General features: G+C 71.8%; 54 protein-coding genes and 1 other RNA gene (2 of these 55 only partly in view). 27 read left to right on the top strand and 28 right to left on the bottom strand.

Features of this window, described 5'->3' with window-relative positions; genetic code table 11:
- From I3V78_RS11615 to I3V78_RS11600, 4 genes are all read left to right on the top strand, one after another.
- On the top strand, positions 1-291 hold the 3' end of the coding sequence (locus I3V78_RS11615; protein ID WP_204496595.1) for an ATP-binding cassette domain-containing protein. 1,173 nt of this gene lie to the left of the window's left edge; the window shows 291 of its 1,464 coding nt (coding positions 1,174-1,464); its start codon lies off the left edge, out of view; its stop codon occupies positions 289-291.
- Positions 284-1,447 carry an ABC transporter permease gene (locus I3V78_RS11610; protein WP_204487108.1) on the top strand — a complete coding sequence of 388 codons (1,164 nt, stop codon included), beginning with the start codon at positions 284-286 and terminating at the stop codon, positions 1,445-1,447. The genes I3V78_RS11615 and I3V78_RS11610 overlap by 8 nt, the downstream gene beginning before the upstream one ends.
- Positions 1,440-2,369, top strand: coding sequence for an ABC transporter permease subunit (locus I3V78_RS11605; RefSeq protein ID WP_204487106.1), 930 nt, complete (start codon positions 1,440-1,442; stop codon positions 2,367-2,369). The genes I3V78_RS11610 and I3V78_RS11605 overlap by 8 nt, the downstream gene beginning before the upstream one ends.
- Positions 2,370-2,825: 456 nt before the next feature.
- Positions 2,826-3,404, top strand: coding sequence for a sensor histidine kinase (locus I3V78_RS11600; RefSeq protein ID WP_204487104.1), 579 nt, complete (start codon positions 2,826-2,828; stop codon positions 3,402-3,404).
- A 32-nt stretch (positions 3,405-3,436) separates the two neighbouring features.
- On the opposite strand, the gene I3V78_RS11595 is transcribed toward I3V78_RS11600, so the two are convergent.
- The 4 genes from I3V78_RS11595 to deoC form a co-directional block, all read right to left on the bottom strand.
- Complete coding sequence (locus I3V78_RS11595) at positions 3,437-4,111, bottom strand: hypothetical protein (RefSeq protein ID WP_204487102.1); 675 nt, start codon at positions 4,109-4,111, stop codon at positions 3,437-3,439.
- Complete coding sequence (locus tag I3V78_RS11590; RefSeq protein WP_204487100.1) at positions 4,108-5,844, bottom strand: phospho-sugar mutase; 1,737 nt, start codon at positions 5,842-5,844, stop codon at positions 4,108-4,110. Before I3V78_RS11590 ends, I3V78_RS11595 begins: the two co-directional genes overlap by 4 nt.
- 96 nt (positions 5,845-5,940) lie before the next feature.
- Positions 5,941-6,333 (bottom strand): TraR/DksA C4-type zinc finger protein, encoded by a 393-nt coding sequence (locus I3V78_RS11585; RefSeq protein ID WP_204487099.1) that lies wholly within the window; start codon positions 6,331-6,333, stop codon positions 5,941-5,943.
- 17 nt (positions 6,334-6,350) lie between these two features.
- On the bottom strand, positions 6,351-7,160 hold the full coding sequence (deoC, locus tag I3V78_RS11580; RefSeq protein WP_204487098.1) for a deoxyribose-phosphate aldolase: 810 nt from the start codon (positions 7,158-7,160) through the stop codon (positions 6,351-6,353).
- Between the two features lie 75 nt (positions 7,161-7,235).
- Between deoC and I3V78_RS11575 the strand changes: the two genes are divergently transcribed.
- From I3V78_RS11575 to I3V78_RS39150, 3 genes are read left to right on the top strand one after another with little or no spacing between them, the layout of a single operon-like run.
- The gene (locus tag I3V78_RS11575; protein WP_204487097.1) at positions 7,236-8,396 is read left to right on the top strand and encodes a ComEC/Rec2 family competence protein; all 1,161 of its coding nucleotides are present in this window, start codon (positions 7,236-7,238) and stop codon (positions 8,394-8,396) included.
- Positions 8,393-9,646, top strand: a complete 1,254-nt coding sequence (locus tag I3V78_RS11570) for a ComEC/Rec2 family competence protein (RefSeq protein WP_204487096.1) — start codon at positions 8,393-8,395, stop codon at positions 9,644-9,646. Before I3V78_RS11575 ends, I3V78_RS11570 begins: the two co-directional genes overlap by 4 nt.
- A 28-nt stretch (positions 9,647-9,674) precedes the next feature.
- Entirely contained in the window at positions 9,675-9,899 is a 225-nt protein-coding gene (locus tag I3V78_RS39150) for a DUF3006 domain-containing protein (RefSeq protein WP_338023532.1), read from the top strand.
- A 10-nt stretch (positions 9,900-9,909) separates the two neighbouring features.
- Here the strand turns inward: I3V78_RS39150 and I3V78_RS11560 are convergent, their stop codons facing one another.
- A complete protein-coding gene (locus I3V78_RS11560; protein WP_204487093.1) occupies positions 9,910-11,532 on the bottom strand; it encodes a GYF domain-containing protein in 1,623 nt (540 codons plus the stop codon).
- A gap of 145 nt (positions 11,533-11,677) precedes the next feature.
- Between I3V78_RS11560 and I3V78_RS11555 the strand changes: the two genes are divergently transcribed.
- The gene (locus I3V78_RS11555) at positions 11,678-11,962 is read left to right on the top strand and encodes a TIGR02300 family protein (protein ID WP_204487092.1); all 285 of its coding nucleotides are present in this window, start codon (positions 11,678-11,680) and stop codon (positions 11,960-11,962) included.
- 79 nt (positions 11,963-12,041) lie between these two features.
- Here the strand turns inward: I3V78_RS11555 and I3V78_RS11550 are convergent, their stop codons facing one another.
- The gene (locus I3V78_RS11550; protein WP_204487090.1) at positions 12,042-12,209 is read right to left on the bottom strand and encodes a hypothetical protein; all 168 of its coding nucleotides are present in this window, start codon (positions 12,207-12,209) and stop codon (positions 12,042-12,044) included.
- Positions 12,210-12,450: 241 nt separating this feature from the next.
- Here I3V78_RS11550 and I3V78_RS11545 point away from each other — a divergent pair, with 241 nt between their 5' ends.
- The gene (locus tag I3V78_RS11545; RefSeq protein ID WP_204487089.1) at positions 12,451-13,182 is read left to right on the top strand and encodes a zinc ribbon domain-containing protein; all 732 of its coding nucleotides are present in this window, start codon (positions 12,451-12,453) and stop codon (positions 13,180-13,182) included.
- A gap of 53 nt (positions 13,183-13,235) precedes the next feature.
- An RNA gene (gene rnpB / locus I3V78_RS11540) (RNase P RNA component class A) lies at positions 13,236-13,627 on the top strand.
- A 32-nt stretch (positions 13,628-13,659) separates the two neighbouring features.
- Here the strand turns inward: rnpB and I3V78_RS11535 are convergent.
- Positions 13,660-14,214, bottom strand: a complete 555-nt coding sequence (locus I3V78_RS11535) for a hypothetical protein (RefSeq protein WP_204487087.1) — start codon at positions 14,212-14,214, stop codon at positions 13,660-13,662.
- A 124-nt stretch (positions 14,215-14,338) separates the two neighbouring features.
- Between I3V78_RS11535 and ftsY the strand changes: the two genes are divergently transcribed.
- Complete coding sequence (gene ftsY, locus I3V78_RS11530) at positions 14,339-15,895, top strand: signal recognition particle-docking protein FtsY (protein ID WP_204496594.1); 1,557 nt, start codon at positions 14,339-14,341, stop codon at positions 15,893-15,895.
- Between the two features lie 15 nt (positions 15,896-15,910).
- Here ftsY and I3V78_RS11525 read toward each other — a convergent pair whose 3' ends face one another.
- Entirely contained in the window at positions 15,911-17,701 is a 1,791-nt protein-coding gene (locus I3V78_RS11525) for a M1 family aminopeptidase (RefSeq protein WP_204487085.1), read from the bottom strand.
- Positions 17,702-17,766: 65 nt separating this feature from the next.
- Between I3V78_RS11525 and I3V78_RS11520 the strand changes: the two genes are divergently transcribed.
- Positions 17,767-18,507: a rhomboid family intramembrane serine protease gene (locus I3V78_RS11520; protein ID WP_239576391.1), complete on the top strand. Its 741-nt coding sequence runs from the start codon at positions 17,767-17,769 to the stop codon at positions 18,505-18,507.
- Positions 18,508-18,514: 7 nt separating this feature from the next.
- Here I3V78_RS11520 and I3V78_RS11515 read toward each other — a convergent pair whose 3' ends face one another.
- Positions 18,515-19,441: a PEGA domain-containing protein gene (locus I3V78_RS11515; protein ID WP_204487084.1), complete on the bottom strand. Its 927-nt coding sequence runs from the start codon at positions 19,439-19,441 to the stop codon at positions 18,515-18,517.
- 61 nt (positions 19,442-19,502) lie between these two features.
- Here I3V78_RS11515 and I3V78_RS11510 point away from each other — a divergent pair, with 61 nt between their 5' ends.
- Positions 19,503-20,039, top strand: a complete 537-nt coding sequence (locus I3V78_RS11510) for a hypothetical protein (protein WP_204487082.1) — start codon at positions 19,503-19,505, stop codon at positions 20,037-20,039.
- A 28-nt stretch (positions 20,040-20,067) separates the two neighbouring features.
- On the opposite strand, the gene I3V78_RS11505 is transcribed toward I3V78_RS11510, so the two are convergent.
- The 3 genes from I3V78_RS11505 to I3V78_RS11495 form a co-directional block, all read right to left on the bottom strand.
- Positions 20,068-21,582, bottom strand: a complete 1,515-nt coding sequence (locus I3V78_RS11505) for a cellulose synthase family protein (RefSeq protein WP_204487081.1) — start codon at positions 21,580-21,582, stop codon at positions 20,068-20,070.
- Positions 21,583-21,810: 228 nt separating this feature from the next.
- Positions 21,811-22,779 carry a D-alanine--D-alanine ligase gene (locus tag I3V78_RS11500; protein WP_204487079.1) on the bottom strand — a complete coding sequence of 323 codons (969 nt, stop codon included), beginning with the start codon at positions 22,777-22,779 and terminating at the stop codon, positions 21,811-21,813.
- 158 nt (positions 22,780-22,937) lie between these two features.
- Positions 22,938-23,786, bottom strand: a complete 849-nt coding sequence (locus I3V78_RS11495; protein ID WP_204487077.1) for an MBL fold metallo-hydrolase — start codon at positions 23,784-23,786, stop codon at positions 22,938-22,940.
- A 138-nt stretch (positions 23,787-23,924) separates the two neighbouring features.
- On the opposite strand from I3V78_RS11495, the gene gspC reads away from it, so the two are divergent.
- Complete coding sequence (gene gspC, locus I3V78_RS11490) at positions 23,925-24,782, top strand: type II secretion system protein GspC (protein ID WP_204487076.1); 858 nt, start codon at positions 23,925-23,927, stop codon at positions 24,780-24,782.
- Here the strand turns inward: gspC and I3V78_RS11485 are convergent.
- Positions 24,779-25,702 (bottom strand): LysR substrate-binding domain-containing protein, encoded by a 924-nt coding sequence (locus I3V78_RS11485; RefSeq protein ID WP_204487074.1) that lies wholly within the window; start codon positions 25,700-25,702, stop codon positions 24,779-24,781. The two genes, gspC and I3V78_RS11485, sit on opposite strands and share 4 nt — an antisense overlap.
- A 116-nt stretch (positions 25,703-25,818) precedes the next feature.
- Between I3V78_RS11485 and I3V78_RS11480 the strand changes: the two genes are divergently transcribed.
- Positions 25,819-26,358: an ankyrin repeat domain-containing protein gene (locus I3V78_RS11480; RefSeq protein WP_204487072.1), complete on the top strand. Its 540-nt coding sequence runs from the start codon at positions 25,819-25,821 to the stop codon at positions 26,356-26,358.
- 232 nt (positions 26,359-26,590) lie between these two features.
- The gene (thrS, locus tag I3V78_RS11475) at positions 26,591-27,796 is read left to right on the top strand and encodes a threonine--tRNA ligase (protein ID WP_204487070.1); all 1,206 of its coding nucleotides are present in this window, start codon (positions 26,591-26,593) and stop codon (positions 27,794-27,796) included.
- Between the two features lies 1 nt (position 27,797).
- Here the strand turns inward: thrS and I3V78_RS11470 are convergent, their stop codons facing one another.
- Together I3V78_RS11470 and I3V78_RS11465 are read right to left on the bottom strand one after the other, a co-directional pair.
- Positions 27,798-28,382, bottom strand: coding sequence for a Uma2 family endonuclease (locus I3V78_RS11470; RefSeq protein ID WP_204487069.1), 585 nt, complete (start codon positions 28,380-28,382; stop codon positions 27,798-27,800).
- Between the two features lie 64 nt (positions 28,383-28,446).
- Positions 28,447-29,244, bottom strand: coding sequence for a class I SAM-dependent methyltransferase (locus tag I3V78_RS11465; protein ID WP_275583479.1), 798 nt, complete (start codon positions 29,242-29,244; stop codon positions 28,447-28,449).
- Between the two features lie 42 nt (positions 29,245-29,286).
- On the opposite strand from I3V78_RS11465, the gene I3V78_RS11460 reads away from it, so the two are divergent.
- Positions 29,287-30,066, top strand: coding sequence for a glutaminyl-peptide cyclotransferase (locus I3V78_RS11460; RefSeq protein ID WP_204487067.1), 780 nt, complete (start codon positions 29,287-29,289; stop codon positions 30,064-30,066).
- A 3-nt stretch (positions 30,067-30,069) separates the two neighbouring features.
- On the opposite strand, the gene I3V78_RS11455 is transcribed toward I3V78_RS11460, so the two are convergent.
- Genes I3V78_RS11455 through I3V78_RS11425 form a run of 7 tightly spaced genes read right to left on the bottom strand, consistent with a single transcriptional unit; the run spans position 30,070 to position 36,657 of the window.
- Positions 30,070-31,374 (bottom strand): S41 family peptidase, encoded by a 1,305-nt coding sequence (locus I3V78_RS11455; RefSeq protein ID WP_204487065.1) that lies wholly within the window; start codon positions 31,372-31,374, stop codon positions 30,070-30,072.
- A gap of 39 nt (positions 31,375-31,413) precedes the next feature.
- The gene (locus tag I3V78_RS11450; protein WP_204487063.1) at positions 31,414-32,274 is read right to left on the bottom strand and encodes an alpha/beta fold hydrolase; all 861 of its coding nucleotides are present in this window, start codon (positions 32,272-32,274) and stop codon (positions 31,414-31,416) included.
- Between the two features lie 39 nt (positions 32,275-32,313).
- Positions 32,314-33,357: an oxidoreductase gene (locus tag I3V78_RS11445; protein ID WP_204487061.1), complete on the bottom strand. Its 1,044-nt coding sequence runs from the start codon at positions 33,355-33,357 to the stop codon at positions 32,314-32,316.
- 6 nt (positions 33,358-33,363) lie between these two features.
- Positions 33,364-34,479 (bottom strand): murein hydrolase activator EnvC family protein, encoded by a 1,116-nt coding sequence (locus tag I3V78_RS11440; RefSeq protein ID WP_204487059.1) that lies wholly within the window; start codon positions 34,477-34,479, stop codon positions 33,364-33,366.
- On the bottom strand, positions 34,476-35,378 hold the full coding sequence (locus tag I3V78_RS11435) for a cell division protein FtsX (protein WP_204487057.1): 903 nt from the start codon (positions 35,376-35,378) through the stop codon (positions 34,476-34,478). The genes I3V78_RS11440 and I3V78_RS11435 overlap by 4 nt, the downstream gene beginning before the upstream one ends.
- Positions 35,375-36,070 (bottom strand): cell division ATP-binding protein FtsE, encoded by a 696-nt coding sequence (ftsE, locus tag I3V78_RS11430; protein WP_204487055.1) that lies wholly within the window; start codon positions 36,068-36,070, stop codon positions 35,375-35,377. Before ftsE ends, I3V78_RS11435 begins: the two co-directional genes overlap by 4 nt.
- Positions 36,071-36,111: 41 nt before the next feature.
- Positions 36,112-36,657 (bottom strand): hypothetical protein, encoded by a 546-nt coding sequence (locus tag I3V78_RS11425; protein ID WP_204487053.1) that lies wholly within the window; start codon positions 36,655-36,657, stop codon positions 36,112-36,114.
- Between the two features lie 217 nt (positions 36,658-36,874).
- On the opposite strand from I3V78_RS11425, the gene carF reads away from it, so the two are divergent.
- Entirely contained in the window at positions 36,875-37,693 is an 819-nt protein-coding gene (gene carF / locus I3V78_RS11420; RefSeq protein ID WP_204487051.1) for a plasmanylethanolamine desaturase, read from the top strand.
- 25 nt (positions 37,694-37,718) lie between these two features.
- Here carF and murI read toward each other — a convergent pair whose 3' ends face one another.
- Entirely contained in the window at positions 37,719-38,537 is an 819-nt protein-coding gene (murI, locus tag I3V78_RS11415; protein WP_204487049.1) for a glutamate racemase, read from the bottom strand.
- A 124-nt stretch (positions 38,538-38,661) separates the two neighbouring features.
- Positions 38,662-39,750 (bottom strand): hypothetical protein, encoded by a 1,089-nt coding sequence (locus I3V78_RS11410; RefSeq protein ID WP_204487046.1) that lies wholly within the window; start codon positions 39,748-39,750, stop codon positions 38,662-38,664.
- Positions 39,751-39,923: 173 nt separating this feature from the next.
- Between I3V78_RS11410 and I3V78_RS11405 the strand changes: the two genes are divergently transcribed.
- From I3V78_RS11405 to I3V78_RS11365, 9 genes are all read left to right on the top strand, one after another.
- Positions 39,924-40,631, top strand: a complete 708-nt coding sequence (locus tag I3V78_RS11405; protein ID WP_204496591.1) for a MotA/TolQ/ExbB proton channel family protein — start codon at positions 39,924-39,926, stop codon at positions 40,629-40,631.
- Between the two features lie 12 nt (positions 40,632-40,643).
- Entirely contained in the window at positions 40,644-41,105 is a 462-nt protein-coding gene (gene tolR / locus I3V78_RS11400; RefSeq protein WP_204487044.1) for a protein TolR, read from the top strand.
- 3 nt (positions 41,106-41,108) lie between these two features.
- Positions 41,109-41,885 (top strand): energy transducer TonB, encoded by a 777-nt coding sequence (locus I3V78_RS11395; RefSeq protein ID WP_204487042.1) that lies wholly within the window; start codon positions 41,109-41,111, stop codon positions 41,883-41,885.
- Complete coding sequence (locus I3V78_RS11390) at positions 41,882-43,168, top strand: DPP IV N-terminal domain-containing protein (RefSeq protein WP_204487039.1); 1,287 nt, start codon at positions 41,882-41,884, stop codon at positions 43,166-43,168. Before I3V78_RS11395 ends, I3V78_RS11390 begins: the two co-directional genes overlap by 4 nt.
- 55 nt (positions 43,169-43,223) lie before the next feature.
- Positions 43,224-44,408: an aminotransferase class V-fold PLP-dependent enzyme gene (locus I3V78_RS11385; RefSeq protein WP_204487037.1), complete on the top strand. Its 1,185-nt coding sequence runs from the start codon at positions 43,224-43,226 to the stop codon at positions 44,406-44,408.
- A 15-nt stretch (positions 44,409-44,423) separates the two neighbouring features.
- Positions 44,424-45,353, top strand: coding sequence for a Ppx/GppA phosphatase family protein (locus tag I3V78_RS11380; protein WP_204487035.1), 930 nt, complete (start codon positions 44,424-44,426; stop codon positions 45,351-45,353).
- A complete protein-coding gene (locus I3V78_RS11375) occupies positions 45,350-46,609 on the top strand; it encodes a spinster family MFS transporter (protein WP_204487033.1) in 1,260 nt (419 codons plus the stop codon). Before I3V78_RS11380 ends, I3V78_RS11375 begins: the two co-directional genes overlap by 4 nt.
- Before the next feature lie 40 nt (positions 46,610-46,649).
- Positions 46,650-47,717, top strand: a complete 1,068-nt coding sequence (locus I3V78_RS11370) for an oxidoreductase (RefSeq protein ID WP_204487031.1) — start codon at positions 46,650-46,652, stop codon at positions 47,715-47,717.
- A gap of 73 nt (positions 47,718-47,790) precedes the next feature.
- Positions 47,791-48,558: a DUF3050 domain-containing protein gene (locus tag I3V78_RS11365; RefSeq protein ID WP_204487029.1), complete on the top strand. Its 768-nt coding sequence runs from the start codon at positions 47,791-47,793 to the stop codon at positions 48,556-48,558.
- On the opposite strand, the gene I3V78_RS11360 is transcribed toward I3V78_RS11365, so the two are convergent.
- The 4 genes from I3V78_RS11360 to I3V78_RS11345 all read right to left on the bottom strand — a co-directional run.
- Entirely contained in the window at positions 48,555-49,319 is a 765-nt protein-coding gene (locus I3V78_RS11360; RefSeq protein WP_204487027.1) for an arylamine N-acetyltransferase family protein, read from the bottom strand. The genes I3V78_RS11365 and I3V78_RS11360 overlap by 4 nt on opposite strands.
- 22 nt (positions 49,320-49,341) lie before the next feature.
- Positions 49,342-51,615, bottom strand: a complete 2,274-nt coding sequence (locus I3V78_RS11355) for a hypothetical protein (RefSeq protein WP_204487025.1) — start codon at positions 51,613-51,615, stop codon at positions 49,342-49,344.
- Positions 51,616-51,629: 14 nt separating this feature from the next.
- Positions 51,630-52,967 (bottom strand): 1-acyl-sn-glycerol-3-phosphate acyltransferase, encoded by a 1,338-nt coding sequence (locus I3V78_RS11350; RefSeq protein ID WP_204487023.1) that lies wholly within the window; start codon positions 52,965-52,967, stop codon positions 51,630-51,632.
- 94 nt (positions 52,968-53,061) lie between these two features.
- Positions 53,062-55,439, bottom strand: the 3' portion of a protein-coding gene (locus I3V78_RS11345; RefSeq protein ID WP_239576390.1) for a POTRA domain-containing protein. Its footprint extends 772 nt past the window's final position; only the last 2,378 of its 3,150 coding nucleotides appear in the window; its start codon lies beyond the right edge, outside the window; it ends in the stop codon at positions 53,062-53,064.

Genomic DNA, 55,439 nt, shown 5'->3' with positions numbered 1-55,439 from the left:
GTGGCGCGCGAGCTGGACGCGGCGCCGCGGCTGCTCGTGGTGGTGCAGCCCACGCGTGGCCTGGACATCGGCGCGGTGGCGCAGGTGCAGGCGCGGCTGCGCGAGGCGCGCGACCAGGGGGCGGGCGTGGTGCTCGTCTCGCTCGATCTGGAGGAAGTGTTGGCCCTGGCGGACCGTGTCTACGTCTTCTTCGAGGGCCGGGTGACGGGCATGTTCACCCGCCCCCAGTTCGACGAGCGGGAGATCGGCCGGCGCATGCTCGGCACCACGGGGGAGGCCTCCCATGGGTGAGCGCGCCCGGGCGATCCTGCCCTCGGTGTTCTCCGTGTTCCTGGCGCTCGCCCTGTGCTGGGTGTTCATCGCCCTCACGCGCGACACGCAGGTGGCCAGCGAGGCCTACCTGCAGATGCTGCGCGGGGGCGTGGGCGACTGGGGGGCCTACCTGGACGGCGGCCGCATCACCCTGCTCACCCGTCCCTGGGGCGAGGCCGCCATCAAGGCGGCGCTCCTCCTGCTCACGGGCCTGTCCGTGGCGGTGGCCTTCAAGGTGGGCCTGTTCAACATCGGCGCCCAGGGGCAGATGCTGCTCGGCGCGCTGGCCGCGGCGGTCGTGGGTGCCCAGGTGCAACTGCCCTCGGCGCTGCACGTGGTGGCGGCGCTCCTGGCCGCCGGGGTGGCCGGAGCGTTCTGGGCGCTCATCGCCGCCTGGCTCAAGCTCGTGCGGGGCGTGCACGAGGTCATCTCCACCATCATGCTCAACTGGGTGGCGGTGAGCCTGGTGGACAACTGGCTCGTGGTGGGCCCGTTGCGCGCCGGGGCCGGCACGGCGGTGAACATCACGGGCACCGCGGAGATCCAGGCCAGCGCGCAACTGCCCCGGCTGCTCGGGGAGATGTCGCGGCTGCACCTGGGCTTCCCCCTGGCGCTCGCGGTGGCGCTGGTGCTGTGGGTGTGGCTGGCGCGGCTGCGCACGGGCTTCGAGACGCGCGCGGTGGGGCTCGGCCCCGAGGCGGCCCGGGCCGCGGGCATCCCCGTCACCCGGCGCACCGCCGAGGCCATGGGCCTGGCCGGCGCGCTCGCGGGACTGGCCGGCGCGGTGCTGGTGCTGGGCACGGAGATGCGCTACCCGGGCACGCTCGGCGCGCCCTACGGCTTCGACGGCATCGCCATCTCGCTCATCGGCAACAACCACCCCCTGGGCGTCACGCTGTCGGCCGTGTTCTTCGGAATTCTCCGCGCCGGAGGCACGCGCATGCAGCTGCTCGGCGTGCACAAGAGCTACCCGGAGCTCATCCAGGGCCTGGCCCTGCTCTTCGTGGCGGGCCGTCAGGTGTGGCTCGCGCTGCTCGCCGCCCGCCGCCGGCCGCCCCCCGCGCCCGCCGAGCCCCAACCCGCTCCCGAAACCGCCGCGCCGCCCGCGCAGCGCCCCGAGGTGCCCCGTGTTTGAGGTGGTGGAAGCCATCCTGTCCTCCACGCTGGAGTACTACCCGGCGCTCGTGTTCGCGGCGCTGGGGGCCACGCTCTCCGAGCGCTCGGGCGTCACCAACGTGGGCATCGAGGGGATGATGCGCACCGGCGCCTTCTGCGCCGCCGTGGCCTCCATCACGATGCCCACGCCCCTGGGGGTCTGCGTGGGCATGCTCGCCGGCGCGGGCATGGCCGCCATCCACGGCGCGCTGAGCATCCACTGGCGGGCCGACCAGGTCGTCTCCGGCATGGCGCTCAACCTGGTGGCGCTCGCCGGCGGCACCTACCTGCTCGAGGCGCTCTACGGGCCCAACGGCACGCCCTCCATCCAACAACTGTCGCGCTGGCATGTGCCGGGGCTGGCGGAGGTGCCGCTGTTGCGCGCCTTCTCGGGGCACTCGGCCCTCACCTGGCTCGCCCTGGTGCTGCCCGTGGTCTTCCACGGCATCATCTACCACACGCCCTGGGGCCTGAGGCTGCGCGCCGTGGGCGAGAAGCCCCATGCCGTGGCCACGCTGGGCTTGTCCGTGCCCGGCCTGCGGTGGATGGCCGTGCTGGGTGGTGGAATGCTCGCGGGTCTCGGGGGCGCCTCGCTGTCCACCGCCGTGCTGGACCGCTTCGAGCAGCACACCCCCTCGGGCCTGGGCTACATGGCCCTGGCCGCCACGGTGTTCGGCCGGTGGACACCGCTGGGCGCCCTGCTCGCCGGGCTCTTCTTCGCCGCGGGCAGCGCCCTGCGCATCGGCCTGGCCTCCAGCGCCCCCGGCCTCATGACCATCATCCCCCAGGGCTTCCTGCTCGCCCTGCCCTACCTGCTCACCCTGGTGCTGCTCGCCGTCCAGGGCCGCCGCACCCACGCCCCCGCCGCGCTCGGGGTCCCCTATCAGCAGGAGTCGCGTTAAGCCGGTCTCGCCCACTTTCCGGCCTCTGCTCGCCTTCGGGCCGTGGGTGCGGCTTTTTACCGTCTGGGTCCATGCAACCCCGGGTCATTCCTGACGGGGACTCATTCTGGACCCTCCCCTGGGTTCCAAGCGGCGGCACGCGGGGAAGACGGCATCCTCCGGACAACGCAACAAAGACCTGGATTTCATGGATGAAAAAGGCCGCTGTCGGTGTCCGGACAGAGGCAGGCGAGCGTCCAGGCCGTCGGCACGTTCATCGCATTCAATGAACTCCGCGCGTGCGGGCCTTCGCCGGGGGTGGACGGTGGGCCCCTGGAGGGGTCCGCGGCGCGGGGACGGAAGCTGGATGTCGGGGCGGCGACCGGGGATGGAGGGCGGGTGGCGGGACGTCGGCGACCCATGCGTGGGGGGGGCCGACATGAACCACACGGTGCGGGTGATGCACGAGGGGACGCGATGAGCGCGGTGGCGATGGCCTGGTGGCCGCAGCAGCTACTCGGCATGGGTGGAGACAACCGGAGTCACCTGGCTTCGGTGGAGGCGCTCGAGGGCGCGGACGAGCAGCGCCTAGACTTGTGCGCCCTGGCGCGGCACGCGGTGTCGCTCTTGCACACCACGGGGCACGTGGAGCCCGCGGAGGTGCAGCTGGAGCTGCCCGACGAGCCGGTGTTCGCGCGGGTAAACGCGCGGCGCATGGAGCAGGTGATGCTGCACCTGCTGGTGGACGCGGTGTGGATGCGGCGAGACGCCGAGGACCGCTCGCGCGCCGTGCGCCTGAGCGTGGAGCCGCAGGACGACTTCGGCGACTACGGCCCCACCATCCAGATGCGCTACGCGGCGCGCGGCCAGGGCCCGGCGCAGGCACGCGACGTGTCCAACCCGGTGCTCAACCCCATGCCCCGCGGCGGTTTGAGCCTGGCGCGCGAGCTGGTGGAGGCCCAGGGCGGCCAGCTCGCGGTGAAGCACCACGGGCGCACGGGCAGCACGGTCATCGTCACCGTGGAGCTGCCGGACCAGGGCACCGCGAGCTGGTAGGCGCGCGGCGGCCCCGTCCGTCCCGGCGGGGCCTACAGCTGGTAGGCCACGCCAATCGTCGCGTCGAGGGTGAAGCGCGCGTCGCGGCGCACCGAGTAGTTGTAGAGGTAGTAGCGGCCCAGCGTGGGCCCCATGCGCACGTTGAAGGTGACGGCGAGCTCGCGGCTCACGAAGTACTCGAGCCCGCCGCCCACGAGCAGCGGGAAGGCGGGTCCGCCGCCGTTGCCGAACGTCACGTAGAAGGGCACGTCGATGCCCACGTTCACCATGAGCGCGCTGCCCACGGGCAGCCCCAGGGTGAGGCCCACCGGCAGGGCGAGCCCCACGTTGGTGAAGCCGTCGAAGAAGTAGAAGAAGGGGCCGGGCGCGAACGTGAGTCCCACGTTCACCTGCGACGTCTGGATGAGCGCCAGCTTCATCCACGCCTGCAGCTTGAGCCCCGGCACCACGCTGGTGACGATGCCCTCGTAGCCGTAGTTGAAGCTGAGCTTGCCGCCGATGTCGAAGCGGGGGGTGGCCCCATGCAGCAGGCCCAGCGACAGGCCCGGCCAGCCCAACTGTCCCACCAGGGTGTTGCGCCCCTGCCCCACCGTCTGGCCCGACAGCACGGACCAGCCCTGGCCCCGATAGCCGCCCTCCTGCGCCAGGGCCGAGCCCGACACGAGCAGAAGTCCCAACACCACGCCCCACAGTGCTCCGCGTTTCACGTTCCCACCTCCGGCTGCCCCCGCTCGCGCGCGAACGCGAGGAAGGCGTCGATGAACCGTTGGAGTCGCGCCTCGGCCCGTACGCGCGCCGCCTGCACGGGCTCGCCCGCGCCGGGCGTCTCCTTCAGTTCGAAGTAATATTTGATCTTCGGCTCCGTGCCCGAGGGCCGCGCCGTCACCCGTCCCCCACCTTCCACCTCGAAGGCGAGCACGTTGGAGGACGGCAGCGCGCCGCCGGGCAGGTAGTCCCGGATGCGCGTCACCGTCCACTCGCCCAGGCGCTCGGGAGACGCCTCGCGCAGGGACGCCATGATGCGCGCCATGGTCTGCACGCCCTCGGCGCCCGGGAAGGTGAAGTTGCGCTGGCCGCTCACGTACAGGCCGAAGCGGCGCTGGATGTCCTCCAGGTAGCCGAGCACCGTCGTGCCCTGGGCCTCGCACCACGCCGCCAGGTCCGCGAACACGAGCGCCGCGCCGATGCCGTCCTTGTCGCGCGTCACCGTGCCCACGCAGTAGCCGATGGCCTCCTCGTAGCCGAAGACGAAGCGCACGGCCTCCTCGCGCTCGCGCACGAGGGCCCGGTTGGCGATCCACTTGAAGCCCGTGAGCACCTCGTCGTACGCGGCGCCGAGCTGGGCGGCGATGTCCCCGAGCTGCGTGGAGGACACGATGGTGCTGACGACATAGGGCGTGGCGCCGCCCTTGGGGCCCTGGGCGAGCACGTAGTGGCCCAGGAGCACGCCCACCTCGTTGCCGGTGAGCATGCGCAGGCCGCCCTCCGGGGTGCGCACCATGGCCGCGAGCCGGTCCGCGTCCGGGTCATGCGCGAGCACCAGGTCCGCGTTCACGCGCCGCGCCGTGGCGATGGACAGGTCCATGGCGCCCGGCTCCTCGGGGTTGGGAAAGCGCACCGTGGGGAAGGTGCCGTCCGGCTGGGCCTGCTCGGCCACGCGGTGCACCTGGGTGAAGCCCGCGTGCGCGAGCGCCCGCTCCATCCATACGCCGCCCACCCCGTGCATCGCGGTGTAGACGAGCCGCAGGGTGGACGAGCCCCGCCCGTGCACGCGCAGCCGGGAGATGGCCTCCAGGTATGCCTCGCCCACGCTGTCCGGCAGATCCCTCCACAGCCCCTGGGCGCGCGCCGCGTCGGGCGCCAGCAGGCGGATGCCGTCCACGGGCCCGGCGCGGGCGATCTCCGCGGCGATCCCCTTGTCATGGGGCGGGATGATCTGCGCGCCGTTGCCCCAGTAGACCTTGTAGCCGTTGTACTCGGGCGGGTTGTGGCTCGCGGTGACGATGATGCCGGCGGCGGCGCCCAGGTGCAGCGTGGCGAAGGCCACGAGCGGCGTGGGCACGAGGCCCGGGAAGACGTGGACGGGGATGCCCTCGGCGGCGAGCACGGCGGCGGTGTCCTCGGCGAACTCGGCGCTGAGCCGACGGCCGTCCCGGCCCACCACCACGCCCCGGCGCGTGACGTCCGGCACGGTGGCCTTGAGGTAGCGCGCCAGGCCCAGCGTGGTGCGGCGCACCACCGCGCGGTTCATCCGGTTGGGGCCCGCGCCCAGCACACCCCGCATGCCCGCGGTGCCGAACTCCAGGTCCATGGCGAAGCGGTCGGCCAGGTCCGCCTCTGCTCCACGCGCGAGCACCCCGCGCAGCTCCGCCACGGTGTCCGGGTCCGGATCCGCCCGCAGCCACGCCTCCGCCCTGTCCTTCAGTCCTGTCGCGTCCATGTCATCCCCTGCATAGGCCGAGCGCGCCCCCGGGCGCGGCGCCTGTCACGCGCTGTGTTCAGCGATGGTCAACCCGGGTGCCCACACGCCGGGGAATCACGAGTAATCCGTGAGCTTCTTGCGGGTGGGGCCGCCCTTGGGCGCGTCCTTCTGGCCCTGGCAGTTCACGCAGAACTCCACGTAGGGCATGGCCTCCAGGCGCCCCAGGGGGATGTCGTCCCCACACTCCTCGCACTCGCCGAAGGAGTCCGGATCCTCGCGCAGCTTGCCCAGCGCCTTCACCACGCGCGCGAGCACCACGTCCGAGTTGCGGTTGCGGTTGGAGGCGATGGCCTGCATCATCTCGTTGAGGGGCTGCTCGTCCTCGTCCCCGCCCACGCGGCCCTCGTCGGTGCGGTTGGGCTCGATGCGCAGGGGCGTCTTGCCGGTGAGCTCGGCGTGGAGCGCGAGCAGCTTCTGCAAGAACTTCTCGTGCTGCGACGTGTTCACGGACCGGCCTCCGGAAGCTAGTACTTCGCGCTGGACTGCTCGCCACTGACGATGGCCACGGACGCCGAGGCGCCCAGGCGGTTGGCGCCCGCGCCGAGCATGCGCAGGGCGTCCTGGGCCGAGCGGATGCCGCCCGAGGCCTTCACGCCGACGCCCTCGCCCACCACCTGGCGCATGAGCGCCACGTCCTCCACGGTGGCGCCCCCGGAGCCAAAGCCCGTGGACGTCTTGACGAAGGAGGCGCCCGCGTCGCGCGCGAGCACGCACGCGGCGATCTTCTCGTCCCGGGTGAGCAGGCTCGTCTCGAGGATGACCTTGAGCGGCACCGGGCCACAGGCCTCCACGACGCCGGCGATGTCCTCGCGCACGCGCGCCCAGTCGCGGCCCTTGAGCGCGCCCACGTCGAGCACCATGTCGATCTCCCGGGCCCCGGCGCGGATGGCCTCGCGCGCTTCGAACGCCTTGGCGCTCGTCAGCGCGGCGCCCAGGGGAAAGCCCACCACGGCGATGGGCACCGAGGCGGAGCCCGCCAGCACGGCGGCCACCGTGGCCACGTGGCTCGAGTTCACGCACACCGTGGCGAAGCCATGCCGCGCGGCCTCCTGGGCCACGCGGGTGACGTCCTCGCGCGTGGCCTCGGGCTTGAGCAGGGTGTGGTCGATATAGGGCGCCAGGTCCGCGTTGCCCGTCAGGCGCGAGACGTCGACGGACGCCGTCCGCACGGAGGGTGCGGGGCGTGCACCGTCCGTCCGGGACCCCGACGGGTGGTGGCGGAAGTACTCAGCGAGCTGCTCGACGACACGCGGGATGTCCTGGGCCTCGGCCATGGCGCGGGATGTAGCGCAATCTCCCGTCACTCGGGAAGCACCGACGCCAGGGCGTGGGCTAGAGTTGTCCGGGTCATGGCTTTCGCCCGGTTGCTCCTCGCGCTGCTTCTCCTGTTCGCCGCCTCCCCGGGCCAGGCCGCGTCGCTCAGACCCCTGTCGGTGTACTTCCTGGACGTGGGCCAGGGAGACGCCGCCCTCGTCGTCTCGCCCACGGGCAAGACGGTGCTCATCGACGCCGGTCCGCCCGAGGCGCAGATCTCCCTCGTGTCGCGGGTGAAGCAACTGGTCAACGGCCCGTTGGATCTCATCATCCTCACCCACCCGCACCTGGACCACCTGGGCGGCATGTCCCGGGTCATCCAGACGGTGGGGGTGCGGCGCTTCATGGACCCGGGCTTCGACCACCCGAGCGACGCGTACCGCAAGGTGCTGGACGTGGTGGGCCAGGAGGCCGGGCAGGTGATGACGCCCACGCCCAACGCGGCCACGCCCGACGCGCCCCTGAGCATCGGCCTGGGCGAGGGCGCCACGCTCTCCATCTTCTGGCCCCGCGTGCCCCAGGAGCCCTTCCTGAAGAACACGCGCTCGGACGCCAACTCCAACTCCATCGTCGCCAAGCTGACCTATGGCGACACCTCGTTCCTGTTCACCGGGGACGCGGAGCCGGAGACGGAGGCGCGGCTGCTGCGCCAGCCCCAGGACTACTCGGCCACCGTGCTCAAGGTGGCGCACCACGGCGGCCGCTACTCCTCCACGGCGCCCTTCCTCGAGGCGGTGCGGCCCCAGGCGGCCGTCATCTCCTGTGGGGCGCGCAACGACTACGGGCACCCCACGCGCGAGGCGCTGGACAGGCTGGGCCAGGTGGGCGCGCGCGTCTGGCGCACGGACCGGGACGGCGAGGTGCGCGCGGTGAGCGACGGCGAGCGCGTCACCCTCACCGCCGCCCGGGGCTCGGCCGCGGCGCCCGTGGTGGTGCGGGGCCTGGGCGCGCGGGCCGTGCCCCCGGTGGACACGCCGCGCGGGACGAAGAGCGGGCCGGTGGAGATTTCCGTCGAGCCGCGCGGCCCGTCCCCCCGGGGCGAGGGTGGCCGGTTCGTGAGCCTCAAGGGCAGCAAGGTCTTCCACCGCGAGGACTGCGCCACGCTCAAGCGGGCCAAGACCCAGGAGCGCACGGTGTACCCGGACCGCGCCTCCGCCATGAAGGAACGCCGTCCCTCGGAGGACTGCAAACCATGAGTCGCATCTCGACGCTGGCCGCGCTGCTGAGCCTCTGCCTGCTGGGGGCCTGCGAGCAGCCCGCCTCGGCGCCCCCGCCCGTGGAGAAGGCCGCCCCGGCCGCCCCGGCGCTGCGCTACTTCGGGCCGCGTCCCGACGGCAAGCTGCACGTCTACTTCCTCGACGTGGACCAGGGCGACGCCACGCTCATCGTCTCGCCCGACGGGCACACGGTGCTCATCGACGCCGGCCCGCCGTTCGCGGGCACCCACCTGGCCAACCGCCTGCCGGAGCTGCTCACCAACAAGCTCGACCTGGTCATCCTCACCCACCCCCACCTCGACCACTACGGCGGCCTGACCGCGGCCGTGGGCGCGGTGGGCGCGCGTCGGCTGCTCGAGCCCCAGCTGCCCAACACCCCCTCGGACTACGACGCGCTGCTCGCCTCGCTCGCGGCCAAGGGCGTGGAGATCTTCTCCCCGGAGTCCCCGGGCGCGGAGCCCCTCAAGCTGCCGCTCGGCGGAGACACGGAGCTGAGCGTGCTCTGGCCGCGCGTGCCCACCGAGAAACTGCTCATCGGCGACGGGGCCGTGGAGAGCAACTCCATCGTCCTGCGGCTCACCCACGGCACCACCTCCGTGCTGCTCATGGGCGATGCCCGGGAGCAGACCGAGCGGCGCCTGCTGGAGCTGGAGGTGCCCGTGCGCTCCACGCTGCTCAAGGTGGGCGCGCACGGCCTGGGCACCGCCACCAGCGCCGCGTTCCTCGAGGCCGTGCAGCCCCAGGGCGCCGTGCTGTCCACGGGCCGGGGCAACCCGGAGAGCGCCCCGTCCCCGGACGTGCTCCGCCGCCTGGAGTCGCCCGGCGCGCGCTTGTTCCGCACGGACCGGGATGGCGAGGTGCACGCCGTGGGGGACGGCCAGCGCTTCGTGCTCACCACCCAGCGGCGCTCGGACAAGGTCCCGGAGGGCGGCCTCATCCTCAAGGGCCTGGTGGAGGCGGCCAAGGCCCCCACCAAGGCCAAGGAGCCGGCGCACCTCGACCTGGAGTCCAAGCCCGAGCCCGGCGCGAAGTCCCCCCGCGCCGAGCGCCCGACCCCCGCCGCGCAGGAAAAGGGCGGCGCCTTCGTCGCCAGCAAGAACAGCCCCAAGCGTCTCTTCCACAGGCCCAGCTGCTATGCCGCCAAACAAATCAAGAACCAGAACAAGCTCGTCTTCAAATCGCGCGCCGAAGCCGAAGGCAAACGCTTCAACGCCCACGACTGCATCTGAGACCCCGCCGCTCAAGGGCCGGGCCACCGTGGATCGCTTCGAGGAGGCGCTGGCGGTGCTCGTCGTCGAGGGGCGCGAGGTCGTGAGGCCTCGCGCCGCGCTGCCCCCCGAGGCGCGCGAGGGCGACGTGGTGGACCTGGAGACGATGCGGGTGGACGCGGCCGCCACCGAGCAGCTGCGCGAGGAGGTGCGGCGGGCGCGGGAGAAGGCCCTCGCGAAGAAGGCGGCTCCTCCCGGCGACTTCGACCTGTGAGCGCCCGCGACTAGCGGGACTTGAGGACGAGCGGGATCTCCACCTCGACGTCCTCACCGGAGAACGCGGGGAACACCAGCTCGCGCGCGCGCTCGTTGAAGCACTCGCCCGAGGGCGAGGCGCCGATGTCCGGGCGGTCGAAGGCCACCTGCTTGACCTCGCCCGAGCTGGCCACCGTGGTGATGAGCAAGAGCTTGCCGTTCTTCAGCTTGGGGTTCTTGCGCAGCGCCTGGTCGATGCACGGCTTGAAGCTGGGGCGCGAGGCATCCACCACGCGCGCCACATCGGCCTGGGGCGGACCCTTCACCGGCCCCGAGGGGGCGGCGGCCTCCCCCCCCGTGGCGGACTCACCCGCGGGGGCCGCGTCCGAGGTCCCCAGCGCGGCGAGCTCGTCGTCCTCGACCGCCTCGGTCCCGGCCGCGCCGGGCGCGGCGGCGGTCTCTCCCGTCGGGGCCTCACCCGGCGCCGCGTCGGTGGGCGCCGTGGGCTCGGGCGCGGGCGTGGCGGACTTCGGCGGCGCGGCGGGCCGGGGCGCGGCGGGCGGCGGCGCGCCTCCGCCCGTCACCAGGTCGCGCAGCGCGCCGGGTCCCTCGGGCGAGAAGAGGGACACGGACTCCTGCGTCGCGCGGCCCTGGGCATCCACGCGCGTGACGCGCAGGGGGATGACCTGCGTCTCGGTGAGGGCCACCACCAGCACCACCGGCAGGAGCACCAACAGCACGAGCACCAGGGCGATCTTCAGCGCGGGCGAGCGCCGCGCGGCGACCGGCTTGTTCGCGGAGCGGCCCGCCTTGGCGGCCACCGGCTCGGGCAGCGGCGTGCGCTCGTCATCCGCGCCGGGGTCCACCAGGGGCCGCTCGCCCCCGTCCTCGTCGGGGTTGGACTGCGGCAGGTCCAGGTCGGAGAACAGCTCGCCGAGCTGCGCCGAGGGCGCGTTGCTCTCGGCGGACGCGGCGGGCGCGGGCTCCGGCTCGGACTCCCACGGCGTGGAGGCGGACGCACCGCGGGCAGCGGGCTCGGGCTCCGGCTCGGTGCTCCAGGTCGTCTGGGAGGGCGGCGCGGGCTCGGGCTGCCAGGAGGTGGAGGAGCGCGCGGCGGGCGCGGGCTCCGGCTCGGGCTCCGGCGCGACCATCATGGGGGGCGGCGCGGCCACGGGCGCCGCGACGGGCTCCTCGGCCACGAAGAGGAACTCGAGCGCGGGCACGTCCTGGCCCCGCTTCCAGTCCGCCATGCCCTGCTGCCAGAAGTAGCTCCGGGCGGAGATGGTGCCCTCGACCACGAGGGCACGCAGGGCGGGCTCGTCGAGCGGGCCCTCCTGCTTGCTCTTGATCATCACGAACCAGGCGGCCGCGACCTCCGCCGCGGGCATGGCGCGCGTGGGCTCGTCCTCCCAGCCGCCGACCTGGGCGGACTGGACGGCCGCCTCTTCCTCGGCGAGCGAGCGGTCCTGCTCACGCAGCCGCTCCACGTCCGCCAGAGACACGACGCGCGTGCTCTCCTCCATCTCGGCGGGAGGCCCCTCCACCGAGATGACGTTCTGGCAGTTCTTACAACGCACCTTGACGGTCTTGCCGCGGACCTTGTCGTCCGCGATGGAGTACCGCCGCTGACACTTATTGCAGGAGAAGTTCAAGAGGGCTGTCCCACGCACGCACACCCTGGGCGAGCGTGCGGAATGCTAACCCCAAGGCGCTAGAGTGCAAACCACTGGGTTGACTCCGCCTGCCAGCCCAACTAAGAGCCGCCGTCCCCTACCCTCTTGACATAGAAGGTGGCGCATGCCCGCCAGCGATCTCGGCACCAAGTTCGTCTGCTTCAAATGCAGCACGAAGTTCTACGACATGAAGAAGCCGGACCCCCTGTGCCCGAAGTGCGGCGCGAACCAGCGCGAGAGCCCCGCGCTCAAGCCGCAACCCGAGAGCCGTCGGGGACGCCTGGCCAGCTCCAAGGTCATCGAGCCCACGCCGGAGCCGGAGGAGCCGGAGGCCAGCGAGGACGAGGAGGGCGGCGAATTCGAGGACGAGGACGCCGAGGCGGCCTCGGACGACGAAGACGAGATCTGAGCCCGGCTCGCGCCTCGTTCCCCATTCCAGGGGGGTCCGTCACCCACGCTGGGTGCGGGCCCCCCGTTTTTTTGGGGGCTTAGGCCCGCTCTGGCTCGGCCAGGGCGAGTTGATGGATGGCGTGGCGCACCTGGGCGTAGCGCACCGGACCCAGCGTCTGGACCCCCACGGGACGACGCAGGGGGGCCTTCACGGAACGCGTGGGGCGTGGCGCGCGCCTGGGCGCGATGGGCTTCTTGGGTGGCATGGCTCGTCCCCCGGCTGACATGTTCAGGGATGTAGCAGCTTTCCGCCCGGACGGAAACTTTTCGCCATGCGCCGGTTTCCAGGCGGGGAATCGAGGGCTCGCCCGGGTGGACGCTGAGCGGGGGACAGGCGAGGCTGTGGGCTTGAGGATGAGCGTGGGCTGATTTGTGGGTTGGACCCTTTAAACCCTTGTTGGTAGAAGGGCGCGGGCCCCGGGGTCGGGCCCATGGAGGCAGACGATTTTGCGGGAGAAACTGAAGGCACTGGTGGAGCTGCAGAAGGTGGACCTCGAGGTCGCCTCGCTCCAGAAGGCCGCGGACGTGCACCCCCGGCAGCTGGCGGAGCTGGAGCGCGAGTTGGGCTCCGCGCGCAGTGCCCTCGAGGCGGAGCGCAGCCGCGTGGCGGACATCGAGCGGCAGAAGAGCACGCTCGAGCAGAACATCACCGACGAGAAGGACAAGGTGAAGAAGTGGGAGGCGCGGCTCGCCGAGCAGCGCTCCACCCGCGAGTACTCCGCGCTCGCCCGGGAAATCGACATCGCGAAGAAGGCCAACCAGACCATGGCCGACGAGCTCGTCGAGCTGAGCAAGACGCTCGGCGCGGCGCGCGAGGCCATCAAGGGCAAGGAGGCCGAGTTCGCCAAGCGCCAGGAGGACCTGTCCGGACGCATGACGGACCTGCGCTCCAAGCAGAGCCAGGCCGAGGGTCAGGTCAAGGAGCTCGAGACCAAGCGCGCCTCGGTGTCCTCGAGCGTGGACGCCACCCTGCTGCGCCGCTACGAGACCATCCGCAAGAAGAAGTTGCCGGCGATGGTGGGCGTGGTGTTCGGCGGCACGTGCCTGGGCTGCCGGATGAACGTGCCGCCGCAGCTCTACAACAACCTGCGCGTGTCGCTCGGCACCGACGTGTGCCCGTCCTGCAACCGCATCATCTACGCCGTCGAGGCGCTCGAGACCCCCGCGTCCGAGAAGTAGTTTTCCCGCCGGGGGATGAAGCGCGCCGCGCCTCGTGGTATGAGGCCCCTGCCGGAGTGGTCCGGGTGAACGCTGGTCACCGCGGGACGGGGTGACGGGAGGAAAGTCCGAGCTCCACAGGGCAGGGTGCTGGCTAACGGCCAGTCGAGGCGACTCGCAGGACAGTGCCACAGAAAACAAACCGCCGGTTCCGCGAGGGGCCGGTAAGGGTGAAACGGTGCGGTAAGAGCGCACCGCGTCCGGGGTGACTCGGACGGCACGGAAAACCCCACCTGGAGCAAGAGCCAATAGGAGCGCGTCCCTCTCGGGGGACACGGGTTGCCCGCCCCATGCGCTCGGGTTGCTCGCTGATGAGGCCCCTGGGCAACCAGGGCCCTAGATGAATGTTCACCGCCCACTCCGAAAGGGGTGGGGACAAGACTCGGCTTACAGGGCCACTCCGGTTTTTTTCCCTGGGCCTCCCCCGCCTGGCGCGGCTCAGCGCGCCACGGGGATCTGCATGAGCAGGATGCGGTTCTGCCCGTCGTTGCGCACGGCGTCCGGGTTCTTGAGCCGCAGCCGCCCGTCCGTCTTGGGATCCCAGAAGCCCATCCACAGGTTGATGGTGCGCGCGGCGGACGTGCCGGCGATGGTGATGGAGAACTCGTCCTTCACGGTCTCGCCGGGCTTCCACTGGGTCGTGGGGTAGAGGCCGCCGGCCGGCTTGTGGTCCACGTTGTTGCGGTCCGCCCGCTCCGCGTCCTCCACGTGCACGAAGATGGTGTAGTCCTCCTCCAGGGGCTTGAGCACCTTGAAGTAGACCGTCACGCGCGCCACGTCGCCCGGCGTGATGCGCCCCGGTTGCACGCTCGCGCCCACGAGCTCCACCGCGTCCTCGAAGTTGGCGCCGCCCTTGACGCTCAGGGGAGGCACCTCGGCCACCACCGCCTGCCGCCGCTCGCTGGGGCTGGCGCCGCCGGGTGCCTCCACGATGCAGGCCGGGGTGAGCGAGGACACGCACAACAGGAGGGCGAGGGAGGCGGGACGGGGCATGACGGCCCCGGTTCTACCGGCTTCCCCGCGCGGCATCCACCCGCGCGTGGCTGTTCACCCGAGGGCGCCTCGCGGCGAAGAGAGGTAGGCCAGAGGGAGCCTCTTGCGATATGCGGTGCGCGCCATGCAGACGCCCACCGCCCTCCCCTTCCTCCTCGCGCAGGCGCCCTCTTCCGAGCCGCCGGCTCCGCCCGTCACCCAGCCGGGGGTGCCGCAGACGGGCACGCCGCCCCCCGGAGGCGGCCCCGTGGGCGACGTGGTGGGCATTGGCGTCGCCGTGCTGCTCGTGGCGCTCATGGTGGCCGCCGCGCGCAAGCTCTTCTTCAAGCGGCGCCCCGAGCTGCCCGGCCAGAAGCCCGCGCCCGAGGACACGCCCGCCCTGCCCGAGGCGCGCCCGGAGCTGCGCGTGCAGCTGCCGCCCAGCGAGGCGGAGCTCGCCCGGCAGCGCGAGGCCGAGGAGATCCACGCGCGCGCCGAGGCGCTCGGCCGTCAGCGCGAGGAGGCCGCGCGCGCGGCGAGGGCCACGACGGACAGCGCCGAGCGCGCCCGCCTGGAGGCCCAGGTGCGCGAGCTCAAGGCGCGCGAGGAAGAGGAGAAGCGCGTCGAGTACCGCGCGCGCAAGGCGCTCGAGGACGAGACGCGCGAGCGGCGCAAGCGCGAGCGCGAGGAGTCCGAGCGGCTCGTGCGCGAGGAGCAGGCGCGCGCCGCGGCGGCCGTGGAAGAGGCGCGGCTGGCCGAGGAGGCCGCCGCGCGCGCCAAGGTGCAGGCCGAGGCGGGCCGCACGCTCGCCCAGGGCCTGGACAAGACGCGCAGCCAGGGCTTCATGGCGCGGCTCAACGGGCTGTTCGGCTCCAACCGCCAGGTGGACGAGTCGGTGCTCGCGGAGATGGAGGAGATCCTCTTCACCGCGGACATCGGCGTGCGCACCGCGTCCAACCTCGTGGAGGTGGCGCGCGACAAGCTCAAGCGCAACGAGCTGGGGGACGCGAGCCGCATCAAGGCGCTCATCCGCGACGAGGTGACGCGCATCGTGGACCTGCCCGTGCCGCGCACGCTGGAGGGCGGCGGGCCCCCGCACGTGGTGATGGTGGTGGGCGTCAACGGCGCGGGCAAGACGACGACGATCGGCAAGCTGTCCGCCCAGCTCACCGGCCAGGGCAAGAAGGTGGTGCTCGCCGCGGGCGACACGTTCCGCGCCGCCGCCACCGAGCAGCTCGACGTGTGGGCCGAGCGCGCCGGGGCCCAGCTCGTCAAGGGCGCCGAGGGCGGAGACCCGGGCTCGGTCATCTTCGACGCGGTGAAGAAGGCCCAGGCCGAGGGCGCCGACGTCGTCATCGCGGACACCGCGGGCCGGCTGCACACCAAGGTGAGCCTGATGGACGAGCTCAAGAAGGTGAAGCGCACCATCGACAAGGCCATGCCCGGCGCGCCCCACGAGGTGCTGCTGGTGCTCGACTCCACCAACGGGCAGAACGCCATCCAGCAGGCGCGCCAGTTCCACGACGCCGTGGGCGTCACCGCGCTCGCGCTCACCAAGCTGGACGGCACCGCCAAGGGCGGCGTCATCATCGGCATCTGCGACGAGCTCAAGCTGCCCGTGGTGTGGGTGGGCGTCGGCGAGAAGATCGCCGACCTGCGCCGCTTCAACCCCAAGGAGTTCGTCCAGGCGCTGTTCGACTGAACGCGCCTGGGCGCCCTACTCCTGGCCCATGTCCAGCAGGCCCGGCAACAGCTCCTTCATGAGCTTCATCGTCTCGGCGTCCACCTGGCCGCCCAGGCCCGCGCCGCCCAGCAGCGCGCCCAGGTTGGGCTGACCCAGGTCCTCGTCGCCGTGCGCCTCGCGCCACCAGCGCACCCGCAGGCGCTCGAGCTGGCGGGCATGGGCGGGGCTCGCCTTGGCCAGCTCCCGGGTGAAGCAGTCCCCACACGCCCACTTGAAGCGGTACGTGTCCACGTACGCGCGCAGGCCCTTGAAGAAGGCCTCGTCCCCGATGAGCTTGCGCGAGGCGTGGTGCAGCAAGGGCGCCTTGCCGTACACGAGCGCGCCGTACTCCAGGGAGTCGTGGAAGTCGGACGTGGGCCGATCCGCCGGCGCGTCCTTGCCGCCCGACATGCGCATCATGTGGTAGGCGCCCACGAGCGACTCCTGCCGCAACTGCTCCGCCACGGCCTTGCCGTACTTCCACTCCATGTAGAGCAGCGCCGCGTACTGGGCCAGGGACTCGTCCACCACGGGCGAGGCGATGGGGTCCGAGCCCACCAGCCCCGCGAAGTACTGGTGCGCCACCTCGTGGGCCACCGTGAACTCCAGCGTGCGCTCGAGCATCTTGCCCAGTTGGGCGAGCGGCGCCGCGTCTGAGCCCAGGGCCCCCAAGAGGCCCTTCATCTGCTCCATGCCCGGCACGTCCGCGAGCACGCGCTCCGGGTTGGCCACGCTCCGGTAGAGCGAGGTGCCCACGGTCACGAGCCCGGGGAACTCCATGCCGCCCGCGCCACCGGACAGCGGCGCCTCCACCACCCGGAACGTCTTGAAGGGCAAGGGGCCCAGCCGCCGCTCGAACTCGCCGAGCGCGTCCCCCGCGTACTTGAGCACGCGCTTGCCCGCCACCGCGTCCTGGGAGGCGAAGTGGCTCTCCACGCTCACGCCATTCACCGTCGTGGTGGCGCTCGAGTAGCCCTTCGAGGCGAACACCGGGAAGTCGCGCACCGCGCCCGCCGCGAAGCTGAAGCGCACCCGGCCGTCCTTCTGGGGCACCTCGCCCATCGCCACCCCCGTGGCGTGCACCTTCCAGCCCGCGGGTACCACCACGCTGGCGAGCACGTTGGCCGGCTCGTACAGCGCCAGGTCCCCCACGCCCGTGGGGCCCGCCCAGGGCGCGCCCGCGGCGTCCAGCGGAGGCATCAGCGGCACCACGCCCACCAGGCTCAGGAAGTCCTCCGTGGCGGAGAAGGCCCCGTAGTCGCCCCCGGAGCTTCCCCCCGCCGAGGCGCCGAGCGCGCCCAACAGCGAGGCCGTGCCGGGCTGCGCGCGCGGCACCTTGCCCTCCAGGTCCACCTCCACCACCAGCGCGCCTCCCGGGGCCACGGGCGCGGGCAGCGCCAAGCGGTAGAGCCCGTGCTCGGGCCGCTCGAGCGTCACGGACTGGCCGTTCACCTTCGCCCCATCGAGCGTCATCCGCGGATCGAAGGCGTTGGGCGTGACGCGCAGGTACACCGCCTCCAGCGCCCGCTCCTTCACGCGCGACTCCACGCGCAGGTGGCCCTTCACCGAGCGCCCCGGGGCGTCCACCTCCAGCTGCACCTGGTAGTTGGACAGCGCCTCCAGCGGGCCGAGCGCCTGGGCCGCCCGCGCCTTCTCCTCCGGCTTGAGGTGTTGCAGGGAGAACTGAACCTCGGGAGGCACGAGGTCCCCGGCCGAGGCGAATCCCGGCACGAGCAGCAGGGCCACGAGGGGCCAGGGGCGTGGATGGGCGGGCATGCCGGGCATGTTAATCCAGCGAGCACCGGGCCCGGGGCGGCACTACCATGTCCCACCCTCCTTCCGGACACTGGATGACCCCTCCCTCCCGCCCCCCTGGCCCCCTGGAACTGCCGCCCGAGCCCGAGCGGAACGAGGCCCCCCTTCCCCCCGAGGACCCGCCCGCGGCGCGGCTGCCCCGGCCGCCGCCCGTGTGCATGGCCGTCATCGGCGGCGCGGTGGCGCTCTTCGTCCTGGACACCCTCTTGAGCGGGGGCGGCACCGTCAATGGCCGCATGGGCCCCGTCTTCCAGCAGCTCGCGCTCTACGGGCCCCTCGTCGACGCGGGCCAGTACTGGCGCACGCTCGGCTTCATCTTCGCCCACGGCGGCCTGCTGCACCTGGGCTTCAACATGTGGGTGGCCTACTCCCTGGGCGGGCCCTTCGAGCGGGCGATCGGCAGCGGGCGCTTCCTGCTGCTGTCGATCATCGCCGCGCTGGGCTCGTCCGCCTTCGCCCTGCTCTTCAATTTCAACGTGGCCACGGTGGGCGCCTCGGGGATGATCCTCGGCTATGGCGGGGCCATGCTGGTGACGGCCACGCGCGAGTTCCGCCGGGGCATCATCTTCTGGCTGGTGCAGGTGGCCGCGCTCAGCCTGATTCCCGGCGTGAGCTGGGCGGGGCACCTGGGCGGCTTCCTCTTCGGGCTGCCGGTGGGCATCGCCCTGCGCTCGGGCCCCCGCGTCTTCGCGCGCGCCGCGCCGCTGCTGCTCGCGGTGGCGGTCGCGGTGGTCTACATCACCGCCCACCCGGAGCGCTTCGGCGCCCTGCGCTAGGGGCGGCTCAGAAGCTCACGCCGACCGGGGCCGGACGGCCCGCGTTGATGACGGCATCACACGGGCCGCTGCAGACCGCGTCCGGCGTGGGCGGCCCGGAGTTGGCCACCATCACGGCGCCCACCGCGGCGCCCGCGACCACCGCGCCCACGCCCGCCCAGAAGTACCAGCGCGAGGTGAGGGGCTTGCTGGTGGCCACCTCGGGAGGCAGCGGCTGGAGCGGCGAGGGCGCGGGCACGGCGGGCGTGAGGTTGGGGGCGCGGGGCTGATCCGTCGCCGCCAGCGCCTCCGGCCGCATCTTGAAGTCGATGGTGTAGTCCTTGCCGGCGCGCACGGCGATGCGCTGCGTCTCGGTGCGGAAGCCCTCGCGCCGGGCGGCGATCTCCAGGGCGCCCGCGGGCACCATGACGCTGTCGAGCGGCGCGACGCCCTTGTCCTCGCCGTTGATGGACACGCGCACGTCGTCGGCGTCCGCCTTCACGGACACGAAGGCCGCCGTGGCCTCCAGGGCCACGTTCAGCTCGGTGACCTCGCCCTCCTTGAAGGTGAGGCGCCGGGAGTAGTCCCGGTAGCCCATCTTGCGCACCACGATGGTGTGCTCGCCGGCCTCCACCTCCACGGGCGTGCGGCTCACCGGGCCCACTTCCTTGTCGTCCACGAACAGCCGGGTGCCCCGGAGCGCCCCGCTGAACTTCACGAGCAGCTCGGTCTTCTTCACGAGCGGCGCGAGCAGATCGGTGTCCTCGGCGGGCTCGGCCACCTTGGTGGGCTTCTTGCCCTTGGCCGCCGGGGGCTTGCGCGTCTTGGCCGGCTTGCTCTTGCTCTTGGGCGAGGACTGCGGCGTCAGTGGCGCGAGCAGATCATCGTCCTGGGCGAACGAGGGCGCGGCGGAGCAGAGGACCAATGCGAACAATAGAACGCGGCGCAAGAGCATGGCGCCCCCAAGGTTAGAGAGTCGAACGCGGGGAATCAAACTAAGGGAAGATCGCGGCCGCATGTCACCCAACCGTTCCTGGATTGTCCTCGGCGGACTCGCCTCCGCCCTCGCCGGCTGCGCGGCCCGGCCCCCCGCACCGCCCGTCACGGTGCCCCCGCTTCCCCTTCCCCCGGGGTGCGAGCAGAACCAGGCGGGCACCTACCACCACGCGGACAACGGCGCGTTTCGCTACCTCGGCGAGGATGACGGCGGCACGCTGAGTCTGGCGGTGACCCGGGTGCGCGAGCCCGCCGAGCCCGTCCCCGACGCGGGCACCACGGTGAGCATTGTCCTGCACCGGACAGCCGAGGGCTTCGTGGGCGATACCCAGGCCACCGCCTTCACGCCCGGCGGCGCGCCCTGCCCGGTCCACTTCCCCACCCAGGCGGTGCGCTGCGATGCCCAGGGGCTCACCCTGCGCGCGGTGACGTCCACGGCGCTCGACGAGGACTGCCAGCCGGCGACCCAGGGCCCCGAGCCGGTGTGGAAGGAGCAGCGACTGCTGCGCGGAGAGCCGGCCCCGGCGCCGGACGCCGGCACACCGCCGACGCCCTGAACGGCCCGCGGGGCCCTCATCCCCCGCATCACGCCGCGCGGCGGGGCTGCTCCTCGGGCACCACGGCCGGAGGAGCGGCCTCGCTCAGGCGCAGCCGGCCCTGCAACAGGCTCGACACGCCCACGTACAGGAAGCCCAGCTGGAAGAGCATGATGAAGGGCAGCGAGGTGTAGATGCGCTTGTCGATGGCGAACCAGAGCGCCCCGGTGAAGTAGAGCGCGAAGGACAGCTCGATGACGGGCATGAGCGTCTTGTCCCCGCGGTAGGTCTTCTTCACCGCGACGAGCTTCTTGCCCTCCGAGCCCGTCTTGGGCGTGCGCGAGAAGGCGGACTGCTGGCCCAGGAGCGCCTCGAGCACCGCGCGCGCGTTGTTGATGGCCATGCCGATGCCCAGGCTCATCAGGAAGGGCAGGTACTTCACCCGCTCCCACCCCGTGGCGCCGCGCTCGCGCTGGGCCGCCACGTAGAAGAAGCACACGCTCGCGGTGGCGCTGATGAAGAAGGGCAGGTCCAGGAACAGCGTGCCGTACAGCCCGTGCTGGAAGCGCACCACCATGGACAGCGGCATGAGCGCGCTGAGCAACACCATGAGCAGGTAGGCCAGGTTGTTGGTCAGGTGGAAGAAGGCCTCGCGCTTGACGGCGAAGGGCAGGTCGCTCTTGAGGATGGTGGGCAGGAGCTTGCGCGCCGTCTGGATGGAGCCCTTGGCCCAGCGGTGCTGCTGGCTCTTGAAGGCGTTCATGTCCACCGGCACCTCGGCCGGGGAGATGACCTCGGGCAGGAAGATGAACTGCCAGCCCTTCATCTGCGCGCGGTAGCTCAGGTCCAGGTCCTCGGTGAGCGTGTCGTGCTGCCAGCCGCCCGCGTCGGAGATGGTCACCCGGCGCCAGATGCCCGCGGTGCCGTTGAAGTTGAAGAAGCAGCCGGAGCGGTTGCGCGCCGTGTGCTCGATGATGAAGTGCCCGTCCAGGAAGATGCTCTGCGCCTGGGTAAGGATGGAGTAGTCGCGGTTGAGGTGGCCCCAGCGCACCTGCACCATGCCCACCTGCGCGTCGGCGAAGAACGGCACCGTGCGCAAGAGGAAGTCCGGCGCCGGCACGAAGTCCGCGTCGAACACCGCCACGAACTCGCCGCGCGCCGTGGCCAGGCCGTTCTCCAGCGCGCCCGCCTTGAAGCCCTGGCGGTTGGTGCGGTGCACGTAGACGATGTCGTGGCCCGCCTGACGCTGGCGCTCCACGCACGCCCGCGCGATGCCGCACGTCTCGTCCGTCGAGTCGTCCAACACCTGGATCTCCAGCAACTCGCGCGGGTAGTCGATCCGGCACACCGAATCCACCAGCCGCTCCACCACGTACATCTCGTTGAAGATGGGCAGTTGGATGGTGACCCGCGGCAGCGCCGCGAGGGTGCCACGAGGCGTGGGCAGCTTGAACTTGTGGCGGTAGTACAGATACGCCATCCGGTAGCGGTGCGATCCATAGACCGCCAGCACGCACAGGACGCTGAAGTACACGCCCAAGAAGATGATCTCGACAGTGGTCATCTGACCTGGCCCCTCCCGCGGTCGACTGCGCCGCGGTCCTTACCTTGCCCGGCGGAGAGAAAGTCCGACCCACACCGACCGCCGCACACGGTCCAGCGGAGGCCCCCCTCCAGCTATGTGCCCGGAATGACAAGGGATTGTCATCCGGGTAAGCTACGAAGCGCCGGACAATAGGGACGCGTCAGGTGGCTGTCAAATGCTTGTGCCCCCGCGAGCGGCGCCCGGGGCTCAACCCGCCACCCGGCGCACCCGCTCCCGGGGCCGCGGCGGCGCCTCCCTCCCCGCCCCCTCGTCGCGCGTGGCGAGCGCGAGGATGCGCTCCATCAGCGAGGGAAAATCCAGCCCCCGCGCCGCGGCGATCTTCGGCAGCAGGCTGGTGGGCGTCATGCCCGGCAGGGTGTTCACCTCCAGCACCACGTCGTTGTCCTCGTCCGAGCAGATCAGGTCAACGCGTCCATAACCTCGGCAGCCCAGGGCCCTCCAGGCCCCCAGCGCCAGGGCCTCCACATTGCCCAGGCGCGTGGGCGACAGGCGCGCGGGCACGAAGTAGCGCGAGCCCCCCTGGTACTTGGCCTCGTAGTCGAAGCCCTCGCGCGGCGTCACGATTTCGCAGGTTCCGAGAACCTCGTCGCCCAGCAGGCCCACCGTCACCTCGCGGCCCCGCGCCAGGCGCTCCACCAGCGCCTCGCCGCCGAACTGGCACGCGAGCGCCACCGCGGCCTCGAGCGCCTCGGGCTCGCGCACCAGCGTGAGCCCCACCGACGAGCCCCCACACGCGGGCTTCACCACGCAGGGAAAGCCCAGGTCCCCATGCAGCTCCAGCGCCCGCGAGGCCTCGGCGCGGCCCACCGCGTAGCCGTGGGGCGTGGACAGGTTGTGCAGCCGGAAGAGCTTCTTGGCCATGGGCTTGTTCATCGCCAGCGCGGAGGCCAGGAGCCCCGAGCCCGTGTAGGGCAGGCCCATCAACTCCAGCAGGCCCTGCACCTTGCCGTCCTCGCCCATGCGGCCGTGCAGCGCGAGCACCGCCACGTCGAGCGCCGCCGCGCGCAGCGCCCGGTCCAGCCCGGGGCCCGCGCAGATGCGCACCACCTCGTGGCCCCGGGACTCCAGCGCCACCCCCATGGCCTCGCCGGTCACCAGGGAAATCTCCCGCTCCTCGCCCCAGCCCCCCATCAGTACGCCGACTCGCTTGCCCATGACTTGGAATGCCTCCGTTGCCCGGAGCCCAGAGCACACGAGATGCCAGCGCCCCCTTGCCGAGGAGTTCCGGACACTTGCGCGCGCACCAGGGGGCGGGCCCCGCCGAGCGGGCGTGTCCGGCGGACCACGGCGCGGCCCGGCGGCCACGCCCGCGCTCAGCCGAACCAGCGGCCCGAGGTCGGGGCGAAGACGCGCAGCCGCTCGCGCAGCACCTCGGGCACCCGGGCCTGGATGAGGGCGTGCACCTCCTCGGGGCTGTAGGCCTGGCTGAAGTGCATGAGCACCAGCGCCTCGTTCTGGAAGCGCTCGGCGCGCGCGACGATCTCGTCGAAGTGCAGGTGCGCGCGCTCCTGGGCGTCCTCCACCGAGCGCTTGTCCCCGAGGAACGTGCACTCGAGGATGAGCACCCGGCTCTGGAGCACCTCGGGCGCGCTCTCCAGCACGCGCGCGAGCGTGTCGGTGGCGTAGGCGAGCTCCAGCTTGTCCACCTCGTCGAACAGCGGCGCGCCCGCCTTGCGCCCCCGGGCGATCTCCTCGCCGGGCAGCCCCTGGAACTCGGGCTTGAGCTTGGAGGCGCGGCGGAAGAACTGGTAGCCCAGCGAGGGCACCGGGTGGTGCGTGCGGAAGGCGCGCACGAACAGCCCATGGCCCAGGGGGTGGACGTCTCCGGGCCGCAGGGGCACGGTCTCCACGTCCAGCGAGGCGCGCAACAGCCGGCTCTGCACCGCCAGGGACTCGCGCAGGGGGGCCTCGATCTCCGCGGGCAGGAACACCTGGGGCGGCCCCTTGCCGATGAGGCAGCGGATGCCGAGCAGCGAGCCCAACGCGCTCGCGTGGTCCGAGTGTCCGTGACTCAAGAAGATGCGATCCGTCCCGGCGAAGGAGCGGATGGGCACGCCCGCGTCGAGCACCACGCCCAGCTCCGGCACCTGCAAGGACGTGTACACGCCGCCCACCGAGATACCTCGAATCGTATAGGGACCCGCCTGGACCTCGGTCAGCATGGCGGGAGGCTAGCGGATGCGGACGGGCTGTCACCTCCCCCGCGTGTCCCCATGACAAATCGGCACCACCCGGGTGCTGGTGGAGGCATGCCGCTCTCGGACGGGGCCGCTGGTCCCGGGATTGCTCGGGGGATTCGCATGGAACTCTCGCTCCGCCGCTCCCTCCCCGCCCTCGCCCTGCTCTGTGCCCTGTGCGCCAGCGCGGTGCTCGCCCTGTCGCTCAACGCCGTGGTGGAGGCCTGGCTCCAACCTCCGCCCCCGTCCGTGGACCGGGTGCTGCGCGCGCCGCCCCCGCGCCAGGAAGCGCTGCCCACGCCCCTGGCGCTGGTGCCCTTGCGGCGCTACCTCGGCCTGCCCGAGAAGCTGCGCCAGGAAGTCATCCCCGCGCCCGAGGCCTCCGCGGACATCCCCACGCGCACGGATCTGCGGCTGCTCGGCACGCTCCGCGGCTCCGTCAGCTTCGCCTCCGTCCTGGAGAGCGCGTCCCAGCGCACCCGCTCGGTCTGGTTGGGCGAGGAGTTCGACGGGGCCCGGGTGACCGCCATCGAGCGCACGCGGGTCCTGCTCTCGCGCGACGGGCGGCTCGAGGCCATCGCGGTCCCGCCCGTCTCTGTCGCCGCCCCCGCGCCCTCCAGCCCACGTGGCGCGGAGTCCTCCATCCGGCAGGTGGGCCCCGGGGCCTATGAGATCTCCCGCCAGGAGGTGACCCACTCGCTCGCCAACCTCGGCCAGGTGGCGATGCAGGCCCGGGTGGTCCCCGCCTTCCGGGAGGGCGTGGCCCAGGGCTTCAAGCTGTTCTCCATCCGCCCGGACTCCCTCTTCACGCGGCTGGGCCTGCGCAACGGGGACATCCTGCGGCGCATCAACGGTCTGGACCTGAGCAGCGTGGAGCACGCCCTCGAGATCTTCCCGCGCCTGCGCGAGGCCTCGCGCTTCGAGCTGGAGGTGGAGCGGGACGGACAGGTGATGCGCTCGACGTACACGGTCCGCGGCTAGCGCTTCGCGGACTCGCGGGGCCTGGGCCAGGCGGCGCGCAGGGTGTCCGCGAGGGCCTGGAGCGCGTCCCCCTGGGGGTAGCCCGGCCGCCACACCAGGGCGAGCGTGCGGCTCGGCGCGGGCGCGAGGGGCCGCACCGCCAGCTGGCCGAGCCGGTTCTCCAGCGGCACCGCGAGCGCGGGCAACAGGGTGATGCTCCCCTCCCCCGACATCACCATCTGCGCGAGCGTGGTGAGGCTCGTGGCGCGGAAGTCCACCTCGTGCGCCCCCACGCGCCGGCACAGGGCGAGCGCCTGGCTGCGAAAGCAGTGCCCGTCCTCCAGGAGCAGCACGTTCTCCTCGTCCAGGTCCTTGAGCGGCACGCGCTCCTTCTTCACCACGGGGTGGCCGGGCGGCGCCGCCACGACGAAGGGGTCCTCCGCGATGACGGCCTGCTCCACGTCCCCCAGCTCCGCGTCGAGCGCCACCAGGGCCGCGTCCAGCCGCCCCTCCTCCAGGCCGCGCACGAGCAGCTCCGTCTTCTCCTCGCGCAGCCGCAGCTTGAGCCGCGGGTACTTCTTCGTCACCGCGGGCACCACCTCCGGCAGCACGTAGGGCGCCACGGTGGGAATCACTCCCAGGTGCAGCACGCCGGAGAACGGGTCGGACAGCCGCGAGGCCGCCGAGAGGATGTCCCCTGTCTCCGTGAGCACCCGCCGCGCCCGGGCCACCAGCTCCTCGCCCGCCGCGGTCAGCATCACCCGGCGCTTGTCCCGCTCGAAGAGCCGCACCCCCAAGACGTCTTCCAGTTGTTGGATCTGCGCGCTCAATGCGGGCTGGGAGACATGACAGAGCTCGGCGGCCTTCCGAAAGCCGAGCGTGTCCGCCACCGCGACGACATATTCGAGCTGCCGCAGGGAGATGTCATTGACGGAGGGCATGCCCCATCATTGATAGGCCCGGCCTATCAAGTCCATCAGAACCATGTCTTGGCCCGTTCAAGGCCCTTTGCATACCTTGAGGGCATTCACGGCGTACCCACGAGGACCCCAAGCTCATGAAGACCGAGACCCGCGACGCCCAGGTGAAGACGACGGACGAGGACGTGATGGCGCTGGCGCGCCGCGCCTTCCAGCACGCCCGCGCCGGGGAGGCGGCCCAGCTCGAGTGGTTGCTCGGCGTGGGCCTGCCGGCCAACCTGAGCAACGAGCGCGGGGACACCCTGCTGATGCTCGCCAGCTACCACGGGCACCTCGCGGCCACGGGCGTGCTGCTCGAGTACGGCGCGGATCCCGAGCGCACCAACGACCGGGGCCAGACGCCGCTGTCCGGCGCCGCCTTCAAGGGAGACCTGTCCATGGCCCGACTGCTGCTCTCGCGCGGCGCGCGCGTCGACGGCGCGGGCCCCGACGGCAAGACGGCCCTCATGTTCGCGGCCATGTTCGACAAGCTCGAGGTGCTCGAGGAGCTGCTCGCGCGCGGCGCCGATTCCCAGCGACAGGATGCCGCCCGCCGCCGGGCGATCGACTACGCGCAGGCCATGGGCGCGGAGCGCACCTCGGCGCGGCTCGCCTCCCTGCTGGCCACGCGCCAGTAGTCCCCCCGGCTTGACAACGCCGCGCGCCGCGCGCACTTTGGTTCGCGTGAGCCTCGTCCTCTCCACCACCACCGCGACCCGTACCGCCACTCCTGGCGGGCGTGGGACGCGTGTGCGTGCAGTGAGCTGACGCCGCACGGTTTCCTCGCCCCGCCTTCACCGGCCGGGGCGTCCGTGCAAGCGCTCAGTGCTCCGACCGGAAAGCCTTCTTCTTCCCGATTCGGAGTCACCCATGCTCGACGTTCATGATCACCGTTCCCTCGGCCAGCGCCTCGACCTCTTCCACCTGCAGGAGGAGGCGCCCGGCATGGTCTTCTGGCACCCGCGCGGCTACCAGCTCTACCAGCTCATCGAGGAGCGCGTCCGGCGGCGGATGCGGCACGAGGGCTACCTCGAGGTGAGGACGCCCCAACTGCTCGCCCAGCCCCTCTGGGAGAAGAGCGGCCACTGGGACAACTTCCGCCAGAACATGTTCTCCCTCGCCGAGGAGGGCGAGCGCCACCACGCGCTCAAGCCGGTGAATTGCCCGGGCCACATCCAGCTCGTGCAGCGCATGGGCCCGAGCTACCGCGACCTGCCCCTGCGGCTGGGCGAGTTCGGGCTCGTGCACCGCAGTGAGCCGAGCGGCTCGCTGCACGGCCTGTTCCGCCTGCGCCAGTTCACGCAGGACGACGGGCACATCTTCTGCGCCGAGGAGCAATTGAGCGACGAGGTGTTCGCCTTCTGCCGCTCGCTGCACGCCTTCTACGCGGCCTTCGGCTTCGAGCACATCCAGGTGGCCTTCTCCAGCCGTCCGGCCCAGCGCGCCGGGAGCGACGCGGTGTGGGATCGGGCCGAGGCGCTGCTGTCCGAGGCGGCGGCGCGGGCGGGGCTCGACTGCCGCCCGCAGCCGGGCGAGGGCGCCTTCTACGGCCCGAAGCTGGAGTTCGTCCTGAAGGATCGCCTGGGCCGCGACTGGCAGTGCGGGACGATCCAGCTCGACCTGGTGCTGCCCGAGCGCTTCGACCTGAGCTACGTGGACGCGTCGGGACAGAAGCGCCGACCGATGATGCTGCACCGGGCGATGCTCGGCAGCTTGGAGCGGTTCATCGGCATCCTGCTGGAGCACCACGAGGGCGCGCTGCCCGCGTGGCTGGCGCCCCGGCAGGTGGTGGTGGCGCCGCTGGGCGAGGGGCAGGTGGTCGACGCCGAGCGCTTCGCCGCGAGGCTGCGCGCGGCGGACTGCCGGGTGGCCGTGGACGCGCGCGCCGAGTCGCTGTCGCGGAAGATCGTCGACGCGCACCAGGACGGCGTGCCGTGGCTCGTGGTGGTGGGCCGGCGCGAGGTGGAAAAGAACGCCGTGAGCCTGCGCCGCCGGGACGGGACGCAGGCGGCGCTGTCCCAGGACGACGCGGTGGCCCGGCTCGTGGCCGAGTGCCAGCCCGCGTCGGCCGTGTGACTCACGGCGTGCGCGTGTCCATCCACAGCGAGCCCAGCTCCAGCTCGACGGCGTCGAAGGGCTGGGCTCGCACGCGGTCATCGCCCGAGAAGGACGCGGCGAGCACCCAGCGGCCCTGCTCCTGGTGGAACACCTGGAGCATCCGGTGGATGGGGTCCACGATCCAGGCGTGCTCCACGCCCGCGCGCCCGTAGCGAGGCAGCTTGAGCACCACGTCGAGCTTCGCCGTGGAAGGTGACAGCACCTCGCAGATCCAATCCGGCGCCAGCTCGAAGTAACTCACGTCGGGAATCGTCGGCATGCGCTCCTGACGCCAGCCCGCCAGGTCGGGGACGAGCACGTCCTCGCCGAAGTGCAGCTCGGGCTCGAAGATGAGCCACCACCCGCCCGGGCCCCCCCGCCCCCGCTGGAAGGGGTTGCCCAGGTCCATGCCCAGGATCGAGGCGGCCTTGGCATGGCGGGACGCGGGCCGGGGCGAGGCATACAGCTCCCCGGCGATCAGTTCGCCTACCTGGTGCTCGGGCAAGGCGACGAGGTCCTGGTAGGTGGCTGGCCGGCGGGACGGAGCGGTCGACGGGGAACCCATGAGGACAAGTCTACTCACGAGTGACCGCCGGGTCAGGCCGCGAGACGGGCCGCTGTCGCGCAGTTCACCGGGGCCTGATGAACTTCAGCGCGAAGCGGTCGCTGGTGCCCCGGCGCTCGCCCGCGGCACCCGGGCTGGAGCTCCAGTCCCGGGTGTCCTCGGGGTTGCGCCACACGGTGCTCTCCTCGGCGAGCTGGAAGCCCGCGGCGAGCACCTCGTCACGCACCACCTTCTCGTCGATGCGGTGCAGCGTCTGCACGTCACGCACGCCCGAGCCCGCCTGGGCGCTCGAGTCGACGACGACGTACACCCCGCCCGGCTTGAGCGCGCGGAAGATGGCCGCGTTCATCTTCGCCCGGTCCCCGCCGATCCACACGATGTCGTGGTAGATGATGTTGCTGACGACCGCGTCCAGGTTCGTGGCCTCCGGCGGCAAGGGCGCGTCGAACTCACGGTCGGCGCGCACCACGTTCTTGTTGATGGGCCGCGCCAGCCGCTCGCTCCAGGGCTTCTCCGCGAAGCGCTCGAGCACGACCTTGGGGTTCTGCCCGTAGACGACGCCCTCGGGACCCACCGCCCGGGCGAGCAGCTCGATGGTGTAGCCCCCGCCGGCCATCAACTCGGCGACCTTCATGCCGGGCCGCACGCCCACGAACTCGAGCAGCGCGGCGGGATGACGGCCCTTGTCCAGGGCCCGGTCGGCCTCGAGCCGGTCGGGTGCGTCGATGATGGCCTGCGCCGAGGGGGCGGGCGCCTGGACGGAAGCGGGGGACGAAGCGGGGGCGGGCTCGGACGGCGAGTGAGCACAGCCCACCAGGGAGAACAACGCGGCGGTGAGGAGGGAGCGCATGGGCCAGAGCATAGGCATCGCGTCCAGGCGGTCTCGCGTTATTTTCCCACTCCCATGAGACTTCCCCCTGTGCTCCTCGCCGCCCTGCTGCTGCTTGCGGGCGTGTCCTGCCGCACCGAGCGCCGTGCCACCGACAGCGCCCCCGTGGAGGGCTACGAGGTGCTCTCGAGCTGGCCCCATGACCCGCAGGCCTTCACCCAGGGGCTCGTCTACCACCAGGGTCACCTGTACGAGGGCACGGGCCTCAACGGGCAGTCCAGCCTGCGCGAGGTGGAGCTGGAGACGGGCCGGGTCCTGCGCCGCGTCAACCTGGAGTCCCAGTACTTCGGCGAGGGGCTCGCGCTGCACGGGGACAAGCTGTACCAGCTCACCTGGCGCTCGAACGTGGGCTTCATCTACGACGTGAAGACGTTCACGCCCGTGGGCCGCTTCAGCTACGACACCGAGGGCTGGGGGCTCACCAGCGATGGCACGTCCCTCATCCTCAGCGACGGCACCAGCGTGCTGCGCTTCCTGGACCCCACCACGTTCAAGGTCCAGCGCACCCTCAAGGTGACCGACGCCGGCCGCGAGGTCTCCCGGCTCAACGAGTTGGAGTACATCCACGGGGAGATCTACGCCAACCAGTGGGGCAGTGACTTCATCGCGCGCATCGACCCCGCGACGGGCCACCTCAAGGCGTGGATCGATCTCTCGGGCCTCTTGCCGCCCGCGCAGCGCACGGGCAACGAGGACGTGCTCAACGGCATCGCCTACGACGAGGCGAACAACCGGCTGCTCGTCACCGGCAAGAACTGGTCCCGGCTGTTCGCCTTGCGCGCCGTGTCCCGGTAGGGCTCAGCGCGCCAGCTCGTTGAGGTAGTTGAGCACCCGCTTGAGTTGCGTGTCGCTCACGGCGGCGGTCGCCGCCCACTCGCGGGGCTCCTGCGCGAAGCCCTTGGGTTTGGACGTGCCCTGGGGCTCGCTCGCCAGCACGGGCTCGGCCTTGAAGTGGCGCTCCAGGTCCTTCTCGCGCTGCTCCTGCGGGGCGGCCTTGCCCTGGGTGCTCTCGGGCACCCAGATGTCCGGGGTGATGCCCTTCTCCTGGATGCTGCGGCCCTTGGGCGTGTAGTAGCGCGCGATGGTGAGCTTGAGGCCCGAGCCGTCCTCCAGCTCGATGACGGTCTGCACGCTGCCCTTGCCGAACGTCTGGGTGCCCAGGATGGTGGCGCGGCCGTGGTCCTGCAGCGCGCCGGCGACGATCTCCGAGGCCGAGGCGCTGCCCGCGTTCACCAGCACCACCAGCGGGTAGTCCGGCTCCGTGTCGCGATCCTTGCTGCGCTCCTCGTTCATCTGCGTGCCCTTGCGGCCCCGGGTGCTCACGATGACCAGGTTGCCCGGCAGCCACACGTCACTCACCGCCACCGCCTGCTCCAGGAGCCCGCCCGGGTTGTTGCGCAGGTCCAGCACCACGCCCCGCAGGGGCTGGCCGCCGTTGAGCGTCCGCAGCCGGTCCAGCTCCTTGCGCAGCGCGGAGGCCGTGCGGTCCTGGAAGCTCTTCACGCGCACGTGCGCCACGCCGCCGTACAGCGCGCCCTCCACGGAGACGATGCGGATGTGGTCGCGGATGAGGGCCATCTCCCGCGGCGCGGAGAAGCCCTCGCGCATGAGCGTCAGGAGCACCCGCTTGCCCGCCGGACCGCGCAGCCGCTGCAACACGTCCGGCAAGGCCAGGCCCTTGAGGCGCTCGCCGTCCACGGCCACCAGCGTGTCTCCCGCCCGGATGCCCGCGCGCGCCGCGGGCGTGTCCTCGATCGCCGCCGACACGACGTAGCCCTCGCCCTGCCGCGCCACCTCGAGCCCCACGCCCCCGAACTCGCCGGAGGTGTCGATCTTCATCTCCTTGAAGACCTCGGGCGGCATGAAGACGGTGTGGGGATCCAACGTCTCCAACATGCCCCGGATGGCGCCGAGCATCAGCTTGCGCTCGTCCACGGGCTCCACGTAGTTGTTCTCCACGTAGGAGAGCACCCGCGCGAACACCTCGAGTTGCTCGTAGGTGGAGGTGCTGGCGGAGGGGGCGCGGCTGTCGGCCTGGACCGAGGGCGCCAGGAGCAGCAGGCCCGCGGCGAGCGCCGCGCGCCAGGAGGACTGGGAGCGCATGGGCCCGGAGTCTAGCACCGGGCCCGCGCTCGACCGGCCCTACAACCCCGCGCCGTCCGCGAACTGGACCAATTCGGACACGAACTCGCCCGGCCGCTCCACGTGGGGGATGTGGCCGAAGCCCTCCACCACCTTCACCTTCGAGTGCGGCGGCAGGTGGGCCTGGAAGAAGGCGAGGCTCTGCCGCGGCAGGAGTTTTTCACTGCCACCCCACACGAACATCACCGGCATCTCCAGCCGCTGGAGCTGCTCGGGCTTGAGGTAATCGCCCGTGGCCAGGGCGTCCGCGCTCAGCGCCCGCACCGCCGGCGTGGAGTACACGCCCCGGAGCATGTCGGCGAAGAAGAGCATCGCCCAGGGCGGCCGGTGGAACAGGCGCTGGGTGAGCGCGCGCGACTGCTCGGCGGTCTTCACGTCCATGGCCGCGAGCACCTCGCGGATGGCCTCGGGCCCCACGTCCGCGCCCGCGGGCGCCACGAGCCCCAGCGCGCGCACGAACTCCGGATGCTCGGCCGCGAGCTGCGCCGACAGGGCGCCCCCCAGGGAGTTGCCCACGACGAAGGCGGGCTCGCCCACCACCGTGCGGCAGTACTCCACCAGCATGTCGTACTGGCCCCGCACGCAGACGGGGCCCAGGCAGTACTCCGGGGAGAAGCCGTGGCCGGGCAGGTCCACCGCGAACACCCGCGAGAAGCGCCGGGCCAGGGGCAGCAGGACCCGGCCGAAGCCGGCGGCGGCGCCCCCCAGGCCATGCACGAGCAGGAGCGGCGGACCCTTGCCGCTGCCCTTCATCGAGAAGTGGTGCAGCCGCTGACCGGCGAGCACCACCGATTCCGAGCGCACCCCGCGCGCCACCAACATGCGCCGCGAGACTTCCTGGAGTCCTGAGATGAGGTTCACGGCGGGAGCCTAACGCCGCCCGTGGCGCACCGCATCAACCTAAGTGCTCCCGGGCGCCAGGTGGACCCTGCGGCCCTCGCGCGCGGAGCGCTCGGCGGCCTGGATGAGCTGGATGACCTGGGCGGCGCTCGCCGCGGTGACGGGCACGGGGCCCTCCCCCACCACGGCGCGGGCGAGCCGCCGGTAGAAGTCCTCGTAGCAGCCCGGAAGCGTGGGCACGCTCCCTCCCTGGCTCAGGCGACCATGGCGCTCGGCGGGCTCCAGGCCCCAGCCGGCCTGACCCGGCCGCAGTCCGGCCCGGAGCTGCTCCTCCTGGGGGTCCAGGCCCGTCTTGTGCCAGGCGCCCTGCTCGCCTTGCAGCACGAAGCGGTGCCACGGCTCGTGCACCACCGAGCCCGAGTGCAGCAGGACCCGCAGCTCGCCGTAGCGCAGCACCAGGTGGAACCAGTCCGGGGCTCGTGCGCCCTCGCGCTGCTGGCCCACGTCCGCGTCGAGGGAGTCCGGCATCCCGAAGAGCAGGAGCGCCTGATCGAGCAGGTGCGCGCCCAGGTCCCACAGGGTGCCCGCGCCGGGCACGGCGTCCTCCTTCCAGCGCGCCTTCACCTGGGGGCGGAAACGATCGTAGTGGCTCTCGAAGCTGAACAGCCGGCCGAGCCGCCCGTCCTCGAGCAGCCGCCGCACGGTGAGGAAGTCCCCGTCCCAGCGTCGGCTGTGGAAGACGGTGAGGCACAGGCCGCGCTCGGTCGCGAACGCATCGAGCCGCAGCGCCTCGGCCGCGTCCAGGGTGAAGGGCTTCTCCACGACCACGTGCTTGCCGGCCCGGAGCGCCCGCTCGGCGAGCGACGCGTGCGAGTCATTGGGCGAGGCGACGATGACGAGGTCGATCGAGGGGTCCGCCAGGAGCGCGTCCGGGGTGACCACGCGTGCGGCGGGCCAGGCGCGCGCCACGTCCGCGGCGCGCTGGGTGGCGATGGCCACGAGGGAGAAGGCGGGGTCGGCGGCGAGCAGGGGCGCGTGGAAGAGCGCGCCGGACAGGCCGTAGCCCAGCAGGCCCACGCGGATGGGAGGTCGGGAGGAGGTCATGGCATCTCAGCGAGAAGCCGCGAGCCAGGGCGCGGGATCCACGGCCTGGCCGGCGCGGCGGATTTCGAAATACAGGTAGGCGCCCTTGAGCGAGCCGGTGTCACCGACCTCGCCCACGGGCGTGCCGGCGGCGACCTGGTCCCCCACCTGGGGAAGCACCGAGGCCAGGTGCGCGAGCAGGGAGTGGTAGCCCCCGCCATGGTCCAGGATGAGCAGGTTGCCATAGCCGCGCATCCAGCCCGCGTAGGCGACGGTGCCCTCGGCCACGGCGTGCACGGGCGTGCCCGCGGCGGCGCGGATGTCCACGCCCTTCTGCACGGTGACGGTGTTGAAGCGCGGGTTGATGACGCGGCCGAAGCCCACCTCGATGACGCCCGGCGCGGGAAAGGGCAGCTTGCCCTTGAGGGCGCCGAAACCCGAGGTGGCGGGCCCCTCGTTCATCTCCTGGATGACGCGGGTGAGGTCCCCATCCGCCACCTCCAGCTCGCGCACCATGCGCCGCGCCAGCTCCGCCTCGCCCTTGATGGTGCCCACCACTTCCTCCAGCGCCTCCTGCTGCGCCCGGGCGAGCGTGGCCTGCTCACGGAGGAAGTCGAGCCGTGTGTCCAAGGAGCCCTGCAACCGGCGCAGCTCGGTGGAGACCTGGCGCCGCAGCCGGGCCACGCGCTGCACCGTGCGCAGTTGCCGCAGGTCCTCCTCCAGCGTGGCCCGGAGCGCGCGCGAGCGCCACACCATGGCGGAGAAGTCCTTGGCGTCCAGCAGCACCTCCAGGGGCCGGCGGCGCATCATCCGGTACATCGTCCACAGCCGGGGCGACAGGCGGCGCATCTGCTCGCGCAGCACCTCGCGCGTCACCTCGTCCTCCTGCTCGGCCACCGCCAGGCGCTTGCGGAACAGGGACAGGTCCTTCTCGAGCAGCTTCACGCGCTGGGCGCTCGTGGACGCGCGCTGCTCCACCATCTCCAGCACCTCCAGGGCGGACACCTTGCGCGACTCGATGAGCGCGAGCGCCGCGCGCTGGGTGGCCAGCTTCTCGCGCACGGCCCGGCGCTCCGCGGACTCCTCCTGGCTGGAGGCCGCGCTCGCGAACAGCACCAGAGCGAGGACGAGCAGGCGGCTCATACGCGCAAGAAGCGCCCCACCGCGATGAAGCTGCCCCCCAGGCCCAGCACGCACCCGGCCACGAGCAGCCGCAGCGCCAGGACGGGCTCCACGAGCGGCGTCGAGCCCCCCGGGCCAATCAGGAAGGCGAAGAGCGAGGTCATCCACGGCCCCACCAGTCGCTCGAACAGGACCAGGCCCCCGAGCGCCACCGCCGCGCCGAGCAGCCCCTGGAGGAAGCCCTCGATCAGGAAGGGGACCTTCACGAAGCGGTCCGTGGCGCCCACCAGCTTCTGGATTTCGATCTCCTCGCGCCGCGCGTAGATGGCGAGCTGGAGCGTGGCGGACACGATGATCACCGTGGCGACCAGCACCACCCCGAACGCCACCCAGCCGCCCAGGCGCAGGGCCTTGGCGATGGAGGACAGCCGCTCCACGGCCTCCTCGCCGTAGTCCACGCCGGTGACGCCGGGCAGCTCGCGCAGCTCCTCGGCCAGGGCGCGCAGGGCGCCGGGCGTGCGCCGCTCGGCGGGCACCTGCAGCTCCAGCGAGGGCGGCAGGGGGTTCTCCGGCAACTGCGCGAGCGCCTCCCCCAAGTCCCCGAGCTCCCGCGCCAGCCGCTCGAGCGCGGCCTGGGGCGGCACGAGCGAGGCCCGGCCGCCGCTGCGCGTCTCCATGCGCTCGCGCAGCACGGTGGCGCCCTCCTCGTCGAGACCGGGCGACAGGTACACCGTCACCTGCACCTCGCCCCCGAGTGAGCCCAGGAGGCCGTCGAGCCGCTGGCCCAGCGCCTGCGCGAGCCCCGCGGAGAACAGGGCGATGGCGATGGTGGTCACCGCGATGAAGTGCACGAAGGGGGCGTGCTTGAGCCCCGAGGCCGCCGAGCGCCAGAAGTACGCCGTCTTGGCCAGCGCGCTCATCCGGCCGACACCCGCCGCGCGGCCTTCACCCCGTCCTCGTCGGACACGACGAACCCGTTCTCCAGCCGCAAGGTGCGCTTCTGGTAGCGGGTGATGAGCCCGGTGTCGTGCGTGGCCACCATCACCGTGGTGCCCCGCACGTTCACCGCCATGAGCAGGTCCATGATCTCCACGGTGAGCGCGGGGTCCAGGTTGCCCGTGGGCTCGTCGGCCAGGAGGATGGTGGGATCGTTGACGAGCGCGCGGGCGATGACGACGCGCTGCTGCTCACCACCGGAGAGCTTGAGCGGCAGCGCGCCCGCCTTGTGCTGCAGGCCCACGAGCTTGAGCATGCGGTGCACGCGCTCGCGCGCCTCGGCGCGGGGCACGCCCAGCACCTCCAGCGTGAAGGCCACGTTGTCCTCGACCGTGCGGTGCGGCAGGAGCTTGAAGTCCTGGAACACCACCCCGATGTTGCGCCGCAGGTAGGGCACGGCCGACTCGCGGATGCGTGCGATGTTGCGCCCGCCCACGAGGATCTGCCCCTTGGTGGCGTTCTCCGCGCAGAAGATGAGCTTGAGCAGCGTCGTCTTGCCCGCGCCCGAGGGCCCGGTCAGGAAGACGAACTCGCCCTTCTGCACATGCAGGTTGATGTCGGAGAGGACGGGGGGATCGCCCGGGTACGACTTGTACACGTGGAACATCTGGATCATCGGCGGGCCCGATCATGGCACCGCTCGCGCCACGTGTGGAGTTACTGGTTGTTGTCCTCGCCCGCCAGGTAGCTGAGGATGACCTCGTCCAGGCTCTTCTCGGAGATGAGATCCTCTCCGAACAGCGTCTCCACCCCCACCTCGTTGATCTTCGGCTGCACCTTCATGGCGCGCGCGGCGGCGACCTCGGGGGGCAGGTGGGAGGCGGGAGCGGCGGCGGGTACCGGCGCCTTGGGCACCGGGACGGGACGCGCCGGCTGGGCGTCCTCGGAGGAGCCGAGCTGGCCGGGCTGGTAGTGCCGCACGCCCGTCTCGTACCCGTCGTAGACGCCGTTGATGAGGTTGCGCAGCATTTCCTTATGCTGCTCCTCCATCAACTCGCGCACGACCTCGGACAGGCTCTCCGCGTTGAGGATGTCCGCGTAGGACGTCTTCTTCGACGCGAGGATGTTCCCCCCCACGAACAGGTGGGTGATGATGTGGGGGTTGTTGACGCCCGAGTCCTCGGTCTGGACGTGATACACCCGGCCCTTGTACTTGATGTTGTGATTGAAGCCGGTGACGGCTTTTTCGAAGGTTTTCGCCATGCCCGAGGCCCGGGACCGTACCAGCGGGGCGGGGGCGAAACAAGAAACGCGTCGGAATGAACGTCACTCTGGCCCGAAACCCACCCTGGGGGAGGAGCGGGCGGGCAAGAGTCCACCAGAAGAAAAAAGCACCTGAATCCGCTTGCGGTTAGACTCCGTACCCTTTTCGGCGGGACTTCCCGCTGGACATTCCCCAGGGCGCGGACGGACGAATACGATGACGACCGAACTCAAGAACCAGGTGCGCCAGCAGGACGCCAAGGAGCTGGCGCGGGGCTACTCGCCCGCCATCCGAGCCATGGAGATCACCAGCATCCTCGCCTTCACGGGCCTGGAGGCCGGTCTGGTCTGGAGGCTGTGGGGCAACCCCCATGTGGGTCCCTGGCTGGTCCTGGGGGCGGTCATCCTCGGCTACCTGGCCGCCGACTTCGTCTCCGGCGTCGTGCACTGGATGGGGGACACCTGGGGCTCCACGCGCATGCCGGTGCTCGGCGCGGCCTTCATCCGCCCCTTCCGCGAGCACCACGTGGACGAGAAGGCCATCACCCGCCACGACTTCGTGGAGACCAACGGCAACAACTGCCTGGTGTCCCTGCCCGTGGCCCTGCTGGCGCTGCTCGTCCCCCATTCGAGCACCACCTGGGTGTTCCTCTCCACCTTCCTGGGGGCCATGATCTTCTGGGTGATGGCGACCAACCAGTTCCACAAGTGGTCCCACACGGACAAGCCGCCCGCGCTCATCGGCTTCCTGCAGCGCGTGCACCTCATCCTGCCGCCGGACCACCACCGCGTGCACCACACGTCGCCCTACGACAAGTACTACTGCATCACCGTGGGGTGGATGAACAAGCCGCTGGCCCTCATCGGCTTCTTCTCCGGCATGGAGCGCCTCATCACCCGGGTGACGGGCCAGCTGCCGCGGCAGGACGACATCGGCACCGAGGCCGCCCTGGAGATCCTCCACACCCAGGAGCGCACCGAGCCGTCCGGCGAGGACGCCCCGGCGGCGCCCTCCACTCCCGTGCGCGCCGCCTGAGTGCTCCGGCCTGGAGCGGGCGGACCTAGAAGGACAGGTCCACCTGCTCGGCCGAGGCGATGGGGCGACCGAGGAAGCGCGCCCCCACCTCCACGAAGCGCTCCGGCACGTCCGTGACGAAGGCATGGTGGGTAGGTGTCCCACCCGCTGGCGCCAGCAGCCCCCGCTCCGCGAGGAGCCGGGCCACCACGTGCACGGTGGCCTCCGCCGAGTCCACCAGGGCCACCCCCGGCCCGACGACCTCGGCGATGATGTCCTTGAGCAGCGGGTAGTGGGTGCAGCCGAGCACCAGGGTGTCCACCCCCTCCTGGACGAAGTCGGCGAGGTACTCGCGGGCCACCAGCCGCGGCACGTCTCCGGCGAGCCACCCCTCCTCCGCCAGGGGCACGAAGAGCGGACAGGCCCGCGCCTTCACCCGCACCCCACCCGGCCCCGCCGCCGCCTCCAGTTCGCGCTGGTAGGCCCCCGAGCGGATGGTGCCCGGGGTGCCGATGACGCCCACCTGGCCGCCCCGCGACTGCCGCAGCGCGGCGGCCGCCCCGGGGGCGATGACGCCCAGCACCGGAATGGGCAGCGCCGCCGCGAGCGCCGGCAGCGCCACCGCCGAGGCGGTGTTGCACGCCACCACCAGGAGCTTGATGCCCCGCTCCATGAGGAAGGACGCGTTCTTGAGCGAGTAGCGCGTCACCACCTCGCCCGACTTGGTGCCGTAGGGCACCCGCGCCGTGTCCCCCAGGTAGAGCGTGCTCTCGTGGGGAAGGTGGGACAGCAGCGACTTGAGGACGGTGAGACCTCCAACGCCCGAGTCGAACACGCCGATGGGACTGTGGCTCGCGGACCGCATGGCGGAGGGCTCTATCACGAATGATGCCAGCCCCAAGTCCTTGGGCCCCCGCAACGGCGAAGGGCCGAGGCATGTGCCCCGGCCCTCCGGTCCCACGGCCCGCCCCGTGTGAGGGGGCGCCCGACTACTTGCGCCGGGCCTCGAGGGTGACGGCGTCCGTGTCCTTCTTCTGCACGAAGGCCTTCACCGTCAGCACCGGCGCGTCGCTCTCGTTGGTGTAGGTCACCTGCGTGCCGTTCAGGCCGCGCACGTACACCCGGTAGTCCCCCGGCCGCAGGAAGGGGTAGAGGATGGGCGCCCCGTCGCAGCGCTGGGCGTCGCCGTCATTGCCGTAGACGAGCTCCTTGGTGGCCAGGTTCTGCATGTTGATGCGCATCGAGGTCACCCCCGACTGGGCGCACGTCTTGGCCGCGGTGCCGTCGAGCAGCTCCCAGCGCAGGGACATGCCGCCCACCGCCAAGAGCTTGTAGGAGGAGACGATGGGGCTGCCGGCCTGCGTCTTCAGCGCGCCCTTGCGGTAGTAGTAGATGGACTCGGCACCGGAGGCCACGCGCACGCCCACGAACTCCACGATGTGGTCACCGGGCTGCAGGTAGATGGAGGACACCTGGTTGTTGCCGAGGCCCTTCTCGCACACGTAGCGCGTCCACGGGCCCCCGTCGATGCGCACGTCCACGTGCGTGTCACCAGCCTGGTTGCAGTCCGGGTTGTTGCTGCTGGTGTTCTCCTCGAACGTCCAGGAGAGGTAGGCGAAGGAGGACGGGCTGCCCCGGGGCGTCAGGTTGACGGTCTCCCGGACGTTGCCGTTGACCTGGACCTTGCCACTGGCCTCGTAGAGGACCTTGTCGCCGTAGCTGAGGGCCTCGAGCGTGTAGGCGTAGGAGCCCGCGACGAAGTCGTGCAGCACGATGCCGTCGGTGCCCTCGGTCTTGCAGGGGTAGATGCCCCCGTTGTGCAGCTTCTCGCCCGGGATGGTGATGCGGATGCTCTTGACGTCGGGAACGTCCTCGCACCGGCCGGCCCCCACGTTGGCGAACGTCCACAGGAACGTGATGTCGCTCTTGGTCTGGGGCTGGGGCGTGGGCTGGGTGGGCTCCGACGTGCAGCAGGGGCCACTGGGGCGTCCCCCGCCGCCTCCCTCCTCGTCGACGATGATGCAGCCCGAGCCGGCCATGGCGATGCAGAGGAATGCGGTGAGCAGTCTGGCGTTCATGAAGCGCCCTCGAAGTGGGGAGAAGGGGAAGCGGGCGAGCGGCCCGTCACACCCACCCGGACGCCCCTGGGCGGGAATTATTCACTGTTTCATCTCAAGCGAGATCGCCCCCCTCCCGTCCTGGCCTTTGGTTTGACCACCCCTGAACGTGATGTTACGGCCTGCACCCCATGTTGATGCCCCGCTTCCCCCTGGCGCTCGGCGCCATGAACTACGTGCAGATCCTCCGGGACGCCTCGCTGCTGGAGCTGGGCGTGCTGGCGCTGCTGATGGTGGTGTCCGTGGCGTCCTGGGCGCTCATCGCGCTCAAGGCCACCCAGTTGTCGCGCGCGCGCAGCCAGTCGCTCGCGTTCCTCGACTCCTTCTGGAAGGCCTCGCGCCTGGAGAGCATCTACCAGGACGCCCAGAAGATGGACGGCTCGCCACTCTCCAAGGTGTTCTGCGCGGGCTATGAGGAGCTGAGCAAGCTCGCCCAGACGAAGGAGGGCGCCGAGGGCGCCATGGCCGAGCGGCTCGGGGGCATCGAGAACGTGGAGCGGGCGCTCAACCGCGCCTCGACCAACCAGCTCACGGAGCTGGAGGCGCGCGTGTCCTTCCTGGGCACGGTGGGCTCGGCCTCGCCCTTCGTGGGCCTGTTCGGCACGGTCATCGGCATCCTCAACGCCTTCAACGCCATCGCCGAGCAGGGCAACGCCACGCTCGCCACGGTGGCCGCCCCGGTGGGCAACGCCCTGTTCGCCACCGCCGCGGGCCTGTTCGCCGCCATCCCCGCGGTGGTCGCCTACAACGCGTTCATCAGCCGCATCAAGGTGTTCGACACGGAGATGGCCAACTTCTCCGCGGACTTCCTCAACATCGTCAAGCGGCACTTCTTCCGCTGAGGGCACGGCGCCATGGGCATGGGCTCGAATCGAGGCGGAAGCGGCCGCGTCACCATGAGCGAGATCAACGTCACGCCCATGGTGGACGTGATGCTGGTGCTGCTCATCATCTTCATGGTGACCGCGCCCCTCATCCAGCAGGGCGTGAAGGTGAACCTGCCCGAGGCGCGCGCGGCGGCCGTGGAGGCCTCGGACAAGAAGCTGGTGCTGTCCATCGACGCGCAGAAGCGCGTGTTCATCGGTGAGGCGGAGGTGCCCGTGGAGGAGCTGGAGACGAAGCTCGCGAGCAACGCCAAGGCCCAGGCGGACAAGGAGCTCTACCTGCACGCGGACCGGGACGTGCCCTACGGCGTGGTGGTGGACGTGATGGCCGCCGCCCAGCGCGCCGGCATCACCAACGTGGGCATGATCACCGACCCCACGAGCGCCACCCGGGCGCCCGCGACCAAGGGCAAGAAGGAGTCCCGGCGCTAGCCCATGCACCCCGCCGCCCGACAGAGCCTGCTCCAGTCCCGGCCCTCGCCCCTGGGGCGCTTCCTCACGGTGTCCGTGGTGGGCCACGCCGCGGTGCTCCTGGCCGTGGTCCTCTACAACACCTTCTTCCAGGCGCCGGCCCTGCGCGTGGAGCCCACGCCCATCCGCGCCACGCTGGTGCGCCAGGGCAAGCCCCGCGACGAGAAGCTCCTGCCGCGCAAGGAGCAGCCGCCCCCGCCTCCCCCCAAGAAGGTGGACGCCCCGCCCTCGCCCACGCCGCCCCCGCCCGAGCCGCCCAAGGTCGCCGTGCCCGTGCCCGGCCTCAAGCCCGAGCCCGCCCCCAAGCCCACCCCGTCCCCGGGTGAGAGCAAGGGCGAGAACCGGCGCGACCGGCTCTTCGGGGCCTTCGACAAGTTCGCCAAGCCCACCAAGGCCCAGGAGGACCCGGAAGGCGCCGAGGACGGCGACCCCAACGGCGACGCCGCCAAGGCCGAGGGCGAGCGCTACTTCGGCCTGCTGTCCTCCCAGGTGCGCCGCCACTACAACGTGGCGGACACCATCCCCGAGTCCGAGCGCCTGTACCTCAAGGCCCAGGTCGCCATGCGCCTGAGCCGCACCGGCGAGGTCATCGAGGCGCGCCTGGCGAAGGCCAGCGGCAATACCCTGTTCGACTCCGCCGTTCTCTCCGCGGTGACCAAGGCCTCGCCCTTCTCCCCTCCTCCCACCCACCTGCGGGACACGCTGCAAAAGAGCGGCATCGTCCTGGAGTTCAGTCCGTGAACGCGAAAGTCCTCCTGCTGTGCCTGTTGGTGTCGCCGCTCGCCGCGCTCGCCCAGGCGCCCGTCATCCAAATCTCCGGCGCCAACTTCCGGCCCCTGCCGCTGGCGCTCTCCACGCCGCTCGTGCAGGGCACGGAGTCCAAGGCCACCCCCCAGTCGGTGGACGACGCGCTGCTCTTCGACCTGCGCGCCTCGGGCCTGTTCCAGGTGCTCGACCGGGCGAGCTTCCTCGCCGATGCCAAGGAGGGCATGACGGCCGGCAGCATCAACTTCTCGCGCTGGGCCAACGTGGGCGCCGAGTCGCTGGTGAAGTACTCGCTCGCGCGTGAGGGCGACGAGCTCCGGGCCGAGGCGCGCGTGTTCAACGTGGGCAACGGCCGCGAGGACTTCAAGACGTCCCAGAGCGCGCCCGCCTCCGAGCCCTCGCGGCTGGCGCACAAGGTGGCCGACGCCATCTACCGCCACTACACCCGGGAGCCGAGCCCCTTCCTGTCCTCCATCACCTACGTGCGCAAGTCCGGCGCCAACAAGGACGTGTGGGTGGCGGACTGGGACGGCCGCAACGCCCGCCAGATGACCAGCGGTGGCATCAACGTGCTGCCCGCGCTCGGCACCGACGGCGTGGTGGGCTACACCTCCTACCAGGGCGGCAAGCCGGACCTGTACGTGCAGCGCGGCTCGGACCTCAAGCACATCAAGACGAACGAGGGGCAGATGGCCACCGGCATCGCCTTCTCGCCGGACGGCAAGCGCATCGCCTACGCCCTGGCCGACGGCGAGAGCGCGCAGATCTGGGTGGCGAACGCGGAGGGCGGGGGCGCCAGGCAGCTCACCGACACCCGCTTTGGCATCAACACGAGCCCGGCCTGGTCGCCGGACGGCAAGCGGCTCGCGTTCGTGTCCAACCGGGGCGGCTCGCCGCAGGTGTACGTCATGGGCACGGATGGCTCGGGGGTGCGTCGGCTCACCTTCCAGGGCAACTACAACCAGACGCCGAGCTGGTCGCCCCGGGGCGATCTCATCGCCTTCACCGCGCGCGACGAGCGCAACGCGTTCGACCTCTTCACCGTGCAGGTGGACAGCGGGAAGATCTCCCGCCTCACCCAGGACCAGGCCAACAACGAGGAGCCGAGCTTCTCGCCCAACGGCCGGCTCATCCTCTTCACGTCCACGCGGGGCGGCCCCTCGCAGCTCTACGTCATGACGGCCGAGGGCAACAACCAGCTGCCCCTGCCCTCGCCCAAGGACAAGGCCGCCCTCACCACGCCGGACTGGGGCCGCTAGACCCACCTGCTTCCCCCTGGGAGCGCCCGGGGGGACGGGCTAGACTCGGGGGACCATGGACAGCCCCCCCCTGCGTGCCCATTGGTCGCTCGATCCCGAGGTGACCTTCCTCAACCACGGCTCCTTCGGCGCCTGCCCCACGCGCGTCTTGGAGGAGCAGTCCCGGCTGCGCGCGCGCCTGGAAGCCAACCCCGTGCGCTTCCTGCACCGCGAGCTGCCCGCGCTCGCCGAGGCCGCCCGCGCGACGCTCGGGGACTTCGTCGACGCCAACCCGGACGACCTGGCCTTCCTCAACAACGCCACCACGGGCGTGAACACCGTGCTGCGCTCGCTGCGCTTCGCGCCCGGTGACGAGCTGCTCACCACGGATCACGAGTACAACGCCTCGCGCAACGCCCTGGACTTCGTGGCCCAGCAGTGGGGCGTGAAGGTGGTGGTGGCCCGGATTCCCTGGCCCACGCCCTCGGCGCAGTCGGTGGTGGACGCGGTGCTCGCCCAGGTCACACCCAACACCCGGCTGCTGCTCATCGACCACGTCACCAGCCAGACGGCGCTCGTGATGCCCCTGGCCTCCATCGTGCGCCACCTGCGCAACCGCGGCGTGGAGACGCTCGTGGACGGGGCCCACGCCCCCGGCCAGGTGCCCGTGTCCCTGCGCGAGCTCGGCGTGGCGTACTACGCCGGCAACTGCCACAAGTGGCTGTGCGCGCCCAAGGGCGCCGCCTTCCTCTACGTGCGCCGCGACCTCCAGGCCGGCATCCGCCCCCTCGTCATCAGCCACGGCTACAACTCGCGGCGCGAGGACCTGTCGCGCTTCCGCCTGGACTTCGACTGGACGGGCACGGACGACCCCACGGCCGTCTTGTGCATCCCCTCGGCCCTCCAGACGGTGGGGGGCCTGGTGCCCGGCGGCTGGCCCGAGGTCATGGCGCGCAACCACGCCCTGGCCGTCTCCGCGCGGACGCTGCTGCACCAGAAGCTCGGCGGCGCGCCGCGCTGCCCGGAGAACCTCATGGGCGCCATGGCCACCGTGGCCCTGCCCCCGGGCTTCCCCACGGAGCCCTCGGCGCTCGGGTTGGATCCCCTGCACGGCCGGCTCATGGACGAGCACCAGATCGAGGTGCAGATCACCCCCTGGCCCCGCGCCCCCCAGCGCCACGTGCGCATCTCCGCCCAGCTCTACAACACGCACGCGGAGTACCAACGGCTCGCGGAAGCTTTGGTGGCGCTGCTGCGCTGAGTAAACTGCGCCCCCATGCCTCGATACGCCACCATCGACGTGGGGACCAACTCGGTCCTCCTGCTCGTCGCCGACCGTCAACCCGACGGCCGCTTCCACGCCGTCCAGGAGCGCGCGGAGATCACCCGCCTGGGACGCGGCGTGGACAAGAGCCGCCGCCTGTCCCCCGAGGGCATGGACGCCACGCTCCAGGTTCTCAAGGACTTCGCCCAGGAGGCGCGCACGCTCGGCGCGGAGGCCATCGCCGTGTCCGCCACCAGCGCCGCGCGCGACGCCCAGAATGGCGCCGAGTTCCTCGAGGCCGCCCGCGCCCAGGCCGGCGTCACCGTGGAGATCATCGCCGGCGAGCTGGAGGCGCAGCTGTCCTTCACCTCGGCGTGGGCGGACTTCGGCCGCGACGCGAAGGGCCCCCTGGTGGTGGTGGACATCGGCGGAGGCTCCACGGAGTTCATCTACGGGGACCTCTCGGGCAAGGTCGTCTTCCGCCACAGCTACGACGTGGGCGCGGTGCGCATGACCGAGCGCTTCATCCACGCGGACCCTCCCTCGGCCGAGGAGCGCGCGCGCGTGGAGGCCCACCTGCGCGAGAGCTTCTCCACGCTGCCGCCCTGCCCGCCCGGAGCCCAGCTGGTGGGCATCGCCGGCACGGTGACGACGCTCTTCACCGTCCAGCACGCCATCGAGCCCTATGACGCCGCGCGCGTGCACGGCGGGGAGCTCACGCTCGCGGAGCTGGAGGCGCTGGCGGACCGGCTGAGTCGGCAGCCCGTGGCCGAGCGCCAGACGCTGCCCGGGCTGCAGCCCAAGCGCGCGGATGTCATCCCCGCCGGGGCCTTCATCCTGGTGGAGTCCCTCAAGGCCCTGGGTCTCGAGCGCTGCCGGGTCAGTGACCGGGGCCTGCGCTGGGGCCTCTTGTCGCACCGCTTCGGAGCCACCCCCTCATGAGCCGCCCCGCCGCCGTGGCCGGACCTCCCTCCACGACCGCCTCCGCCACGAGCACCCGCACCTACGCGCTGCTCATCCTCGCCCTCATCAACCTGGTCAACTACCTCGACCGGTACATCGTCACGGTGGCGCTGCCCTACATCCAGCGCGACTTCAAGCTCGACAACACCCAGGCTGGCATGCTCGGCAGCTTCTTCATGGTGGTGTTCATGCTGGCCTCGCCCATCAGCGGCTTCCTGGGCGACCGCATGCCGCGGCGCTACCTGGTGGCCGCGGGCGTGCTGCTGTGGAGCCTGGCCACGGGCGCCTCGGGGCTGGCGGCGAGCTTCACCGCGCTCATGGTGGCGCGCGCCTGCGTGGGCATCGGCGAGGCCGGCTACGGCGCCGTGGCCCCCTCCATCATCTCCGACCTCTACCCGCGCGAGCAGAGAACGCGCGTGCTGTCGTTCTTCTACATCGCCATCCCCGTGGGCGCCGCGGCGGGCTATGGGCTCGGCGGCTGGCTGAGCGAGGCCTACTCGTGGCACATGGCCTTCTTCGTGGGCGGCGTGCCGGGCCTCGTGCTGGGCGTCATGGCGCTGTTCATGCCCGAGCCCGAGCGCGGCGCCATGGACGGCCCCGAGGCGCAGAAGAAGCTGCCCTTCCTCGAGGGGCTCCGGGGCCTGGGCCGCAACGACGCCTTCTGGTGGACGACGGCGGGCTACACGCTGATGACGTTCGCCATCGGAGGCCTGGCCTTCTGGCTGCCCTCCTTCCTCGTCAACGAGCGCGGCCTCGTGGCGGACAAGGCGGGCTTCCTCTCGGGCGCGGTCACGGCGGTGGCGGGCCTGTCGGGCACCGTGGTGGGCGGCGCGCTGGGGGACAAGATGGACCGACGCCGACCGGGTGGAGGGCTGCGCCTGTCGGGCGTGGGCCTGCTCATCGCCGCGCCGCTCATGTACTTCTCGGTGCAGGTGGGCTCGCTCGAGCTCATGTTCGCGCTCGTGTTCCTGGCGCAGTTCTTCCTGTTCCTCAACAGCGGGCCCATCAACGCGGCCATCGTCAACGCCGTGCCCCCGGCCTTCCGCGCCTTCGCCATGGGGCTCAACGTGCTCTTCATCCACATGCTGGGCGATGCGCTGTCCCCCACGGCCATTGGTAAGCTGGCGGACATGCGCAGCCTCGGCTTCGCCATCGAGGTGAACGCGGTTCCCGTGATTCTGGGGGGACTCGCGTTATTGATGGCGAGCAAGGCGTTCCAGCGACAGAACGCCTGAGCCGGGAAGCCTCCCGGCTCGTCCTCCGCCGGGAGCCATCGTGAGCAGTCTGCTCTTCACCCCGCTGCAGTTGCGCGGGGTCACCCTCAAGAACCGCATCGCCGTCTCGCCCATGTGTCAGTACTCGTGCGAGGACGGCTTCGCCAACGACTGGCACTTCGTGCACCTGGGCTCGCGGGCCGTGGGCGGCGCGGGGCTCGTCCTCTTCGAGGCCAGCGGCGTCACCCCCGAGGGCCGCATCTCGCCGCAGGACCTGGGCATCTACAAGGACGAGCACGTGGCGCCGCTCGCGCGCATCGTGAAGTTCATCCACGAGCACGGCTCGGTGGCGGGCATCCAGATCGCGCACGCGGGGCGCAAGGCGTCCAAGACGCCGCCCTGGGACGGCGACAAGGCCGTGGCCCCCGTGGCGGGCGGCTGGGTGCCCGAGGCCCCCAGCGCCGTGGCGTTCGATGATCAGTCCACCATTCCCACCGCGCTCGACGCGGCGGGCATCCAGCGCGTCATCCGCGCCTTCGCCGACGCCACCGACCGCGCCAAGGCGGCGGGCTTCCGCGTGGTGGAGATCCACGGCGCGCACGGCTACCTCCTGCACGAGTTCCTCTCCCCGCTGAGCAACCAGCGCACGGACGAGTACGGCGGCTCGTATGACAACCGGGTGCGGCTCATCCGCGAGGTGACGCGCGCGGTGCGCCAGCGCTGGCCGGAGGATCTGCCGCTCTTCGTGCGCCTGTCCGCCACGGACTGGGTGGAGGGAGGCTGGACGCTGGACGACTCCATCCGGCTCGCCCGCCTGCTCAAGGAGGATGGGGCGGACCTCATCGACTGCTCCTCGGGCGCCATCATCCCCGGGGTGAAGATTCCCGCCGGGCCGAGCTACCAGGTGCCCCTGTCCGCGGGCGTCCGGGAGCACGCGGGCATCGCCACGGGCGCGGTGGGCTTCATCCAGTCCGCCTTCCAGGCCGAGAGCATCCTGCGCACCGGTCAGGCGGACCTGGTGCTGCTCGCGCGCGAGCTGTTGCGCGACCCCTACTGGCCCCTGCACGCCGCCCAGGAGCTGCACGCCCAGGTGGCCTGGCCCAAGCAGTACGCGCGCGCACAGCACTGATGAGCCCGACCCGCCGGACCCGCACGGGCGGCGTGTAGACGGGGCGCGCGGGGAGCGGCATACCTTCTGGACCATGCTCCCCGCCGCGACCCTCCGCCCCCCGCTGCACCGCCTGCTGGACGCCACCGCCCACGCCCGCCAGGGGCTCGTCGCGCATCCCCTCTACGCGCGGCTGGGCGAGCTGCCCGCCTTGCGGAGCTTCATGGGCGCCCATGTGTTCGCGGTGTGGGACTTCATGAGCCTGCTCAAGACGCTCCAGCGGCGGCTCACGTGCGTGGACGTGCCGTGGATGCCGCCCGCGGACATCGCCTGCGCGCGGTGGATCAACGAGATCGTCCTGGGCGAGGAGACGGACGAGGTGCGGCCGGGCGAGTACAGGAGCCACTTCGAGCTGTACCTGGAGGCCATGCGCGAGACGGGCGCGGACACCGGGCCCGTGCTCGGCATGCTGGAGAGGCTGCGCGCCGGGGCCCCGCTCGACACGGCGCTCGGCCACGCGCCCAAGCCCGCGCGCGCCTTCGTGAAACACACGCTCGCGCTCACCCACGCGAGCACCCACGAGGTGGCCGCCGCCTTCCTGCTCGGCCGGGAGCAGTTGTTGCCCGCGGTGTTCGAGCACATGCTCACGGCCGTGCGGCCCCTGGGCGCGCCGTGCGAGGCCCTGAGCCTGTACCTGGAGCGCCACATCCTCCTGGACGGCGGCGAGCACGGCACCCACGCGGCGTCACTGCTCGAGCGGCTGTGTGGGGACGACGCGCGCAAGTGGAGCGAAGCGGAGGCCGCGGCCCTGTCCGCGCTCGACGCGCGCCGCGCCCTGTGGGACGGCGTGCTCGCGGGTTAGGCGCCCTCGGGCAGTGGGATGCCGAAGTGGGACCAGAGGAGCTGGTCGCGCGCCTCCGTGGCCGCGAGCCTGCGCTCCACGCGGTGGCCGTCCTCGGAGAGGATGAGCCGGTTGCCCCGCAGCGTCACCCGGCCCCGCGGCGTCTTGCGCGTGCACAGGGACTCCGCGCGCAGGGGCGAGTCGGGCGCGGTCTGCAGCGCCCGGAAGCGCTCGGCGAAGTCCTCCAGGCGCCGGGGCGTGCGCGAGAACACGTAGAGCAGCCGACCCACGCCGCCCGGGGACTCCCGCGTCAGGCTCCACTCCTCGCCGTGGACGTCCAGGCGGAACATCCGCCCCGCCGAGGGCCAGCGCCCGGGCACGAGCGGCAGGGGCTCATCGAACGAGGCGCCGAAGCCCACGTCCACGAGCCAGCGCTCCTCCAGGGCCACCTCCAACACGAGGTGCTCGAAGCCGGACGGGGCGCGGGTGGAGTCCTCGGGGGCGACGCGCGCGGACAGGTACGACACCTGGAAGCCCAGCGAGCGCAGGAGCGCGGCGAACAGGGCGTTGAGCGCGTGGCGCATGCCGCCCCGGTGGCCCCGCACGAGCCGGTCGAACAGCACGTCCTCCTCGAGCGCGAGCGGCGCCTCGTCGAGGAAGAGCGCCAGGTTCTCGAAGGGGATGGTCTCCAGGTGGCGCACGTGCAGCGAGCGCAGGGCCTCCAGCGTGGGCTGGAGGGAGCCGCGGTAGCGCATGCGCTCGAGATAGAGTTCCCGCTCCATGGCCCGTCAGCATAGACGCGCCTCAGCGCGCGTTCTTCCGCACGGAGATGTCCACGACGAATTCCGGACCGTTCGCGGCGCCGTCTTGCGTCCACTCCAACACACCGGGCCGGTCATCGCCCGTCCACAAGCCCAGGAGCTCGTACGTCATCCACTGGGCCAGGGAGCGGCCCACGCGCTGCACGCTCTCGCGGGGCACCGTCGAGAGGGACGCCTGGGCCTCCATCAGCCCCCGCACGAGCCGCGCGGGCACCATCCAGCACTCGGCGCGCGGCGCGGGCGGCCCGAGGAAGAGGCAGAAGGAGGACTCGCTGCGGCCGAGCAGCTCGTCCACCTGCTCCCGGCCGAGCCGTAATTGCGGCGCCCACTGGCCCTCGCCCCGCGACTCCAGCTTGCGCGCCCGCACCAGCGCCGCGCGCTTCGTCGTGAGGAAGCCGTCCACGGCCACGTCCAGGACGAACGCCAGCGCCACGCCCGCGGGACGCGCGCCCTCCTCGGGCACGGGACCCCCTTCGGGCGCGGGCCGGCGGCGGAAGCGGAAGGACAGCTCGAGCGGCACCGGCTGACCCTGGGACAGGAGAATGGACAGGTCCGAGCGGATGCTGTCGAACTCGTGCGCCAGGTCCTCCAGGAGCCGCGTCATCAGGGAGGCCTCGTCCTCGCGGGCATGCTCCGGGTAGCGCGCGGAGAAGTCGCGCTCCACGCGGCCAAAGGCCCCCAGCAGCAGCTCCTCCAGGTCCCGGTCGCGCAGCCACGTGCGCCCGCCCCCGAGCGACAGGGCTCCCGCCGAGCGCAGGTGGCGCAAGGCGCCGGTGAGCGTGGCGGGTGTCTCGGGCTCGGCGGACTCCGGGCCCGCCGCGAGCCAGGCGTTGATGGCGCGCACGCGGAAGCGCACGCGCGTGGCGGGGTGCTCGCCCAGCTTGCGCAGGAGCCGCCGGTCCGTGGACGTCTTCACCAGCGACAGCGTCACCAGCTCCGCCTCGGAGGCGGCCGCGTCGGGCGCGCACCAGAGGAAGAACTCCATGGCCGCCTTGCGCAAGGGGGGCTTCCTCGCGCAGCGCTGAGCAACTTCCCGCCGCCACGCCGCGAGCTCGTCCGCGCCGGGCCGCCGCTCGGACTCCAGGCGCGGCCACAGCTCCGCGCACTCCTCGGCGAGCCAGCCCAGGGTGTCCGCCACCGCGAGGCCCCGCACGCGCTCGCGCCCCCGGTTGCGCCGCTCGAACGCCTCCGGCAGGCCCTGGCGCAGCGCCTCGCGGAACAGGTGCTCCTCCACCCAGAGCAGCACCAGCGCGAGCCCCGGCTCGGCCTTGGGCACCAGGTGCTCCCAGCACGTGTCCGCCACGCGCCGCCGCCGCGTGTACTCGCCCGGCTCGTGCAGGCTCGTCACCAGCGCGTGCAGCGCGCCGCGCAGGCCCTGCACCGGAGCCTCGAAGTGGCCCAGGAGCTCACTCAGGTTCTGGATGACCGACACCGACCCTCCCTCCTCCAGATTCCGGGCGAGCAACAGGCTCGCCCGCGCGCACCACCGCGCCTCGCGCTTGCCCTGGGGATAGCTGCCCAGGAAGCCGCGCAGCTCGCCCGGGCCCTCGGCGCTGGCCACCAGTTGGAAGAGCTTCTCCTCCAGGATGTCCCGGCACTCGGCCCACGGGATGCGCGTGGCGCGCTCGCGGATGAACGTCACCAGCTTGTCGCGGCCCTCGCGCAGGTGGGGCAACAGCTCGCGGAGTTGATCCAACCGGCCGATGAGCCGCTTGTCCGAACCGAGCAGGACCTTGAGGTCCACCTCCACGCCATCCTTCACGCCATCATTGAAGCGCAGCACCCGGCCGTCGAACGCGCAGCGCACGCCGCCCACCAGCCGCCGCAGCGCGTCCGGGTGCCGCTTGAGGTGGCGCGCGAGCACCTTGCCGAGCTCGCCCTCCACCTGCCGCGTGAGCGCCCCGACCTCCTCGCTCTCACCGCGCCCGTCCTCCCGCCAGGACTGCACGAGCTGCGCCCGCCGGGCGATGAGCCGCTGCAAGAGCTCGCTCGGCGCGTCCGAGTAGGGCCACAGCAGCTCCCCACAATGGGCCATGAGGAACAACAGCTCGCCCGGGGAGCGCGGGCCCGTGTCCAGACGGGTCCAGGTCGCCGAGCGCGCCTGCTCGCGCTCCTCCAGGGTGGCCCGGCGCAACCAGTCCGAGAGCTGCTCGGCCCACTGGGGACGCGAGGCCAGCAGCGCCTCGGGCGTGGCGCCCGCGACCTGCGCGTAGAGGGCCTGGAGGGGATCCGGCCAGGGATGTTCGCCGAGGAGCATGCGCGTGGGCGTCCCTAGCGACCCGCGACCACGTCGACCGGAGCCCCGGTCCCGTCCAGCCGCGGCCGGTACTCGCCCGCGAGCCCCTCCACGGCGTCCGACAGGGCGCTGCCCTCCTCCACCAGCCGCTCCTTGAGCTTGGCCCGGCTGCCCAGGGAGAAGAACACGGCCACGTCGTGCCACACCACGGCCCAGCGCTCGGACAGGTAGAGCGTGAGCAGGCCGAGCAGGGGCACGCCCACCAGGGCCACGACCCCCGCCCCGGTCCCGCCCGTCCACCAGGCGACCGCCGTGAGCGCCGCCCACCAGCCCCAGGACACCACCCACGCGGTGAGGAACTTCACCGTCGCCTGCACGTCCAGCTCGGCGCGGCGGCTCGCCCAGCGCGGCACGAGGTAGGGCACGTAGAAGAGCACGAGGCCCAGCATGAACAGGGGCAGGCCCACGGCGAGCAGGAGCAGGTTCTTCACCACGAAGCGCGCCACGGGCACCGGGCGGTACTCCAGGGACAGGTCCGTGGGGTCCGCGCGCACCAGCGACAGCCGCCAGTAGAAGGACATGAAGTCGCCGCGCATCTTCGCGAAGCGCTCGGGCTGCTCGGCGCGGAAGAGTTGCAGGCCCCGCGCCCAGTAGCGCAGCCGCTCGGGATCCGTCGCCTGCTTCTGCCGCAGGGCGTAGAGGCCCTCGGCGAGCTGGAGCAGCGGCAGGTCCTCCCACTGCTCCAGGTTGAGCGTCACCCCGCGCAGGGCCCCGGCGATGCGCTCGGTGAGCGCGCGCACGGCGGCGGACTCGCCCGCGTCGTCGGCGGGCAGGAAGTCGCGCACCTCGATGGGCGTGCCCATCTCGATGAGCACCTCGCTGCGAAACAGGTGCTTGTCCGCGTAGGTGAGGCCCACGGGCACGATGCGCACCGCCGCCCCCTGCCGCGCCGCCCCGAGCGCGATGCGCGCCGCGCCCGTCTTCAGCTCCGCGAGCGAGGGTTCCGAGTGGCTCTTGCCCTCGGGAAACAGGGTGATGGCCCGGCCCGCCACGAGCGCGCCCCGCGCCGCGTCCAGCGTGCCCTCGTTGCGCCCCATCTGCGAGGGGTCGTCCTGCTTGCGGTACACGGGCAGCGCGCCCAGGCCCTTGAGCAGCCAGCCGATGACGGGCAGCCGGAAGAGCGGCTCCTTGGCGAGGAACGTCACGTGCCGGCGCGTGAGCATGAACACGAGCGCGGGATCGATGAGCCCATTGGGGTGGTTGCCCACGAAGATGACCGGCCCCTCGGGCTCGGCCTGGGGCGAATGGACCTTCACCCGGTAGAAGAGCCGCAGCAACAGCGCCACCACCGTCCGTACGAAGCTGTAGAACACGGGCGGCAGTGTACACCGGGAAACATCCGGGATCCGCTCCCCCGCCCGCTCGCCTGTCGGAGGGCCCGGGGGATGGCCCGGGAGAGGACCCGGGCTAGAAGGCGCCGATGCTGAAGTGCAGCTGGCCCACGGACTCGTTGAGCGTCTCGTCGGGGTCCAGGTTGACGCCCACGTCGAAGGCGAGCGGTCCCACGGGGGTGATGTAGCGAAAGCCCACGCCCATGGAGTAGCGCAGCGCCAGGGCCTGGTACTTCGTGCGGTCCAACCACAGGTTGCCCGCCTCCAGGAACAGGCCCAGGTCGAACGAGGGCCGCACCGGGAAGCGCAGCTCGGTCTTGGCCAGGGTGAACAGCTCACCGCCCTCGCTGATGGGGGGCTGGCCGCCGAGCAGGGTCAGCAGCTCGGCGCTGCACGCCGCGGGGTGGACGAGCGAGCGGCAGTAGCCCACCTGTCGGCGCAGCTCCGTGCGCCGGTCCTCACCGAGGATGCCGTCCTCGCGAAAGCCGCGCAGGCTGTTGGAGCCGCCGAGGAAGAAGCGCTTGGAGCCGATGACGCGCGCGTCGGTCACCAGGGGCACGATGGTGCCGGCCCGGAGGGACACGGCCAGCACGGCGCGCGAGGACAGGGGCGCGTACACACTCACGTTGCCCGACAGCTTCACGCCGTTGATGGGCAGCGCCGTCAGCGGCTCGCCGCTGGCCGTGGTCTCGTAGGAGCGCAGGTCCCGCATCCACTCGGCGCTGGTGGACACGAGGAGCCCCTTGTGGGGATTGCCCGGGTTGTCGCGCAGGTCCATCGCCAGCGACGAGCGCAGGGAGTGCAGGATGAAGAAGCCGTACGGGAAGCGCAGGCGCTCCTGGTCCGCCCGGTCCAGCGTGGCGGGAGGGCGGCTGCCGGACTGCAGCAGGTTGCCCTCCAGCTCGTACTGGAGGGCGAAGTTCAGCCAGCGGATGATGGACCAGTCCAGGCCCGTCACGGCGGCGATTCGCGAGGACAGGTAGGACGGCCGCTGCACGCGCTCGGCGATGAGGTCCAGGCGCGCGCCCACGTCCAGGGGCAGCAGGCCGTGGAGCCGGGGCTGCGCCGCCGACAGCACGGCCCGGCCACCGAAGGCGCTCAGCCAATCGTAGGCGCCCAGGCGCGGGCACTCGTCCGGGAGCGTGGCGCACGTCACGCGGAGGGCCGAGGCCGCCTGGATGCCCTGGGCGCTCAGCCCCACGTAGTTGAGCTTCAGCCGGCCCGACAGGTTGAGCCCACGTCCATCCACGTTGGTGCGCGCCGCGTCCAGCACCACGCGGGGACCTTCCGACAGGAAGTAGCCGCCCGCGATCTCCCCCTCCCACCGGGGCCGCTCGCGCACCTCCACCACCACGTCCTTGCTCGCCTCGGGCACGTCCGGCTTGTCCAGCCGCACCGTCACCTGCCGGAAGATGTTGAGCAGCACGAGCCGACGCTGGCTGTCGAAGAGCTTCTCCGGCGACAGCACCTCGTCCTCGCGCAGGCGCACCGTGTCGCGAACCACCTCCTCGTAGGTGCGCTGGGTGCCCCGCACGAGCAGCCGACCCAGCCGCACCTGGGGGCCGGGCTCCATGCGGAACAGCAGCTCCACGCCCGTGTCGGCCCGACGGGGCTCCGCCTCCACGCGGGCGAAGAGGTAGCCCTCGCGGTTGAGCTGCGTGACGAGCGCGCGCCGGGCGAGCTCCACCGTGTCCGGGTTCAGGGCATCCCCGGTGCGCACCTCCACGAAGCGCCGGCCGTCGAAGCCCGCCGGGCCACCCTCCAGCTGCACGCCCGCCACGAGCAGCTGCGCGCCCTCGCGCACGTCGAACCAGGCCTCGGCCGTTCCCGTCGTCAGGTCCACCGCCACCCGGACGAAGCGCACCTCGGCCTCCAGGTAGCCCCGCTCCCGGTAGGCCTCCGTCATCGTCTCGGCGGCATCCCGGTAGGCCTCCTCGACGAAGACCGTGGCCGGCTCGCTCAACCACTCGGGCGGTCCACCGCGCGCGCCGACCGGGCCCATCTCCGCCACCCCGCTCAAGCGCGGCGGCGAGGAGGGCTGGGGCGTGTTGAGCCGCACGCGCTCGGCGAGCAGCTCGCGCAGCGTCTCCGGGGAGAAGACGGTGTTGCCCCGGAAGTGCACCCGGCGCATGCGCAACGGCCGGCCCTCCTCGATGTCGAAGGCGAGCACGCGCGCCTCCCCATCGGGCCGGTCCACCTCGCGCACCTCCACGTGCACGCCGTGAAAACCCCGGTAGCGGTAGAAGGACTCGAGCTGCCGCGTCATGCGCGCCACCGCGAGCTCCTCCAGGGGCTCGGAGACGTCGTGCTGGAGCACGCGCGAGAGCAACGTGTCCGAAAAGTGGTGGTTCCCATGAAAACGGACACGGTAGTGGGGCCCGGCGGACACGGGCACCACCACCGTCGCCGCCCCACCCTCCTCCTCGAGCAGCGGCTGGCCCACGGTGGCGAGCC

Source organism: Archangium primigenium (genome assembly GCF_016904885.1).
GTDB classification, from domain to species: Bacteria; Myxococcota; Myxococcia; order Myxococcales; family Myxococcaceae; genus Cystobacter; species Cystobacter primigenius.
The sequence above is the reverse complement of the archived record's forward strand: the minus strand, read 5'-3'. Positions and strand labels throughout refer to the sequence as shown.

Excerpts from the sequence above, each read along its gene's own strand:
- I3V78_RS11465 (WP_275583479.1), bottom strand. The coding sequence starts at position 29,244 with ATGCTCTGGCCCATGCGCTCCCTCCTCACCGCCGCGTTGTTCTCCCTG.
- I3V78_RS11480 (WP_204487072.1), top strand. The coding sequence starts at position 25,819 with ATGAAGACCGAGACCCGCGACGCCCAGGTGAAGACGACGGACGAGGAC.
- I3V78_RS11380 (WP_204487035.1), top strand. The coding sequence starts at position 44,424 with ATGCCTCGATACGCCACCATCGACGTGGGGACCAACTCGGTCCTCCTG.
- carF (WP_204487051.1), top strand. The coding sequence starts at position 36,875 with ATGACGACCGAACTCAAGAACCAGGTGCGCCAGCAGGACGCCAAGGAG.
- deoC (WP_204487098.1), bottom strand. The coding sequence starts at position 7,160 with ATGGCCGAGGCCCAGGACATCCCGCGTGTCGTCGAGCAGCTCGCTGAG.
- ftsY (WP_204496594.1), top strand. The coding sequence starts at position 14,339 with ATGCAGACGCCCACCGCCCTCCCCTTCCTCCTCGCGCAGGCGCCCTCT.
- I3V78_RS11510 (WP_204487082.1), top strand. The coding sequence starts at position 19,503 with ATGTCACCCAACCGTTCCTGGATTGTCCTCGGCGGACTCGCCTCCGCC.
- I3V78_RS11470 (WP_204487069.1), bottom strand. The coding sequence starts at position 28,382 with ATGGGTTCCCCGTCGACCGCTCCGTCCCGCCGGCCAGCCACCTACCAG.
- I3V78_RS11410 (WP_204487046.1), bottom strand. The coding sequence starts at position 39,750 with ATGAACGCCAGACTGCTCACCGCATTCCTCTGCATCGCCATGGCCGGC.
- I3V78_RS11590 (WP_204487100.1), bottom strand. The coding sequence starts at position 5,844 with ATGGACGCGACAGGACTGAAGGACAGGGCGGAGGCGTGGCTGCGGGCG.
- murI (WP_204487049.1), bottom strand. The coding sequence starts at position 38,537 with ATGCGGTCCGCGAGCCACAGTCCCATCGGCGTGTTCGACTCGGGCGTT.
- thrS (WP_204487070.1), top strand. The coding sequence starts at position 26,591 with ATGCTCGACGTTCATGATCACCGTTCCCTCGGCCAGCGCCTCGACCTC.
- I3V78_RS11515 (WP_204487084.1), bottom strand. The coding sequence starts at position 19,441 with ATGCTCTTGCGCCGCGTTCTATTGTTCGCATTGGTCCTCTGCTCCGCC.
- I3V78_RS11495 (WP_204487077.1), bottom strand. The coding sequence starts at position 23,786 with ATGCTGACCGAGGTCCAGGCGGGTCCCTATACGATTCGAGGTATCTCG.
- I3V78_RS11570 (WP_204487096.1), top strand. The coding sequence starts at position 8,393 with ATGAGTCGCATCTCGACGCTGGCCGCGCTGCTGAGCCTCTGCCTGCTG.
- I3V78_RS11520 (WP_239576391.1), top strand. The coding sequence starts at position 17,767 with ATGACCCCTCCCTCCCGCCCCCCTGGCCCCCTGGAACTGCCGCCCGAG.
- ftsE (WP_204487055.1), bottom strand. The coding sequence starts at position 36,070 with ATGATCCAGATGTTCCACGTGTACAAGTCGTACCCGGGCGATCCCCCC.
- I3V78_RS11485 (WP_204487074.1), bottom strand. The coding sequence starts at position 25,702 with ATGCCCTCCGTCAATGACATCTCCCTGCGGCAGCTCGAATATGTCGTC.
- I3V78_RS11600 (WP_204487104.1), top strand. The coding sequence starts at position 2,826 with ATGAGCGCGGTGGCGATGGCCTGGTGGCCGCAGCAGCTACTCGGCATG.
- I3V78_RS11575 (WP_204487097.1), top strand. The coding sequence starts at position 7,236 with ATGGCTTTCGCCCGGTTGCTCCTCGCGCTGCTTCTCCTGTTCGCCGCC.
- I3V78_RS11385 (WP_204487037.1), top strand. The coding sequence starts at position 43,224 with ATGGACAGCCCCCCCCTGCGTGCCCATTGGTCGCTCGATCCCGAGGTG.
- I3V78_RS11365 (WP_204487029.1), top strand. The coding sequence starts at position 47,791 with ATGCTCCCCGCCGCGACCCTCCGCCCCCCGCTGCACCGCCTGCTGGAC.
- I3V78_RS11375 (WP_204487033.1), top strand. The coding sequence starts at position 45,350 with ATGAGCCGCCCCGCCGCCGTGGCCGGACCTCCCTCCACGACCGCCTCC.
- I3V78_RS11610 (WP_204487108.1), top strand. The coding sequence starts at position 284 with ATGGGTGAGCGCGCCCGGGCGATCCTGCCCTCGGTGTTCTCCGTGTTC.
- I3V78_RS11460 (WP_204487067.1), top strand. The coding sequence starts at position 29,287 with ATGAGACTTCCCCCTGTGCTCCTCGCCGCCCTGCTGCTGCTTGCGGGC.
- I3V78_RS11455 (WP_204487065.1), bottom strand. The coding sequence starts at position 31,374 with ATGCGCTCCCAGTCCTCCTGGCGCGCGGCGCTCGCCGCGGGCCTGCTG.
- I3V78_RS11360 (WP_204487027.1), bottom strand. The coding sequence starts at position 49,319 with ATGGAGCGGGAACTCTATCTCGAGCGCATGCGCTACCGCGGCTCCCTC.
- I3V78_RS11355 (WP_204487025.1), bottom strand. The coding sequence starts at position 51,615 with ATGCTCCTCGGCGAACATCCCTGGCCGGATCCCCTCCAGGCCCTCTAC.
- I3V78_RS11505 (WP_204487081.1), bottom strand. The coding sequence starts at position 21,582 with ATGACCACTGTCGAGATCATCTTCTTGGGCGTGTACTTCAGCGTCCTG.
- I3V78_RS11395 (WP_204487042.1), top strand. The coding sequence starts at position 41,109 with ATGCACCCCGCCGCCCGACAGAGCCTGCTCCAGTCCCGGCCCTCGCCC.
- I3V78_RS11425 (WP_204487053.1), bottom strand. The coding sequence starts at position 36,657 with ATGGCGAAAACCTTCGAAAAAGCCGTCACCGGCTTCAATCACAACATC.
- I3V78_RS11535 (WP_204487087.1), bottom strand. The coding sequence starts at position 14,214 with ATGCCCCGTCCCGCCTCCCTCGCCCTCCTGTTGTGCGTGTCCTCGCTC.
- I3V78_RS11440 (WP_204487059.1), bottom strand. The coding sequence starts at position 34,479 with ATGAGCCGCCTGCTCGTCCTCGCTCTGGTGCTGTTCGCGAGCGCGGCC.
- I3V78_RS11555 (WP_204487092.1), top strand. The coding sequence starts at position 11,678 with ATGCCCGCCAGCGATCTCGGCACCAAGTTCGTCTGCTTCAAATGCAGC.
- I3V78_RS11500 (WP_204487079.1), bottom strand. The coding sequence starts at position 22,779 with ATGGGCAAGCGAGTCGGCGTACTGATGGGGGGCTGGGGCGAGGAGCGG.
- tolR (WP_204487044.1), top strand. The coding sequence starts at position 40,644 with ATGGGCATGGGCTCGAATCGAGGCGGAAGCGGCCGCGTCACCATGAGC.
- I3V78_RS11445 (WP_204487061.1), bottom strand. The coding sequence starts at position 33,357 with ATGACCTCCTCCCGACCTCCCATCCGCGTGGGCCTGCTGGGCTACGGC.
- I3V78_RS11550 (WP_204487090.1), bottom strand. The coding sequence starts at position 12,209 with ATGCCACCCAAGAAGCCCATCGCGCCCAGGCGCGCGCCACGCCCCACG.
- gspC (WP_204487076.1), top strand. The coding sequence starts at position 23,925 with ATGGAACTCTCGCTCCGCCGCTCCCTCCCCGCCCTCGCCCTGCTCTGT.
- I3V78_RS11525 (WP_204487085.1), bottom strand. The coding sequence starts at position 17,701 with ATGCCCGGCATGCCCGCCCATCCACGCCCCTGGCCCCTCGTGGCCCTG.
- I3V78_RS11435 (WP_204487057.1), bottom strand. The coding sequence starts at position 35,378 with ATGAGCGCGCTGGCCAAGACGGCGTACTTCTGGCGCTCGGCGGCCTCG.